This is a genomic window from Jannaschia faecimaris, assembly GCF_900107415.1.
Lineage (GTDB): Bacteria > Pseudomonadota > Alphaproteobacteria > Rhodobacterales > Rhodobacteraceae > Jannaschia > Jannaschia faecimaris.
The window spans coordinates 1-55998 of the sequence record NZ_FNPX01000009.1 but is presented as its reverse complement, the minus strand read 5'-3'; the positions used below and the strand labels follow the sequence as shown (position 1 = coordinate 55998).

Genomic DNA, 55998 nt, shown 5'->3' with positions numbered 1-55998 from the left:
AGGCGGCACTGACTTCCGCCCGGACGGGGTTGGAAAGCGTCTCCGCAGGTATCGAAACCGCCCGCGCGGGAGTTCAGGCTGCGGAGGCCGGGGTCGAACGGGCCATGCTCGAAATCGACTATCTGACCATCGAAGCGCCCTTCTCGGGCCTGCTGGAAACCGACACCGCAGAGTTGGGCGAACTGCTTCAAAGCGGCGGCGGGGGCGGCGGCAGCGGGGCCTGCGCCACTATCGTGCAATTGAACCCCATCAAGCTTGTGGGCTTTCTGCCCGAATCGCAGGTCGACAAGGTAGCATTGGGCAGCCGGGCCGGCGCGCGCTTGGCTTCCGGCCAGGAAGTGACGGGTGAGGTCACCTTCCTCAGTCGGTCCGCAGACGAGACGACGCGCACCTTCCGCGTCGAGGTCGCCGTCGCGAACGAAGACATGTCGATCCGCGACGGCCAATCGGTTGAAATCGCCATCGAGACCGACCCGATCCGCGCGCATCTCTTGCCTGCCTCGGCCCTGACCCTGAACGACGAGGGGCAGCTTGGCCTGCGACTCGTGGTCGACGGCAAGGCCGATTTCTCGCGCGTGGAGCTGATCCGGGATACGCCCGACGGCGTTCTGATCGCGGGTCTGCCCGATCGCGCCGACATCATAACCGTAGGTCAGGAATACGTCACCGATGGCGTGCCCGTTCGGGCGTCCTATTCAGGTGAAGGCCAGAGTGAGGTCAGCCAATGATCGGCATAATTGACTGGGCCGCTGAGCGCGCGCGGATGGTCATGGCCTTCGTGGCCCTGTCCATCATCGCGGGGGCCGTCGCCTATATCTCGCTGCCCAAAGAGGGCGAGCCAGACATCGACATCCCCGGTATATTCGTGTCCGTCCCCTTCCCCGGCATCAGCGCTACCGACTCCGAAAAGCTGCTGGTCAAACCGATGGAGACCAAGCTCAAGGAACTGGACGGCCTGAAATCACTGATTGCGACGGCATCCGAAAACTTTGGCGGCGTGTTTCTCGAATTCGAATTCGGCTGGGACAAGTCCGCGACCATCGCCGACGTTCGCGACAAGATGGGTCAGGCAGAGGCCGAGTTCCCCGACGGGGCAGAGCAGTACATCATTGATGAGATCAACTTCTCGGAATTCCCGATTCTGATCGTCTCGCTGTCGGGGTCGGCACCGGAACGCACGCTGCTGCGGCTGGCGTCGGACCTTCAGGATCGGCTGGAGGGGATGCCCCCGATCCTCGAAGCAGGCCTGGCCGGGCACCGCGACGAAATGCTGGAGGTCATTATCGACCCCCTGGCGCTGGAATCCTACAACGTCACCGCCGGCGAGTTGACGAGCGTGGTGACGCAGAACAACTTGTTGGTCGCCACAGGATCCGTCGAGACGGCGTCGGGCGCGTTTCCGGTCAAGATCCCCGGTTCCTTCGAAGAGCCACAGGACGTCTATGACCTGCCGGTCAAGACGGATGGCGACCGCGTCATCACGTTGGGCGATCTTGCGCAGATCAATCTGACGTTCGAGGATCGGGAGGGCACCGCGCGCTACAACGGCGACACGACGGTGGCGCTGCAAGTCGTAAAGCGCAAAGGCTTCAACATCATCAAAACTGCCCAGCAGGTTCGCGACGAAGTAGACCGCGAGACCGCCTCGTGGCCCGACGAATTGCGCCAGGCAGTCGACGTGACAGTCACACTCGACCAGTCGCGCACCGTACGGTCGATGGTGTCGCAGTTGGAGGGCTCGGTCCTGACGGCGATTGCGCTTGTGATGATCGTGGTCCTCGCCACACTTGGCACCCGCTCGGCTTTGCTGGTGGGCTTCGCAATTCCGACGTCGTTCCTGTTGTCGTTCGCGGTCATGGCCGTCGTTGGCATCACGATCTCCAACATCGTGATGTTCGGCCTGATCCTTGCCGTCGGCATGTTGGTGGATGGCGCAATCGTGGTGGTCGAATACGCGGCCAAGCGCATCTCCGAAGGGTCGGGGCCGATGAAGGCCTATACCGAGGCCGCCAAACGTATGTTCTGGCCCGTTGTATCCTCCACCGCGACCACGTTATGTGCCTTCCTTCCGATGCTCTTCTGGCCGGGCGTGCCGGGCGAATTCATGAGCAACCTGCCCGTCACTCTGATCTTCGTGCTATCAGCATCGCTCGTGGTGGCGCTGGTCTATCTGCCGGTGCTCGGCGGCGTCGCGGGCCGCATCTCGCGCCTGTTCGAAACCGGGTCGAACTTTCTGCGCGGCACATTCCCCTGGGTGGTCCGCGCAGCACTGGCTGCGGCATCGGCGTGGCTGATGATCGTCGCGATCCTGCAAACCCTGAACCCTCTCTACATTCTGCCCGCGGCAACGCCAGGGGCCGGTTTGCTTGGTCCGGTCCTGTTTCTGGTCGCTTCCGGTGCCCTGTCGACCACGCTGGGGTCGGTCACGCTCCACCGGGAGCAGCAACGCGTCCGCTCCGGCTATCGGCGGAGCATTTTCGGCCACGTGATCAACGCCATCGTGGGCAACCCGATCGGTCCGGTCGTGGCGATCGCCTTGGTCGGTTTCAGTGTCGTTTCGGTCTTCACGTACTTTGGATCGAACAATAACGGCGTGGAATTCTTCGTGGAAAGCGAGCTGGAACAGGCCAATGTCTTCGTCCGCGCTCGTGGCAACCTGTCGCTGGAGGAGAAGGACGCCCTGTTGCGGCAGGCGGAGCTTATCGTGCTCGCCACGCCCGGCATCCAGTCTGCCTTCGCCTTCGCCGGTGAAGGAGGGTTGCAGTCGGGCGGCCCCGGTGCCGCCGGCGGCCCGAGCGACACCATCGGACAAATCCAGATCGAGATGGTCCCTTGGGAAGACCGCCCCACCATTCCCGAGCCGTGGTTCGACATCTTTGGGTTCACCGTAAACCGGTCCATCGTGGACCCGGCCTTCGACGGCGACGTGATCGGGGAGCAATTGCTGGTGCGTCTTCGCGAACTGCCCGGTATCAAGGTAGACCTGTCCGCACAGGATCGCGGCCCCGCGCAGGGAAAGCCCGTCCAACTGCGGCTGAGGGGCGAAAACTGGGAGGACCTGCAAGCCGCGGCCTCCGACATGGCCGAGCGGTTTGCGACGATAGACGGCCTTATCGACATCGAAGACACCCTGCCCTTGCCCGGCATCGACTGGGAAATCGAGGTGGACGTCGAAAAGGCGGGCCGCTTCGGCGCAAACGTCGCAGTGGTCGGTGCAATGGTGCAGATGGTCACGCGCGGCATCCTGCTCGACACGATGCGCATCGACAGCTCCGAGGATGAAATCGAAATTCGCATCCGGCTTCCCGAACAAGACCGCGTGCTGTCCACGCTAGACACCTTGAAGGTGCGCACGCAGGAAGGTCTGGTTCCCCTCGCCAACTTCATTACCCGCAAACCCGTGCCACGTCTGGCGCAGATTGATCGGGTCGATGGCGAACGATTCTTCGACGTAAAGGCGGACGTGGCCCCCGGGCTGGTAAAACTGGTCGATGACGGCGGCGAAACTCAGGCCATCGTGCCCGCGGCCCAGGCCGAGGGCAGTGATCTGACCGTCATTCCGGTCAACGCCAACGAACGGATCGAAACGATCACCGCCCTTCTCGACGAAACCGACATCCTTCCCGAAAGCGTACATTGGGAATGGACCGGCGATCAGGAGGAACAGGCCGAGTCGGGTGCATTCCTGATGAAGGCATTTGCGGGGGCGCTCGGCCTCATGTTCATCATCCTGCTGGCGCAGTTCAATTCGATCTACAACTCGGTGCTGGTGCTGTTGGCGGTCGTCCTGTCCACGACGGGCGTGCTGATAGGGATGCTGGTCATGGATCAGGCCTTCTCGATCATCATGACGGGCACGGGTATCGTCGCGCTTGCCGGGATCGTGGTGAACAACAACATTGTCCTAATCGATACCTACCAGGATTACAGCAAGTACATGCCCAAACTGGAGGCGATCACGCGCACTGCGGAAGACCGAATTCGCCCCGTTCTTCTGACGACGCTGACCACGATGGCGGGCCTGGCCCCGATGATGTTCGGCCTGTCGTTCGATTTCATCGGTGGCGGCTATTCGATCGGCTCGCCAACAGCTCTGTGGTGGATTCAGCTGGCGACGGCCGTCGTCTGGGGCCTTGGGATCGCGACTGTCCTGACCCTGATCTTCACGCCCGCGATGCTGGCCGCACGCGTCTGGGTAGCCGCCTATGCCCGCGGATTGGGCCACCTGATGGGCCGCTTGGGCATGGGCCGGGGCAGCCGCGCCGCCGAGGATTGGGCCCTGCGCCGCGAAGCCAAGCGCGTGCGCATGCCCATCCTCCTCTGGTCCGAGGAAAACGAAGCGACGACCGAGCCGGAGTTGCCCATGTCCATGCCCCGCCAGCCGGTCACCGGCGAATCCAGCGCCGAGAAATCGGACGCCGACCTGCCTCACCCGCCCTTGCGCGCGGCAGAGTAGGCCAGAAAAATGCGCGCGCCTCAGGGCGCGCGCGACAGGGCTAAATGAGGTACTGCCGCTTTATTGGGCACACGGTTTGACACGCGTCAAGTTTCGCCTGCAAAGAGTGCACCGCAGAAACCTGGGATAATTCGAAACGATTTCTGCGCCTGCATTGTTGACCACGCCGCAGTGCAGCTTAGATGTGAGTTACCGGGCGGCAGCGGGTCTTCCTCCTCCCTGACCTGTACCGCCGGTTACGGAAAGCGGCCTCGTTCCTCCTCCTCCCTGAGCGAGGCCGCATTTCCGACAAAATCCCGACAAAAGATGATCATTGTCTCCGTGCAGGCTACAATTCTCCCCCTCGCTCTCCCCGGAGAAGTCCAGTGATTCATTCGACCCCCACTCAACCGCCAGTCCCAGGTCAGGGCCCCGTCAAGCGCAAGCCGCGCCCGGCACCAATCCGTTTCACCGACTGGGCCTCCATCTAACTGCAATGCACTGGACGTCTGTCGCGCCACCTGACTAAGTGCGCGCATGGACAACGATGCCCCCCTTTCGACACTACGGAACCTCGGCCCCGCATCAGAGCAGGCCTTCGCCCGCGTCAACATCACCACAGTGGGGCAGTTGCGCGACCTAGGCACGGACGCGGCCTATGCACGTCTGATCCGCGCCGGCACGCGACCGCATTTCATCTCCTACTACGTCCTCGAAATGGCGCTGCAGGGACGGCCGTGGAATGACTGCAAGGGCGATGAGAAGACAGCCCTCCGCACGCGCTTCGACGCGTTGAAATCGGCCCATATGGATCCTGATCGCGATGCATTCGAAGCGATCATGGACTCCCTTGGCGTCATCGAACGCTAGCCATACCCGTCTCAACCCAATGCAAAAGGCCGCCGAGTCGCCCCGACGGCCTGATTTCGATACGCTCTGAGTCTAACGCTCGACGAGGATCACGCCGCGCAACCGGCGCGGGGTCTCATTCGTCCAGACTGCTTGGGACTGGTAATCCCCTTCCAGCGTGCGCGGTCCACGGTTCGGGTTCAGTCTCCCATCGTCAAAAGCAGCACGATATCCGCTGGGCGGCGTCGTTGGGTCGAACGTGGATCGCGCGGCGGGCACGAGCACTGTTTGCCCCGTGTTGCGCGACGCAGCAGTCGTAATCCCCTCCGCCTCAAGCGACGATCGCGGCGCTAATGACCAGTTGCGATCACCGCCGCATTGCGTGGCTGCGCGCAGATATCGGGCCGACAAATCAGAGGCTCCGCGGCAACCAACTGTGGCCGGTCCACTTGCGCGGTTCGGACTGGGCGCTGCCGGATTGACGCGAACGGCATTCGGGTTTGGAACGACCGCAATAACGGTCGGCGCGCGCTGCATGCGCGAAGCCCTGCGCGGCGTAGCCGGAGCGGTGGCCACCTGCGGGGCGATAACCTCGATCGCGGACGGTGCAGATCCGGAACGCGCCTGCAACGCGGCAATACAGGCGGGGGTATTGCGAAGGTAGCGCGCGGACAGGTCTGACGCACCACATCCTGCTGGCAGCGGCAACGCCGTGCGACCGGGGGCGACGGTCACGGCCTGATGCATCGGGCGTGGCGCGGTCGGACGGGACGGACGCGGAGAGCGTGCAACCTGGCGACTTCCCGTTGCAGTCGCCGCGCCTTGCGCAGGCTTTGGTCTCGGGGCCGCCTCCATGATGACGCGCGACGTGGCCGGGGCGGGATCGCGGCGGATGACCGGCTCGGCGGCCTGAACCGTTGTCGTCGACGTGGCGGCAGGTTGCGCTGAAGCAGCTGCGGCATCGGTCGCCCTCGGTCGCGACGCGGGCTGACCACAGACGACAGTCCGGTCGCGATTTACCCGCGGTACCCATCGCGTGACCCCGTCAAAGCCGGCACGCACGAAGACACACCCGCGGCTATCGACATATTGCGCCGCCGTATAGCTGGCCGGTGGTGTCTCCGCCGGACCGGGGGTGTTCCGCACCGTGCGCTGCGCTTCCGCCGTGGACCCGACCGCAAGAAGCGCACAGGTGCCAAGGCCGATCATCAGATTTCGCACAATCATGTTCCGCCCCAAGCCCATTTGGCCCCCCGGTCATCGAAATAATACCAACGACCTTGCCTACGGCCCGTTACCAAGTAAAGCGATTGATCGGCTCGATATACCTTATTTCGTGCCGAACATGCGGTCTCCCGCATCCCCTAGTCCCGGCACGATATATCCCAGATCGTTCAGCTTCTCATCCACTGCGGCCGTGACGATCGGCACATCGGGATGCGCCTCTTTCATCCGGGCGATACCCTCCGGTGCGGCCAGAAGGCACAGAAACCGGATGTCCTTCGCGCCCTTCTCCTTGAGAAGATCAATCGCAGCAACCGACGAATTACCCGTGGCCAGCATTGGATCAACTGCGATCACCAGACGCTCGTCCAATTGATCCGGCACCTTGAAATAGTACTGCACCGGCTTGAGCGTTTCCTCATCGCGATACAAACCGACGAATCCGACGCGAGCCGACGGTACAAGTTCCAGAATTCCGTCCAGCAACCCGTTCCCCGCGCGCAGGATCGACACCAGCGCCAGCTTGCGCCCCGCCAAGACGGGCGCGTCCATCGCTTGCAGCGGCGTCTCGATCCGTCGCGTCGTCATCGGCAATTCGCGCGTCACCTCGTATGCCAGCAGTTGACTGATTTCCCGCAACAATTGCCGAAACACGGCAGTCGAAGTATCGCGGTCGCGCATCAGGCTGAGCTTATGCTGCACCAGTGGGTGTTTAACGTGGGTCAGGTGGTCCATTTCAGGCCTCCAATTGTCTGATGATGTCGGCGCGGGTTGCCGCGTCGCAAAACGCGGCCTCCGCGGCCATTCGATTTATCTTTCGGAACTGCCCGGCGTCCCAGCCGAACGCCCGGTTCAGCGCCGCGTATTCCTGCGGCAGCGTGGTGTGAAAGAACGGCGGATCGTCCGTCGACACGCAGATAGGCACACCTGTTTTCATTATTATATCAATAGGGTGTGCGTCGATATTCGCGTAAACGCCCAGCACGACATTCGACCCTGGGCATACTTCCAGGTGCACGCCTTCATCGGCCAGGCGGCGCATCAAATCCACATCCTCGATTGCCCGCACACCGTGGCCAACGCGGCTCACGTTCAGATGGTCAAGCGTTTCACGAACAGAGGCAGGTCCGCCGAATTCACCCGCGTGCGACGTCAGGCCTAGCCCCGCCTCGCCCGCCATCGCAAAGGCGGGGGCAAAGTCGGCGGCACGATACAGCCCCTCATTTCCGCCCATGCCAAAGCCCGTGATGAAATCGCCGGCCGTTTCCACCGCGCATTTGGCGGTCTCGCGCGCCGCATCAGGGCCGAAATGGCGGATGCAGGTGACGACGCCGCGCATCTCGATCCCGTCGACCGCCGCGGCGGCCTCCTGAATAGCGGCGAGGTAGTCGCGCCAGGCACCAAGATCGCGACCGCCGCAGAAATCGGGGCTGATGAAGACCTCGGTATAGATCACGCCCTGTTCGCGCGATTGCTCCAGCACTGAAGTCGTCAGGCGAGCAAAGTCCTCGGGCGATTGCAGGACCCGCGTCGCCGCCTCGTAGACATCAAGAAAGCCTTTAAAATCACTGTAAGAATAAGCCCCATCTGAATCAAACACACCATCCAGCCGGATGCCCTTCTCGTCGCCCAGTTGGCGTATGAACGCCGGCGGCGCTGCGCCCTCAAGGTGCAGGTGCAGTTCAAGTTTCGGGTCATGAATCATAGAAAGCTAGACCCCGGCCCGACCGCCGGCACGTCCAAGTGGTCGCAAATGGTGGCCGCGACATCGGCGAAGGCAATCAGTCCCGCCTCTCCCGTCTTGCCCGCCACCAGCACCGGAACGCGTTCGCGCGTATGGTCAGTCCCGCGCCATGTCGGGTCGTTGCCGTGATCGGCGGTGAAGATCATGATGTCATCAGGGCGCAGGGCGTCCAGAATCTCCGGCAGGCAAGCGTCGAACCACTCCAGATGCGCGGCATAGCCCTCAGGATCGCGGCGATGGCCATAGACGCTGTCGAATTCGACGAAGTTGGCGAATGTCAGGCTGCCGTCCGGCATGTTGCGCACGGCGTCCGCCAAGTCGACCATCAACTTCGCATCCTTACCCTTCACCTTGGTGTCGATACCACGCATGGAAAAGATATCCCCGATCTTGCCAATGGCGTGAACCCGGCGACCGGCCCGTTGAACCACGTCACAAAGGGTGTCGCTGGGCGGCATGATTGCGAAATCCCGACGGTTCGCCGTCCGCTCCCATGGACCCTCGCCGATGAAGGGGCGCGCGATAACGCGGCCAACCTTTATTTCGTGCAACGTCGGAGCCAGCGCGGCGCAAAGGTCGATCAGGCGGTCCAATCCGAAATGCACTTCATGCGCGGCGATCTGAAAAACGCTGTCCACCGAGGTGTAGCATATGGGCCAGCCTGTTCGGATATGCGCCTCCGCTTCCTGCTCGATGATCAGCGTTCCGCTGGAATGGCGATTGCCCAGAATGCCGTCGGTGCCTGCAAGCCGCTTCACCTCCTCCACCAGGTCCGGCGGGAAACAGGGATCGGTTTGTGGGAAATAATACCAATCGAAGGGCACCGGCAGGCCCGCCAACTCCCAGTGGCCGGACGGCGTGTCTTTACCGTTCGACACTTCCGTTGCCGCCCCCCATAGGCCGTGCGGCTCTGCCGTCAGTCCGGGCGTGGGATCGCCCGATGCCAAGCGGGTTGCAGCGCCAAGGCCCAAATAATCTAGATTAGGCAATTTTATAGCGCCATTCGGGCGAATTTCGGCGCAGTATTGTCCGATATGTGAAAGCGTGTTTGCGCCTGCATCGCCAAAATTCGCAGCATCAGGGGCCCCGCCACAGCCGACAGAGTCCATGACCACCAGGAATGCCCGGCTCATTTGCCTTCCCTCATCTGATTGTCTCCTGCACCAGTTGCGGCGGCGTCACCGCGCCCCCCTCCATCGTAATCGCCAGGGCCACACGTTCGGCAGCCTCGGCCGCGTCATCGCTGTCGGCGGCGTGAACACGAGCGAGCGGCTGCCCCTCGGTCACGACAGCCCCCAGCTGCGCAAGGTGGCTGATGCCGACGGCCACGTCGATGCGATCATCCTCCCGCCGCCGTCCACCGCCCAGATCGACCACGATCTCGCCCAGTTCCCGCGTGTCGATCTGCGCAACGACGCCCGGTTGGTCAGCGCGCAACTCGGCAACGACCGGGGCGGCGGGCAGGCGGTCGCGCCACCGTTCGGGAAAATCGCTGGGTCCGCCCTGCGCATGTACCATACGCCCAAAAACCTCAGCGGCGGCCCCGGACGTCAATGCCTCGCCGATGCGGGCGGCCCCTTCGGCGGCGTCGGCGGCCAGCCCGCCTAACGCCAACGCCTCACCACCCAGCGCCTTGGTCAAGGCAATCAGACGCGTCGACCGTCGCGTTCCCGGCTCGGTCAGGGCCTCCATCGCCGCGATCACCTCCAGCGCATTGCCTGCCGAAGTGGCGGCCGGTTGCGACATGTCGGTCACGATGGCCGATGTCATCACGCCGTTGGCCTGCCCCGTTTCCACCAAAGCCCGCGCCAATGCCCGCGCCGCCGCCGGATCGGCCATCAACGCGCCGGATCCGGTCTTGACGTCCAGCACCAGTGCCTCCAGCCCCTCGGCCAGCTTCTTCGACAGGATGGACGCCACGATCAGATCCAGACTTTCCACCGTCCCGGTCACGTCACGCACCGCATACAGGCGTCGGTCGGCCGGAGCGATGTCGCCGGTGGCCCCCACGATGGCACAGCCGACGCGCCGCACGATGTCCTGCAACTCGTCTGACTGCATTTCCGTCCGGAAGCCGGGAATGGCCGACAATTTGTCGAGCGTTCCCCCCGTGTGTCCCAACCCCCGCCCCGAGATCATCGGTACATAGGCCCCGCAGGCGGCCAACGCGGGTGCCAGGACCAGCGATACGCAGTCGCCGACGCCCCCGGTCGAATGCTTGTCGACCACCGGGCCGGGCAGGTCCCAATGCAGCACGTCACCTCCGTCGCGCATCGCACGGGTCAGTACGGCTCGCCCCTCGGGCGTCAGCGGGCACCGGCAGACGCCCATCGCAAATGCCCCCGCCTGCGCGTCCGACACGTCGCCCGCGGCCAGACCTTCGGCGAAGTCAATGAGGGCATCAGGCGTCAGCACCTCGCCCCGGCGCAACGCGCCCAACGTATCCCGGGGGGTGATCAAGCCATGAACCCCGCGTCAAATGCACCGGGCAGCATCTTTGCAATCGTAGTCGCCTTTTCCGCCCCGCCCACGGTCGCCAACGTCACCGGCACGTCACCCGCGCCGAATTCGGCCAGTTTCTGGCGACAGCCACCGCAACAGGGCACCGGCTCCGGGGAATCCGCTACGACATAAACTTCGGTCAGGCGCGTCTCGCCGGCCGCAACCATGGCCGCGATGGCACCGGCTTCGGCACAGGTCCCTTCGGGGTACGCGACATTCTCCACGTTGCATCCGCCGTAGACTGTCCCCGACGTGGCGCGGATCGCGGCCCCAACCTTGAAGTTGGAATAGGGCGCATGGGCATTTTCACGCACGGAAAGCGCAGCATCGCGCATTTCGGTCGATCGGGACATCAGCGGGGAACCTCCGGGCAGAAGAACGGTTCCCCTGATTGGCCCCCACCCTACCGGGATGCAACCCCGCCGATCAGTGCTGACCGAAAGAGCATGGTCTAAATCCAATGCAAAAGGGGCGACGTATCGCCCCTTCTCTGTCTCAAAAATACTCCTTGGGGTGTGGGGGCAGCGCCCCCACGTATCCGGGTTCAGATCATCAGCTGGTAGCTTTCGGGCACCCAACGAAACCCATCTTCGCGCGTGTCTACGAAGCCCATGGCCGGGAACGGCATGTGATAGCCGAGCATCGGCATCTTTTCAGCGGCCAACATGCCCAAGACACGGCGGCGCGTGGCTGCGGCCGCCTCCTTATCCATGTCGAAACGGACTTCCCAGTCGGGATGGGCCAGCGACCAGATGTAGTGGTTGGTCATGTCTGCCGTGATCAGCATCGACTTATCACCTGACGAAAGCATGTACCCCATCATGCCGGGCGTGTGGCCGAACATCGCCTGCGAGGTAATGCCGGGGGCCACGTCTGCACCGTCGCCAATGATCGAGAATTGCTCGGCCAGCGGTGCTACGTTCGCGTTGAAGCCGTCGTTCGCGTTGGCCGACCAGTAGTCGAACTCGGCCTGCCCGGTGACGTGCTGGGCGTTGGCGAAGGTCGGTGCGCCGTCAGTCACCAAGCCACCGATGTGGTCACCATGCATATGTGTGATGATGACATGGGTGATGTCCGCCGGTGCCTTGCCCGCGGCGGCCAGTGCTTCGGTGATACCCGCGGGGTTCAGTCCGGTATCGAACAGGATCGTCGCGCCGCCGGCTTCGACCAGCGTCGGGGTAAAGAAGAACTGCGAGGCGTCGGTGGGGATCATCGCCTCGGCGCTGGCCGTGGCAAAGGTCTTCGCATCGACGTTCATGCCGAAGGTCCCCTGCTGATCGCCGTCGCGGGACACCGTTCCGGCCAGCAGTGCGGTGACGGTCATGTCGCCAAGCGTGATGCCACGAGCGCGCGGCTGGGTCGGGCCGGAGGCCGCGTGGGCGGCGGCATGGGCAGGGCCGGTGCCAAAGGCGGCGGCGGCCGGAATGGCGGCGGCGGCGGTCAGGGCGGCACGGCGCGTCAGGTTGGTCATGGCGAACTCCTCTGTTGATATTTCAGGCAGATAGCGCACGGCTCTCGCCGGTCGACACATTCCGGCCACCCCAACTCTGCGCCTGCGCGCGGCCCCCCTGCCAAAACGCACAGCCGGCTCGCTACTAGACAGCCCCCCTGCGTCAATGGCAGATGCGCCTCAAAGGAGCCTTCCATGCCCGACACGAATACCGTCACCCGCTTCGCCCCCTCGCCCACCGGCCGGATTCACGTCGGCAACCTGCGCACGGCCGTGCTGAACTGGGCCATTGCGCGCAAGGCAAGCGGCACGTTCATCCTGCGGCTGGACGACACCGACCCCGAGCGTTCGACCGAGGAATACGCCGACGGCATCCGCGAGGATCTGGAATGGCTCGGTCTGACCTGGGACCGGGAGGAGCGTCAGTCGCTGCGCCTGGACCGTTACGCCGCCGCCGCGGACGAATTGCGGGCAAGCGGTCGGCTCTACGAGGCGTTCGAGACCCCGACCGAGCTGGACCTCAAGCGCAAGAAGCAGCTCAACATGGGCAAGCCGCCAGTGTACGACCGCGCCGCGCTCAACCTGTCGGAGGCGGACAAGGACCGCCTGCGTGCGGAACGCGGCGGCCACTGGCGGTTCAAGCTGAACCAGAACCGGATCGAATGGACCGACGGCATCCTCGGCCCGCTTTCCATTGACGCGGCTTCGGTCTCCGATCCGGTACTGATCCGGGGCGACGGCCAGGTGCTTTATACAATCGCCAGCGTCGTCGACGACACCGAGATGGGCGTGACGCATGTTGTACGGGGGTCGGACCACGTGACCAACACCGCCACGCAGATCCAGATCATCGAGGCCTTGGGCGGCACCGCCCCCAGCTTCGCGCACCACTCGCTGCTGACCGGCCCGCATGGCGAGGCACTGTCCAAACGTCTGGGAACGCTGTCGATCCGCGATCTGCGCGCCGCCGGGATCGAGCCGATGGCCCTGGTGTCGATGATGGCGCGGTTGGGGTCTTCGCAGCCGATCGAATTGCGCACCACGCTGGACGAAGTGGTCGCTAACTTTGACTTGGATGCCTTCGGCGTGGCCCCAACGAAATTCAACGTGGACGACCTGAAGCCGCTGACCGCCAACTACCTTTCCACCCTCCCCCTCTCGGCGGTGGATAACGAGGTCGCGGTCCTAGGCGTACCTGCAGACCAGCGCGACGCCTTCTGGACCGTCGTGCGAGAGAACATCGCGACCCGCGCGGAAATGGCCGGCTGGTGGGAGCTGATGCAAAACGGTGCGACGCCCGATATCCCCGAAGATGATCGCGCCTTCGTCGCTGAGGCGCTGACGCTGCTGCCCGCGCAACCTTGGACCGATGCCACCTGGGGCGAGTGGACCGCCGCCGTCAAGGATGCCACGGGGCGCAAGGGGGCGGCATTGTTCAAGCCGCTGCGCCTGGCACTAACAGGGCGCAGCACCGGCCCCGGCATGGGCGACCTCATGCCCTTGTTGCGGCAAAGCCCCCGGGTGTGACCGGTTCGCACCGCGTCCGCGCGGTGCCGGGGCGGTTGTTGCCGACACATTCGCCGTGACGGTTTTCGACCGGGGGTGGCGGTGATCGGATCAGTTGCACCTCGTTTTTGCCGAGGGTCTTTCGGGTTCGAATGAACTGACGCACTCGTACGTATCGCCCCCATGATGATACCCCGTTGTCTTGGCTGTCGAAGTCGCGCCTATTCTCTTGAACGGACGGGCCGCAACCGGCCAAGGCGCGGATAAACAGCCGCTTGTTTTGCAAATTCCTTCAGTTCCATCTGTTGTCTAGACCGCTGCGGAGACGGGGTTACGACATCAGTGGAACAGACATCGGTGTTAGGAATCCTCGCGCGGGGTCACACGACCGTTACAATGGAAGCTCCGGCGTTGCGTTTGTGGGAGGCAGGTGCCCATTGTCGGATGAACCAAAGGACCAAGCCTGATGCGAACCGAACTATTCACCTTCGAAGGCCATGACGGAGTCGAATTGAGCGCACGTCTCGACCTGCCCGACGGCGCGCCCCTGTCGACCGCGCTGATGGCGCATTGCTTTACCTGCGGCAAGGACATCCCCGCCGCCCGCCGGATCGCGACGCGGCTTGCGGACATGGGAATCGCCGTCCTGCGCTTCGATTTCACCGGTCTCGGCCACTCGAAGGGGGAGTTCGAGAACACCTCTTTTTCCACCAATATCTCTGACTTGGTGGCGGCCGCCGCAGCGCTGGATGCGCGCGGAATGGATGTGGACCTGCTGATCGGTCATTCGCTTGGCGGTGCGGCGGTACTGCGCGCGGCCCATGAGATTCCGTCGGTCAAAGCGGTGGCCACCATCGGCGCGCCTTTTGAGCCGGGGAACGTCACGCGACACTTCGCAGGCGCGTTGGACACCATCGCGCGGGACGGCGTGGGGGAAGTCGAACTCGGCGGGCGCAAACTGCGCATCGGCCAGGGCTTCGTCGATGATATCTCGGGCGTGAACCTCGAACAGGCGATCGCCACGCTGAAACCCGCCCTGCTGGTCCTGCACGCGCCGCGCGACGAAACCGTCAGCATCGACAGCGCGGCACGCATCTTCATGGCCGCGAAACACCCCAAGAGCTTTGTGACACTGGACGATGCCGATCACCTGATCACTCGCGCCGCCGACGCCGAATATGCCGCCGATGTCATTGCGGCCTGGGCGACGCGATACCTGGACCTGCGCCGCGCGGCACCTCCCATTGGCGCGCCCGAAGGCGTGACCCGCGTGACCGAAGTTGCCACCGACGGATTTGCGCAGGACATCGTCGCCTCGGGCGGCAAGCACCACATCAAGGCCGATGAACCGGCGGCCTACGGCGGCACTGACCGCGGCATGTCGCCCTATCAATTGATGGCCGCATCTCTGGGTGCCTGCACATCTATGACACTGCGGATGTACGCACAGCGCAAGAGCTGGCCGCTCCAAGGGGTTTCGGTCGACGTGACCCATGGCCGGATGCACGCGCAGGACGCCCCCTCTGCAGGCGGGGAGCGGATCGACAGATTTCGCCGGGAAATCTGGCTGAAGGGGCCGCTCGACGATGCGCAGCGGACGCGCCTTCTGGAAATCGCTGATCGCTGTCCTGTTCACCGAACGCTGGAAATCGGGGCAACGGTCGAGACCGTGTTGCACGAACCTGCCGCCGAAGATGCTGCCGCGGATGCGCCCGCCGCCTGAGCCTCAGCCCGCGATCAGGAGTTCTGACCGCAATTGCGCCAACCGCGTCAGACACTCGTTCCCGGCGGTCACGACCGCTTCCACATTTCCATCGCGGGCCAGACGGTTCAGGCGGCGCGCTGCCTCTTGCGTGGGCAAAGCACCGATCGCGCTGCTCAGCGACAGGAGGACATGCGTTTGCGCGTGGATAGTTCCACTGTCCCTGTCGCGCAGGGCCTGCACCATCTTGGTCTCGACCTCTTGCAGATCTTCCCGCAGACGGTCCAGCAGGTTTGCCTGCTGTTCGGGTCCGGCGGCATCCATCAACTCCGACAGCGTGACCGCAGACAGCGTCGGGGCGAAATCAGGGGCCCAGCAGGAGGCATCCGGCGCGTTCTTGAGGAAGTGCCAGATCGTCTTGCCGAAGGCCGTCACCGACCCGAGAGGTTTGGGCAGGATGCCGTCTGCGCCCGCCTCCAGGATCGCATCTTCATTGTCGCGCACCGTGTAGGCCGTCATCGCGACCAAGGACGTGGGTGGAGCGATGCCTTGCGCCTGACGCAACCGCTCGGATCGCAGAACGTCGAGCCCGCCCAGCACGGACATCTCGATGTCGATCAACGCCAGGTCGAACTGTTCCCGCGCCAACCAGTTAAGCGCTTCAATCCCGTCGCGCGCCAGCTCGCATTCAGCACCCAATCGCGTCAGCATCGACATGACCAGAAGCCGGTTGGTGGCGCTGTCGTCGGCAACCAGCAACCGATAGCCCCGCAGATCCGGCAGATCGTTTTCCTCCGCGGGCTCTTCCCGGCGCGACCAGACGGACTCGGGGACCTGTAGAACGATCCGTGTGCCGCCCGACAACATCCGGCGGAGCCGAAGCCTTGCGCCCATCGCCTGCGCGTGGGCCGATGCGATGTGCAGCCCCATGCCGTGCCTGGCTTCCTTCGGTGGAGTGGGTTGAGCGATCAAGTCGCCCTCCGCATTGATAAGTTCGGCGGGCAGACCGACGCCGTTGTCCTGAACGCTGAGGGTCAACGTCCCCCCCAGTTCCAGTTCGGCCCCAAGGGTCACCTGGTCACCACCAGAGTGACGCAGCGCATTCGACATCAGATTGGCGACTACCCGCCGTAATGGCAGCAGCGGAAGCTGCACGATCTCGGGCAAATTGCCAGATCGACCGGCCTTCAGGGAAATGCCCGTCCCTTCGGCTGCCCCATGCCAGCGCCGCAGTTCATCATCCATGAATCGACGCAGGTTAAGGTTGCCGGCAGGCTCCTCCGTGCCGTTGGGGGCTCCCTCCAGCAACTCCTCGACAAGGCGCGCCAGCAACTCGGCAGCCGCCTGCACCCGGTCCAGTTGCGGCAGGATATCGGGCGCGATGCACGCGCGATCCATCAACCGCACCCCGCCGATCACATCCGACACGGCTGACCGGATATCATGCGCCAGAAGCCGCGCCCTTTCGGGGGCGGCGGATTTATCGCTATCCTTGTCGTGCTCCCCGTTCATCCGACCGGATAACCAAGGCGCTTAAGCGCAACGCCAATCTCGTCCAGGATCGCCGGATCGTCGATTGTCGCCGGCACCTTGTCCAGCGTGCCTTCGGCGACCTTGACCATGCTGGCGCGAAGGATCTTGCCGGATCTCGTCTTGGGCAGCCGGTCCACCACCACGGCCAGCTTGAAGGCGGCAACAGGGCCGATCTTGTCGCGAACCCGCTTGACGCATTCGCTTACAATCTCGGATTCCGCGCGGTTCACGCCATTGGTCAGGCACAGAAAGCCCATGGGGACCTGCCCCTTGAGCGCATCCGCCACGCCGATCACGGCGCATTCCGCGACATCCGCGTGCCCTGCCAGGACTTCCTCCATCGCACCTGTTGACAGGCGGTGCCCGGCAACATTGATCACGTCATCGGTGCGCGCCATGATCCACAGGTATCCGTCTTCGTCGATCATGCCCGCATCCCCGGTCTCGTAGAAGCCGGGGAACGCGTTCAGATACGACGACTTGAACCGCTCCGCCGCGTTCCACAATGTCGGCAGCGTGCCCGGTGGCAAGGGCAGCTTGATCGCGATTGCCCCCAATGTGCCGGGGGCCACGGGATGCCCGCCTTCGTCCAGGACCTGCACGTCATAGCCCGGCATCGGCACCGAAGGTGAACCCGTCTTGACCGGCAGCGCCTCCAGCCCGATGGGATTACCCGCGATGGTCCAGCCGGTTTCCGTCTGCCACCAGTGGTCGATGACCGGCTTGCCGGTGACCCGCGCGATCCATTCCACGGTGTCGGGGTCGGCGCGTTCACCGGCCAGAAAGATCGTGCGCAGCTTCGACAGGTCATGCCCGGCAAGGTACTTCGCCTCCGGGTCTTCGCGCTTCACGGCGCGGAAAGCGGTCGGGGCGGTGAAGAAGACGACGACCTCATGATCCGCCATCACCCGCCAGAAGGTCGAGGGATCAGGCGTGCCCACGGGCTTGCCTTCGAACACGACCGTGGTGCAACCGTGGATCAGGGGCGCGTAGCAGATGTAGCTATGCCCCACGACCCAGCCCACGTCGGACGCGGCCCAGAAAACCTCGCCCGGCTTCACGCCATAGATGTTGGCCATCGACCAATCCATCGCGACCAAATGCCCGCCCGTGGCCCGCACCACACCCTTGGGCGCGCCCGTCGTTCCCGAGGTATACAGGATGTACGCGGGGTGATTGCCTGCAACGGGCACACAGTCCACGGGGTCCGCCTCGGTGAAATCCTCCCAGTCGAAATCACGCGCGGTCATCGTGGCGATGCCCTGTTCGCGCTGGAAGATCACGCAGAACTCGGGCTTGTGGTTGGCGATGTCGATCGCGGCGTCGAGCAGGGGTTTGTATTCCACGATCCGACCCGGTTCGATCCCGCAGGAGCCGGCGATGATGGCCTTGGGATGCGCGTCGTCGATCCGCGTCGCAAGTTCGGCGGCGGCAAAGCCCCCGAAAACCACGGAATGGATGGCCCCGATGCGCGCGCAGGCCAGCATCGCTTCCAAGGCCTGCGGCACCATCGGCATATAGATGATAACCCGATCGCCCGCCGTGATCCCCTGCGCAGCCAGACCGCCCGCCAGGCGCGCGACCCGGTCCTGCAACGCGGCGTAGGAGATATGTTCGACCGTTCCCGTCACCGGGCTGTCGTAGATTATCGCGGTCCGGTCCCCGTGCCCGGCCGCAACATGGCGATCCACGGCGTTATAGCAGGTGTTGACCATTCCGTCCGCGAACCACTCGGGCACCGGCCCGCCCAAATCGTGCAAGGCCCCGGACGGCGCGCGGCCCCAATCAATGGCCTGCGCCTGTTCCATCCAGAAGCCCTCCGGGTCGCTGAGCGACCGCTCCCACTCCGATTTCCAGCCCATGCCGTCCCCCTCCCGATTACGTCTCCTTCTTCTAGGTCCAGCACCCCGGCCCGCGCAATATCTGCCGGGAATTGAAACACATTGGATGACGTTCGATCCGGCCAGTCACTGCCAAGCGCATCACGCTAACCGTCCGCGACGAAACCGGCACGGTGAAGGGCGAAAACAATCTATCCGCCCGCTACGGGTGCCGCGTCTTTACCTTGGCGGAGGCCGCGGGCATGGTCGGGATGTCACATTTGCGAAAGGCATTCCGATGGATCTGCGCCCCCTCGATGACACCACGTTCGTCGCCCCCCAGCTGGAGCCCGCCGACATGGCTGCGCTGGCCGCGGACGGCGTGACCACCGTCATCTGCAACCGCCCCGACGTGGAGGTGCCAGCGACGCATCAAGCCGCCGCGATGCAGGCCGCGGTCGAGGCGGCCGGAATGAATTTCGTCTTTAACCCGGTTTCCATGCCGCAGTTGACCGAACAAGCGGTCGAAGAGCAATCCGAGGCGATCGACAATGCAGACGGTAAGATCGTGGCTTATTGCGCGTCCGGAACGCGATCGGCGATCCTGTGGGCGCTGGCGCAGGCGGGGCAGATGCCCGTCGATGACATCCTCACCGCGACCGCGAACGCCGGTTACCCCCTCGACGGATTGCGCCAGCAGATCATCCACTTGGAGGGCCAGAAATGATCCCGGAGGCGGACGGCAGGCGATGGCACGATATGGGCGGCGAACTGGCCGGCCCCGTACCGGGCGACGAGCATGATTTCGCCCTCTGGGAAAAGCGCGTCGATGCATTGGTCATCCTTGCGGGCCTCAAGGGTGTATTCACCGTTGACGGATTGCGCCGCGTTCTGGAGGACATGGGCGAGGACACCTTCAAGACGATGACCTATTATGAACGCTGGGTCGCCTCGCTGAATCAGAACATGCTGGAGGCGGGCGTCTATTCCGTAGCCGAGCTGGGTGAGCGTATGGCGCAGGTGCAGGCGCGCGGTCAGACCTACGCGGAAGCAACCGATGCAAGTGCTTGAACCCGGTGCGCGTGTGCGCGTCAAACGCCTGATGCCGCCCGGCCACGTGCGCACCCCCGCCTATCTGCGCGGAGCCACGGGCGCGGTCGAGCGTGTCCTCGGCCCCTTCGGCAACCCCGAGCAACTGGCCTATCGCCACACGCCCGACCGCCTTCCCGTTTACCGCGTGCGTTTCCGGCTGGCCGACCTCTGGCCGGATACGGAGAATGCAACCGATACGGTGGACGCCGAAATCTACGCCCATTGGCTGGAGCCGCTCTGATGCCCCACGATCACCACGACCAAGACCACACTGGGATATCGCCCTCCGGCCACCCCTACCGCGAAGATCAGGACAGAGGCCTCAGCTATTGGCAGGCCATGGAAATCGCCGTGCGCGAGTTGATGATCGAAAAGGGCATCGTCACCGAAGCAGAGGTCGCGGCCCAGATCGACGCGATGGACGCGCGCAACCCGGCGCAGGGGGCGGCCGTTGTCGCCCGCGCATGGAGCGACCCGGCCTTCCGCGACCGCCTGCTGACCAACGGATCAGCGGCAAGCGCCGAAATGGGATTCGACGTCGGCCCCATGAAACTCATCGCGGTCGAAAACACCGATGACGTGCACAACGTCGTCGTCTGCACCCTCTGCTCCTGCTACCCGCGCAACCTGCTGGGCCTGCCGCCCGATTGGTACAAGTCCCGCGCCTATCGCAGCCGCACCGTGCGCGAGCCGCGCAAGGTCCTGTCGGAATTCGGCCTGACCCTGCCCGACGATGTGACCGTCCGCGTCCACGACAGCACGGCCGACATGCGCTACATCGTGATCCCCGCCCGGCCCCAAGGCACCGATGGCCTGAACGAGGCAGAATTGGCCGCCCTCGTCACCCGCGATAGCATGATCGGCGTGGGTGTGGCGAAGGCCCCGTAACTTTACGCATCCCGGAAGCCGTCCAATGCCGGGCGCGCGACCCCAGTTCTCTTCTATCTACAAGGTTGGCCGGAGCTATCTGTGAATACTCCCCGCCTCACCGTCCACGAATACGCGGGTCCAGCGCGTCACGTAATCCGTCGCCAACGTAGTTGATCGACAGGACCACCAGCGAAATCGCAAGGCCCGGCCAAAACGCGCGCCCCGGATAAAGTTCCAGGAACGGCACACCGTCGTTGAGCAGGCGGCCCCAGGTCGGGAAGTCGGGCGGGAAGCCAAGGCCCAGGAACGACAGCGCACTTTCGGTGATGATCGCAGTCGCAATCCCCAGCGTGGCCGAAACCATGATCGGCGACAGCACATTGGGCAGCACATGCCGTGTCACGATGCGGCGCGACGGTGTCCCGATGGAGCGTGCGGCCAAAACGAACTCCCGCTCCTTCAGGGCAAGGACATCGCCGCGCACAATGCGCGCTGTCTGCATCCAGGACGTTATGCCGATGGCCGAAACGATTAGAATGAAGATACCCAACTCGACGCCGAAGATCGCTGTCAGCGGTTCGCGGAACAACAAGACCATGACCAACAGCAATGGCAGCAACGGCAAGGCCAGAAACAGGTCCGTGAGCCGCATCAGTGGCCCGTCAAGTCGCTTGAAATACCCCGCCAGCACACCGATCAGCGTACCAAGCAAGAGACTCAGCGCCATCGCCGTCAGGCCAACGGCCAACGACACCCGTCCACCCGCGATCATCCGCGCAAACAAATCGCGGCCCAGACGGTCCGTGCCCAGCGGGTATTGCAGGCTCATCGGTTCGTTGCGGGCGCGCATGTTTGACTTGATGCCCGACTCCATATCGACAAACAGCGGGCCCAGTACCACCAGCGCGATTATGGCCAGGAAAATCGCCGCGCCGACCATCGCGCCCTTGTGGCTGCGGAACTGGTCCCAGACGTCCCACCACTGGCTGCGCGCGCGGGTGACCAGCACCGGTTCAGCGGCGATCATCGCCGCCGCGGCGGCGACCGTTTCCGTCTGAGTGCCGACGTTCGTGTCGGGTTCGCGCGCATCAGTCATAGCGGATCCTCGGGTCCAGAATGCCGTAGAGGACATCTGCAATCAGGTTGAACAGCACGATCAGCACCGCGAAGATGAACGTCAGCGTCTGCACCATCGGCAGGTCGTTCGCCTGGATCGCGGTGATCAGCAACTGTCCGATCCCGTTCACCTTGAACACCTGCTCGGTGATGATCGCACCGCCGAATATTGCAGGCACGCTGAGCGCGATGACAGTCACGACCGGGATCATGGAATTTCGAAGCACGTGCACCAGCACGACCGTCCTTTCGCGCAGTCCCTTGGCCCGCGCCGTGCGCACATAGTCCTGATTGAGATTGTCGAGCATGGAGGCGCGCATGAAGCGGCTGAGCTGCGACGTGATCTGGAGCGCCAGCACCATGACCGGCAGGAACATCTGTCGCACCTGCATCCCAAAACTTTCCCAACTGTCGACGACGAGACGCGTGTCATAGATCGACGGGAACCAGCGCAACTGGACAGCGAAGATGATGATCACCAGCACCCCCGAGAAGAACGGCGGGACCGAGAAACCGATCATCGTCACGAAAGTGCCGGCCTGATCAAAGACCGAATACTGCTTGTAGGCCGAGTAGATGCCCACCGGGATCGCGATCAGGATCGCGACAACATAGGCCGTCCCGACGACCCACAGTGTCTGCGGGATGCGCTCGGCGATGGCCATGAAGACCGGGGCACGGTTCTGCCAGCTGATGATGCGCAGCTTGCCTTCCGCGAATGTCGTGCCGAACAGGGCGTCGAAGACATTCAGCGGTTCGATCCAGAAGAACTGGATGATCCATTTATAGAAACGGATGGGCGCAGGCTCGCCCAGGCCCAGGGCCTGACGCATCTGCTCCTTGACCTCCGCCGGGACGGTCAGCGGCACGTTTGCCATCGGGTCGCCCGGAGCAAGCTCGAGGAGCATGAAGATCACCAATGCGATGAACAGAAGCGTCGGGATCGCGAACAGCAATCGTCGGATGGTGAAGGTCAGCATCTGGCGGCGCCTCGGTTCAGGTCATTGTGAGCAGGTGAGGAGAGGGAGCGGCGCGGACGCCGCCCCCGGTTTTCAGGTGCGGGCGATCACTCGCCGATGCGGTACCAGTCGGCGATGTTCCACAGTTCGCTGTCCCAGGTGTTCAGCACGACGCCACCCAGCGAGTTGGCATGGGCCGAGATCCGACCGCGGTGAACCAGCGGGATCATTCCGCCACGCTGCACCATCATGTCGTTGAGCTGCTTGGCGATAACCGCGCGCGCTTCAACGCCGGCGGTACGGCTCAACTCTTCCCAAAGGGCATCATACTCGGGGTCGCAGAAGCGGGAAACGTTGTCGCCCTGCCACTGGTTTTCCGGGGTCGGTGCCTTGTCGCACAGACCGTTGGCCAGGTAGGCCTGCGGGTCCGCACCGTTGAAGGTGTTCTGATACATCTCAACATCGGCATAGAAGCGCTGGAACGTATCCGGCGAACCGGCGTCCCCTCCGAAGAAGACCGACGCGTTGACGTTGCGCAGTTCGATCGCAAAGCCGATCTCTTCCCACCATTCCTTGATCAGCTGCTGGAAGTCTTGGCGCACAGCGTTGGTCGAGGTCTGGAACAGCATCGACAGTTCAACGCCGTCCTTTTCGCGAACGCCGTTGCCGTCACTGTCGACATAGCCGGCCTCTTCCAGCATCGCCTTGGCCCCTTCGAGGTCCTGCACGTCACAGGTCATCGAAGTGGAGGCATATGCTGCGGGTGCAGCGACCCAATTGCAGGTCGGGCGACCCGCAGCACCATAGCCGATTTCCGACAGCAATGGACGGTCCAGCGCCATCGACAAGGCGTTGTAGACGGCCGGATCGCCCAAGAAGGGGTGCGGACGAATGACCGCACGCTCTTCATCGCTCAGCGCCGGGTCGGGGTTGGTGTTGTTGAGCATGACCCGCTCGACACCGGTGCCGAAGGCGGCGATTGGCGTACCCAAGCCGCCGGTCTCCATCTGCGCGATGACCTCGGGGGCCAGCTGCAGGTTCCAGGCATAATCGAATTCGCCCGTCTGCATCACGGCGCGGCCCGCCGCCTCGGCGTCGCCGCCACCCTTGAAGTTGACGCTGGCGAAGGCCGGCTTGCCCTCGACGCGGTAGTTCGGGTTGGCCGCAAAGCTGATCACGTCGTTGGTGCGGAATTCTTCCACGACGAAGGGACCGGTCCCGACGGGGCCGAAGTTCTCGTCCGTGCAGCTGGCGGCGGCGGCACCGACGCAGTCGGCAAACTGGGCTGCCTGGATGATCGGGCTCTCGGCACCGACGAAGGCGGTATAGGGGTTCGGCTGCGGTGCCTTGAAGGTTACGACGACCGTCAGATCATCGGGCGTCTCAACGCTTTCGACGGGTTCGAAATACGTGCCCTGGGCGCACCCGCCCTCGGGGTTGACGCAATATTCATAGGTGAACTTCACGTCCGCTGAGGTGAAGGGCGTGCCGTCCGACCAGACGATACCCGGCGACAGCTTCCAGGTGATCTGCGTAAGATCCTCGGACACTCCGCCATTCTCGACCGTGGGAATCTCTTCGGCGAGCCAGGGCTGGATGGTGCCGGTTTCGTCAAAACGGGCCAGCGGCTCGACGACCAGACTTGCGGCCTCGATGTCCTTGGTGCCGCCCGACAGATACGGGTTCATGGTGGACGGGGCCTGCCAATAGATGATGCTGACCTCGCCGTCGCGGCCGCGCTCGCCTTCGTGGCCGTCGGCATATGCCATCGGGGCCAGGACGAAGCTCGCCGCCGCGCTCAGCAGTGCTGCTTTCGTTTTCATGTCTTAACTCTCCTTGTTGGTACGTTTGTGGCGCGGGGTTGTCCCCCGCATCCGGGGTTAATCTAGGTCGTGCAGGTGGCAGGCGGCCCAATGGCCGGGCTTCACCTCGTGGAAGTCGGGGTCGATCTTGCGGCAGATGTCCATCACCTTGGGACAGCGCGTGCAGAAATTGCACCCCTGCGGCGGGTTCGCCGGGCTGGGCACGTCGCCTTGCAGCACGATGCGCTGCCGCTTGTTGCCCGCCATCGCGGGGTCTGGTTCGGGCACGGCCGACAGCAACGCTTCGGTATAGGGGTGCAGCGGTTCGCCATACAATGCGTCGCGTGGGGCCAGCTCCACCACCTTGCCAAGGTACATCACCGCCACGCGATCAGCGATGTGGCGGACCATCGACAGGTCATGGCTGATGAAAAGATAGGTCAGGCCCAGACTGTCCTGCAATTCTTCCAGCAGGTTCACCACCTGCGCCTGGATCGACACGTCCAGCGCCGCGATCGGCTCATCGCAGACGATGAACTTCGGGTTCAGCGCAAGCGCGCGCGCGATGCCGATGCGCTGCCGCTGGCCACCGGAAAATTCATGCGGGTAGCGGTTTATGAACGCCCTGTTCAAGCCGACCTGATCCATCAACTCGCGCACACGGTCGGTGCGTTCGGCCCCCGACAGACCCGTATGTTCCATCAGCGGCTCACCGATGATGGCACCGACAGTCATGCGCGGGTTCAGACAGGCCTGCGGGTCTTGGAACACCATCTGCATCGTCGGGCGCATCGCGCGCAAGGAGCGCTGATCCTCCGCCCCGATGGCCCGCCCGTCTATCGTGATCTCCCCGCCGGTGATGTCATACAGACGCAGAACAGCCCGCCCGCAGGTAGACTTGCCGCAGCCCGACTCGCCCACCAGGCCCAGCGTCTCGCCTTCCAGGATGTCGAACGAAACGCCGTCGACCGCCTTCACCGCACCCACTTGTCTGCGCAACAGGCCCGCGTAGATCGGAAAGTGCATCTTCAGGTCGCGGACTTTCACCAGCGGCTTGGTCATGCTGCCCCCTCGGATGTGGCGTCATTCGCCGTGTGCGCCAGCGGGTGGAAACAGGCGACATCATGCCCGTTGCCCACATCCTCGCGTAGCGGGTTCTCAGCGTGGCACCGGTCGAACACCAGCGGGCAGCGGTCGCGGAACGGACAGGCCGTCGGGGCCGCACCCAGCATTGGCGGCTGCCCCTCGATCACCTGAAGTTTCTCGGCCCGCGCGCCCGTCACCTTCGGGATCGTCCTGAGCAGAGCGCGCGTGTAGGGATGGCGTGGGTCGTTGAACAGCGGGAACACCGGCGCGTGCTCGACCACCTGCCCCGCGTACATCACCAGCACCCGGTCGGCGATGCCCGCAATGACGCCCAGGTCATGCGTGATCCAGACGATTGCCATTCCCAGCTTGGCCCGCAGATCCTCCACCAGTTCTAGAATTTGCGCCTGAATGGTCACGTCCAATGCCGTCGTCGGCTCATCCGCGATCAGGACCTTCGGGTCACAGGCCAGCGCGATGGCAATCATCACACGTTGGCGCATGCCGCCGGAAAACTGGTGCGGATAATCCGACAATCGCCCCTCAGCCCCCGGAATGCCCACCAGTTCAAGCAGTTCGATGGCGCGGGCGCGTGCCTGCTTCTTATTCAGCCCCATATGCCGCCGCACCGGCTCCATGATCTGGAAACCGACGGTGAAAACCGGATTGAGGGATGTCATGGGATCCTGAAAGATGAACCCGACCTCGCCGCCGCGCACGTCGCGCAACCGGGCCGGCGTTACCTTGAGCAGGTCCTCTCCATCCAGCAGGACTTCGCCCTCGCGTACCTCGGCCGGGGGGCTGGGCAGAAGGCCGACCAGCGACATCATCGTCACCGATTTGCCGGATCCGCTTTCACCAACGACGCCGAGCAACTCGCCAGGCTTCACTTCGAAGCTTACTGAATTTACGGCGTGCACCTCGCCGCTTCGTGTTCCAAAGACCGTGCAAAGGTTGTTCACCTCAAGCACGTTCCGGGTGTCGCCATCCGGCATCCACCACCCCCGTTGTATAGTCGTGCGGGTCTTACGCGCATCTGTTGCTGATAACGGTAGCAGATGAGTCACCCCCCGCAAGGGAATTGCCCAATCCGCAGGCAATTCACCATTATTGCCCTAAAATAAGGCGCTCACCTTGACCTTTGCGCAACCCGGCAGCACCCATGACCTATCTCCCGACCACGCAAGGTGCCCCATGTCCCAGCCGATGACCCTTTCCGCGTTCCAGATCATGGAGAAGCTGATCGGCTTTCCCTCAGTCAGTCGCGATTCGAATCTCCCGCTGATCGACTGGGTGGAGCAATACCTAGCCTCGCACGGCGTCGCCGCGCGCCGCGTCTACGATGCGACCGGGCAGAAAGCCGCGCTCTACGCCAATGTCGGCCCCGAGGTGGAGGGCGGCATCGTGTTGTCGGGCCATACCGACGTCGTGCCCGTGGATGGCCAGAACTGGACAGTGGACCCCTTCGCGGTGACCGAACGGGACGGGAAATATTACGGGCGCGGCACCTGCGACATGAAGGGGTTTGACGCGCTCGCCCTGTCGATGGTGCCCTATGCCTTGGCGCGCGGGGTCAGCCGGCCACTACAGATCGCGCTTTCCTATGATGAAGAGGTGGGCTGCATCGGTGCCCCGCCCATGATCGACGACATGGTAAAGCACCTCCCAAGGGCCGCGGCCGCCATCATCGGGGAGCCTTCGATGCTGCGCCCCGTCACCGGCCACAACGCATCGACCATCATCGACATCCAGATCCACGGGTTCGAAGTGCATTCGTCGAAACTGCCCCAAGGCATCAGCGCCATCCACGAGGCGGGCCGTGTCCTGCAATGGGTCAATGACTGGAACGCCAAGCTTATGGCCGAAACGCCCGACCCGATCTCCGCCGCGTTCGATCCACCCCACACGACCGCGCATGTCGGCATGATCCAGGGCGGCACCGCCCACAACATCACCGCCAAGGATTGCACCTTCAAACTGGGCTTTCGCTGTCCGGCGGGCGACGATCTGGCCCGACACGAAGCCGCGCTCTTCACGTTTCTGTCGGACCTTGACCGCGACCTGCGCGACCTCAACGCCGAAGCCGGCGTCACATGGCAACAGACCAACATCGTGCCCGCACTCAAGCCCGAGCCCGACGGCACCGCCGAAACATTGATCCGCCAACTCACCGGCGACAATGCGCCTCACGTCGTCACCTACGGCACCGAAGCCGGTCAATTTCAGGACCGCGGCTATTCTGCCGTCGTCTGCGGACCCGGCGATATCGCCCAGGCGCACCAGCCCGACGAATGGATCGACAAAAAGCAGTTCCACGCGGGCGAAGACCTGTTGAAACGCGTGGTCGACACGCTGGTCTAGGATTTTGGCCAGCGCAGGCGGCGGCAGGCCGGTCAGGGGTGGATCGCGCGGGGCATCACGCCCCGCTTTCACCGCGTCATCCGGACCCATGCCCGCGCCGGCCGGATTCCGGGATGATCACCGGCCTTGCTGATGACCGGCCTAGCTGATGACCGGCAGCGTCGCGGTCGTGTATTCAAGCGCGATTTCCCGACTCAGGACCGGGTCGGTCAGAGTCGCCCGGAAACGGGTCGCCGGACGCACGCCGCCGATCGCCCCAAGCGTTCCGCACAGCATGGCCGCACCGTCGGACAGCCCCCCCGCCGTCCGCAGTGCACCAAGGGGCCGAATCGCAGCCAACGCCCCCTCCTGGTAAAGGGTCCAGTCCCCCTGCCCCGATGCAATCCACGACCGCAGCTCTAAGGCGTCGAGATGTCCCTCGACCTCAGCGAAATCCCACAGTTCGTCGGCACAAGGCTTGGCACAGACCTGTTTCGAGGCGGCGACCGACTGCGCTTCCAACGCGCGGTCGGTGTGGTCGGACGCAAGGCCAAGCCAACACCGCTCGTCACGCTGCACCAGCAAAGGCTCCGCTTCGCCCGACGTGTGATCACCCAGAACCTCGATGCACGGCTCTTGCGTCAACAGCGATGCCGCGACCCGGTAGAACAGCGGCACCTGCGACGGCGGGGCCACGCCCAGGGCGGCCAACTCCTCGATGTGATGCTCCACCGTGGCCGCGTCGCGCCCCGTCCAGCCTGCGACGATCAGCCTGTCAATGGCCATCTCCGCCTGCGTCGCCCCGATCATGAACCGCATATCCTGTCCTTTCCCGCACCACGACAGACGGCCCTTGCAGCCACCCGTGACACGGCTACTTTCCCCCAAACTTCAAGGAGTGCCAACATGCCCGTCAAGAATCGTTTCGCCGAATTGCTGCCCGAAATCACGGAATGGCGCCGCGACCTGCACGAACACCCTGAAATCCTGTTCGAAACGCACCGCACCTCGGCGCTGGTGGCCGAGAAGTTGCGCGCCTTCGGCTGCGACGAGGTGGTAGAGGGCATCGGCCGCACCGGCGTCGTCGGGGTCATTCGTGGCAAGACCAACGGCTCGGGCAAGGTCATCGGTCTGCGCGCCGACATGGATGCCCTGCCGATCCACGAACAGACCGGAGCCCCCCACGCCAGCAAGACCGACGGTGCGATGCACGCCTGCGGCCATGACGGGCACACCTCGATGCTGCTGGGCGCGGCGAAATATCTCTCCGAGACGCGTAATTTCGACGGCACCGTCGTGGTGATCTTCCAGCCCGCCGAAGAAGGCGGCGGCGGCGGCAAGGAGATGTGCGACGACGGCATGATGGACCGCTGGAACATTCAGGAGGTCTACGGGATGCATAACTGGCCCGGCCGCGCCGTGGGCAGCTTCGCCATCCGCCCCGGTGCCTTCTTCGCCGCGACCGACCAGTTCGACATCACCCTGACGGGCAAGGGGGGCCACGCCGCCAAGCCGCATGAAACCGTCGACACCGGCGTGATGGCGGCCCATGTGATCACTGCACTACAAACCATCGTGTCGCGAAATGCCGATCCGGTGGACCAGATCGTTGTCTCGGTCACCTCGCTGGAGTCTTCGTCCAAGGCGTTCAACGTCATCCCGCAGCGGGTTCATCTCAAGGGCACGGTCCGCACCATGTCCGACGACATGCGCGCGTTAGCCGAACGCAGGATCAAGGAAATCACCGAGGGCGTCTGCACCACCTTCGGCGGCAGCGCGGACGTGACCTACCACCGTGGATATCCCGTCATGGTCAATCACGAAGAGCAGACCGAATTCGCCGCCGACGTCGCCCGCGCGGTCTCGGGCGATTGCACGGAAGCGCCGCTGGTCATGGGCGGCGAGGACTTCGCCTTTATGCTGGAGGAGCGTCCGGGGGCCTATATCCTGGTCGGCAACGGCGACACCGCGCCCGTCCACCACCCCGAATACGACTTCACGGACGAGGCGATTCCGGCCGGATGCTCCTGGTGGGCCGAAATCGTGGAGCGCCGGATGCCCGCCGCCTGAGACAACGGGCGAGGGGCCAGCCCCTCGCACTCCCCGGGATATTTCCGGCAAGAGGAAGCGACGGTCGGGCACCCCGCCCCCGTCATTCGCCTGGCGGACCGGGGATCGGGGTACCTTGCTCTTGCACGGTCATCGGCGTCCCCGCCTGTACCGCAGCGCGATAAAGCATCACGCGGGTTGAATATTCGTTAACGGCTTCCTCTTGCCGGAAATATCCCGGGGGAGTCGGCGCAGCCGACGGGGGCTGCCCCCCTATCCGCCCCGCAGATCGCGCCGTTGGATCTTTCCCGTCGCCGTCATCGGCAAGGCGTCCACGAAGCGGACCGCGCGCGGGGCCATGTGGGGCGAAAGGCGCGCCTTTACCCAGCCGATCAGCTCGCGCTCCAGCCCATCACCCCGCTCGGGGGCGACGACGAAAGCCGTCACCGCCTCCCCGCGCAAATCGTCGGGCAGGCCAACGACCGCGCACATAACGACGGCAGGGTGCGCAGTCAGACAGGTTTCGATCTCTGTCGGGCCGATGCGGTATCCGGCGGATGTAATCACATCGTCGTCGCGCGAAACATAGGTGATGACGCCGTCCCCTTCGACCCGGCCGAGATCGCCCGTGCGCAGCCAGTCGTCCCGCCACTTGGCGTCCGTCTCCTCGGGCTTGTTCCAGTACCTGAGGAAAGTCGCGGGCGATCCGCGGCTGCAGATTTCGCCGACCTCGCCCATCGCGACGGGCGCGCCATCCATGTCCAAAACTTCGACCTCCACCCCTGGAACCGCGCGACCCAGCGTCCCGGGCGTCACATCTTGCGTGCCCGCGCAGGACGCCATCACAAGGTTGCACTCGGTCTGGCCGTAGATCTCGTTGATGGGGACACCCAGCGCCTCCCGCCCCCAGGCCAGCAATCCGGCCCCCAGCGCCTCACCACCCGACAGGACAGCGCGCAAACGCAGGCCCTCAGGTGCCTCGGTCCGGCGCAGCATCTTGAGTGCGGTCGGTGGCAAAAAGGCCGCCGTTATCCCCTCCTCGACCATCAGACCCCAGGCATCATCCGGATCGAACTTGCCGAAACGCTTGGCCACAAGCGGCACACCGAACCACAGGCAAGGCATCGCCAGGTCCATCAGCCCGCCGATCCAGGCCCAGTCGGCAGGCGTCCAGCCCACGTCCCCGGCGGCGGGGAAGCCCTCCAGCGCCGTTTCGACACAAGGTAGATGGCCCAGCAGAAAGCGATGGGCGTGCAGCACTCCCTTGGGCGTCCCCGTGGTGCCGGAGGTGTAGATCATCATGGCCGGATCCTCGGCCCCGGTGTCGACCGGTACGGCGGGCGCACCCGACAAATCCCACGAATCCGCGTCGATCCGCAGGGCAAGATCCGGCAGATCCAGCGCCGCGATCCGGTCCAACCCGGCGGCATCGCCAACGACTGCCCGTGCGCCAGAATCCCGCAGCCGATAGTCCAGCGCCTCGGGCCCGAACAGCGTGAAGAGCGGCAGCGACACTGCCCCAAGTTTCATCGCCGCGAAATGTGCGATCATGACCTCGGCCCGTTGCGGCAGCAGGATGGCCACACGGTCGCCCCGCCCAACGCCCTCCCGCGCCAGCACCCCGGCCAGCCGGTCGGAGGCGTCCTTCAACGCACCATACGTCCAGACCCGCCGCCCCTCGGACAGGTCGATGATGGCCACCCGATCTGGATCTTCCGCGGCCCAACTGTCGCAGCAGCCGTATGCGATATTAAACCGGTCGGGAATATTCCAGCGAAAGGCCGCGCGCATCTCGGCCCAAGGGGCCAGGTGTGGAATTGTGCGCCGCGTCACGGGGGCCATCATCCGGCCCGCGCCAGCGTCACCGGGAACAAGCCCGCGAGCGGCAGCCCGAGCGCCTGCAACGCCGACAGCGAAATCTGGGCCCCGCCCGCCCCGCCGAGCGGACGCAAGGTCACCGCGATCGCGTCGCCATCGCCGGTGCGCACCGTGCCCGGCGTATCCTCGGTGACCAAAGCGGATTTGACCCAAAGGCCCGGCTCCGACGGGCTGCCTAGCGAAACGGTAACCATGCCAAGTTCTCCACCAGCAGGGGCAACAGCGGCCGCCTGTCGCGCCGCTTCCTTCTCGGCCTCCGATACGGTATCGAGCGACGCGACCGTCGTGGCCGGGCCCGCCAGCGGGCTGATGACAGTCGTCGCCTGCGGCGGGGGCGCAGCGACCGCGTCCACCGGGGCACCGGCACCGCGCCCCGGCAGGCGGTCCAGCAGCGGCAGGTTGGCGCAGCCCATCAGGGCCACCGGAAGAATGAAAAAGACACCGCGCATGATACGCTCCCAAATGGCTCTTATCCGTCCTACCCTACCGAACGACGGGGCGCTGTCACCTGTGCATACCCTTGTGGCCGGGCATCGTGGGGCGTAGCGTTATCACATGACTGTTCCACTGATCGATCCCTTCGCCCGCACCATCGACTACCTGCGCGTTTCCGTGACGGATCGCTGCGATTTTCGCTGCACCTATTGCATGTCGGAGCACATGACGTTCCTGCCGAAGAAGGAGCTTCTGACGCTGGAGGAACTGGACCGCATGTGTTCGACCTTCGTGCGCATGGGCGTTCGGAAGCTGCGCATTACCGGCGGGGAGCCGTTGGTACGCAAAGGCATCATGACTTTCTTCGAAGGCATGTCGCGCCACCTGGGCGATGGCCTGGACGAACTGACACTCACCACCAACGGCAGTCAGCTCGAACGCTTTGCCCAGCCGCTCTGGGATGCGGGCGTTCGGCGCGTGAATGTCTCGCTTGATACGCTTGACCCGACCAAGTTCAAAGAGATCACCCGCTGGGGCTCTCTCGACAAGGTGCTGCGCGGCATCAAGGCCGCTCAGGCAGCAGGGATGCGCGTCAAGGTCAACGTCGTGGCGCTCAAGAACTTCAACGATGTCGAACTCTTCGACCTGCTGGCCTGGGCCGCGGCCGAGGATCTGGACCTGACCTTCATCGAGGTCATGCCCATGGGCGACATGGGCGAGGTGCAGCGTCTTGATCAATACTGGCCGCTAAAGGACTTGCGCGCCCAATTGGCCCAGCGCTTCACCCTGACCGAACTGACCTACAAGACCGGCGGCCCCGCCCGCTATTTCGAAGTCGGCGAAACCGGCCAGCGCCTTGGCTTTATAACGCCGCTGACCCACAATTTCTGCGAGTCGTGTAACCGGGTTCGGGTCACTTGCACCGGGGAACTCTATATGTGCCTCGGGCAGGAGGACATGGCCGACCTGCGCGAGCCGTTGCGCGCCTCCGAGGCGGACGCCGGACTGGAGGACGCCATCCGCGCCGCCATCGCCCGAAAGCCCAAGGGCCACGATTTCGACTATTCCCGCCAGGAAGTCGCCGGTCAAATGACCCGGCACATGTCCCACACCGGCGGATAAGGGAGCGACGATGAAACTGATCCTGCTGCGTCACACGAAATCCGACTGGACCGATCCCGAGCAGGAGGATCACGACCGCCCCCTCAATAACCGTGGGCGCGCCGCCGCCGCCACGATGGGCCAATGGCTGATTTCCCGAAAATATCTGCCCGACCTCGTGCTTTGCTCCGATTCCGCCCGAACGCGCGAAACGTATCAGGCCCTTGCCCTGCCGGACACGGCGGTCGAATACCGCCCCGATCTCTACCTGGCCGAGGCCGAGGCCATTCTCGCCCTCGCCCGCGCGCAAACGGCTGAATGCGTCCTGATCGTGGCCCATAATCCCGGCATCGCGGCGGCGGCGAGGCAGGCAGTTGCAACATTGCCCATCCACCCCGAGTTCAGCCATTTCCCGACCGGGGCCTGCCTTGTCGCCGACATCATCGACGATCGGCCCGGCCGCCTGCTGGACTTCACGGTGCCGCGCGATTTGCAGTAATCGTGGTTTGGGCCGAAGAGGCCGCCAACCCGCTTCAGACGGAAAGAAACTCCGGCTCGTAGCTGATCGGAAAATTCACTGACCTTGCGACAAAGCAGACCTCGTGGATTCGTTGGTGAATCGCCGTAGCCACTTCGATATCCGCGCCGGCCTGAACGGTGATACGTGGGCGCAAGATGGCGGCGGTGAAGCGCCCTGCCCCGCCTTGTGAAACCTCGCCGATCCCAACGGGTGAATCCTCATAGGCCCCCACGACGATGCCAGCGTCGGATGCAAGGTGCAGATACCAAAGCATATGGCAGGCGGACAAAGCCGAGATCAGTAGATCCTCGGGGTTCATCTTGCCCGGATCACCTCCCAATAAGGGATCATTCGAACATTGAACGATCTCTTTCCCCGGAATCGCGATGTTCCAGGTACGATCAAAGGCACGGTAACCCGCCGTGCCCTTGCCCCGATTCCCGGTCCAGACGATGTGTGAAGAATACTTGTGTTCCATGGGTTGCCTCTGTCTTCGGAAGATTCATATACGTGTATACAGGAGTACGGAGGTCATGGAATGGGTCTTGTCGAACAAATTCGCGCTGCGATCCTGAACGGCGAACATGCGCCCGGAGCGGTTCTTTCCCAGACGGATCTTGCCGCCACCTATGGCGTCAGCCGAATTCCGGTCCGAGATGCGCTACAAAGCCTCGCCGCCGAAAAACTTGTCGAAGTCTTGCCCGGCAAGGGCGCGCGCGTCGTCAGGCTGACGTCCAAGGACCTTGACGAAATCTTCGACCTTCGCATCATGCTCGAATGCGATCTTTTGGAACGCGCAACGGCCCGTGCGGATACATCCGCTCATTCAGAGGCTGATTACGCGTTACGAAAGTCATCCTTGGAGGCTGGCCGTCAAGGATGGCACAATGGCGACTGGATGTTCCACCAGACGCTTTACCTTCCGGCAGAACGACCACGCCAGCTTGCCTTGGTCGAGGAACTGCGAACCAGTTGCACCCTCTATGCGAGCGGTTATGCCGCGCTCGCGTCCGGAACCGAACGCTGGCTGTCCGATCATGGGGCGATCGTGCAGGCATATGCAGATGGACGAGCCGAGGAGGCCTGCGGGGTTCTCCGCCAACACCTAATGGCCGCGCATCGGCAATTGGTCGCCTTGAGCGAAGAAAGACAGGATCAGACGAAAGGCATCTAATTGCCTGGACTGCGTAAAGCACCGATCTTGCGTGCTTCCGATACGGAAGCGTACATCAACCGTGCCCGCGGGGGGGACCTCACCTGGCCCGCGACCATCACAACGGCAGGGCAGTGCTCGATTTGATCTCCTCCATCGACAAAAGCGCGGTGACGTTGAACACCCGCACCTCAGATATCAGGGCCTGGTAAAAGACGTCATAGGCCCGTGCGTTCGCCACGCGGACCTTCAGGATGTAGTCGATTTCGCCCGCCAAACGGTGGGCCTCCTGCACCTCCGGGCGGGCGCGCAGCGCCGCAAGGAAGAGTTGCTGCCACTCCGCCTCGTGCTCGGACGTGCGGATCAGAACGAAGAAACAGGCGTCAAGACCAATGGTCTCCGGATCAACCACGACGGTGGACGGCCCCATCACGCCCGCGTCGCGCATCTTGCGGATACGATTCCACACCGGCGTCTTGGATGACCCCACTTGGCGGGCGATTTCGTCCAACGATTGCCCCGCATCCGCCTGCAAAGCCCGGAGGATGTTCCGGTCTAGATCATCCAATTGGACGGCCCTCCCCAATTTCACAGTCATTCGGAACACCTTTCTGCCTGCATCGCAATATATGCATCAACGTTCCTGTTATCGCGCCTCCCCTGTCCAATATCCAGAACATTGTTCTATATCTTCGGGAAGAAGCTGGAGCGCCCCGATGAATCATTTTCCCATCTTCCTCGCCCTCGAAGGCCGCCGTGTCCTCGTTGCCGGTGGCGGGGATGCGGCGATTGCCAAGTTGCGCCTCCTGCTCAAGACGACCGCACGCATCACCGTCGTGGCCGAGAACGCCAGCCCCGAAATTCGCCAATGGGCCGAAGCAGGCAAGCTGACACTCATCGACCGCGCGCAGGAGCCCGGCGATGCGCTCTGCTGCGTCGTGGCCTATGGCGCACACGAGGATGTTGCGCTGGATGCCCGAACGCTGCGCTTGGCGGCGGCGGACGGCGCGCTCGTGAACCTAGTCGATAATCTGGAAAAGTCGCAGTTCATCACCCCCGCCATCGTCGATCGCGACCCGGTCGTCGTCGCCATCGGGACCGAGGGTGCGGCCCCCGTTCTGGCCCGCAAGATCAAGGCCGATCTGGAAGCAAAATTGTCGGCACAGCTTGGCGTGCTGGCACGCATCGGGAAGACGTTCCGCAAAGCGGCAGATGTCCTGCCGATGGGGGCCGTGCGCCGCCGCTTCTGGGGCGAATATTACGACATGGTCGGCCCCCGCGCCGCGCAGGACGGTGAAGCGGCGATCCGCGATGCGCTCGACACCTTGCTCGACAAGCACGTAAGGGCGGAGGCACGCGAAGGCCATGTCGATCTGGTGGGGGCAGGTCCGGGTGATCCGGAGCTTCTGACGCTCAAGGCACGCAAGGCGCTCGACAAGGCGGATGTCGTGATCCACGACCGGCTCGTCACGCCCGAGATATTGGAACTGGCCCGGCGCGAGGCGCTGATCCTTGACGTCGGCAAGGAAGGCTTCGGCCCCTCGACCGCGCAATCGGACATCGACGCGCTGATCGTCGAGCACGCCCGCAAAGGGGCGCATGTGGTGCGGCTCAAGGCCGGCGATCCAACCGTATTTGGGCGTCTGGACGAGGAAATCGAGGCGCTGGATGCCGCTGGGGTCAGCTGGTCCATCGTGCCCGGCATCACCGCCGCCAGCGCCGCCGTCGCGACCATAGGGCAAAGCCTGACCAAACGCAGCCGCAACGCATCGGTCCGGTTCCTGACCGGTCACGACATGAAGGGGTTTGCCGATCAGGATTGGGCCGCGCTGGCCCAGCCGGGCGAAGTTGCCGCGATCTACATGGGCAAGCGCGCCGCGCGCTGGATGCAGGGGCGGCTGATGATGCACGGGGCCGCCGCCGCGACCGACATCACCATCGTGGAGAACGCCAGCCGGGCCGATCAGCGCATTCATGCCGCCACGCTCGCCACCCTGCCCGACCGTATGACGCAGGTGGACGGCCCCGCGGTCATCCTGTTCGGCCTTGCCCCGCGCGCTGCAAGCATCGCCCTGTCCGAACGGGAGATCGCGCTGTGAGCCATCATCTGCCCATCGCGGTCGACAACATCGACGCGTCCGCCCAAGAGGCGTATCCTAATGGCACCGCGCCGACCATGTTCTGCGCCGGAGACACCGTCCGTCATGACGTTCAGATGACGACGATCCAGGCCTTCGGCGGTGATTTGGCGATGACGCAGCCGTTCGTTCGGTCCCTATCCAACCGCGCACCGCGCGAAGGCTTTTTCGGGACCACGACCTTCAAAGCGATCCGCGCACTGCATTTTTCGAATGCGTTGAACGCGGTCGACACAACTGCCGCCCATACCCCGGAGGATATCTGATGCCCCGCCCCTTCACGCCCAAGATCGTCACCGCCAACCTACTTCGCGACGGTGATGTCGTCTACCTGACCGAAGATGACCGCTGGTCGACCGACCTCACCGAGGCCGAAGTCATGACAAATGAGGCCCATGCCCAGATGCGGCTGGTCGAGTCCGACAAGCCCGCGGTCGTCGTCGGCACCTACCTTGCCGATGTAACGGTCTCCGACGCGGGCCCTGTCCCGACGCACTTCCGCGAGGAATTCCGCGCGACCGGCCCCACCAATTACACCCACGGCAAGGCCCACGGCCAACGCCCCGGCCCTGACGCAAAGGTCTGACAGATGTATCAATACAACGATTTTGACCGCGATTTTCTGGGCGAACGGAACGCCCAGTTCCGCGCGCAGGTAGAGCGCAGGCTCGATGGTTCCCTGACCGAGGACGAGTTCAAGCCCCTGCGCCTGATGAACGGCGTCTACCTGCAACTGCACGCCTACATGCTGCGCGTGGCGATTCCCTATGGCACGCTGTCGTCGGGCCAGATGGACGTGCTGGCTGACTTGGCCGAGCAGTGGGACAAGGGCTATGGCCATTTCACGACGCGTCAGAATATCCAGTACAACTGGCCCCGCCTGACCGACATTCCCGACATGCTGGATCGTCTGGCAGAAGTCGGACTGCATGCCATCCAGACATCCGGCAACACGATCCGCAACGTGACCGCGGACCATTTCGCCGGGGCCGCCGCCGACGAGGTTGCCGACCCGCGCCCGGTCGCCGAGCTTCTGCGTCAATGGTCCACCGACCACCCGGAGTTCCAGTTCCTGCCACGCAAGTTCAAGATCGCCGTCACCGGATCGCCCAATGATCGCGCCGTCACACGGGCCCACGATATCGGGTTGGTAATGAAGGAACAGGACGGCCAACAAGGGTTCGAGGTCATAATCGGCGGCGGTCTGGGCCGTACTCCGATGATCGGCAAGACCGTGCGGGAGTTCCTGCCGGTGGAGGACCTGCTGCCCTACTGCGAGGCGATCGTCAGCGTCTACAACCGTCTTGGCCGCCGCGACAACAAGTACAAGGCGCGCATCAAGATCACCGTGCACGAGAACGGGCTGGAGGAGATGCAATCCCGGATCGAAGCGCGCTTCGCCGAGCTGAAGCCGCTGTTTTCAGGCGTGGATCAGGAGATGCTGGCCGCGATCACGGCGCAATTCGCCCTGCCGGATTTCGTCGCCAACACACCTGCACCGATCCTCGACCCGGTGCTGCAAAGCTTCGTCGACACCAACGTCACGGCGCATAAACGCGACGACCATGCGATCGTGACGATCTCGATCAAGAAGCATGGCGACACGCCGGGCGACGCCACCGCCGACCAGATGCGCCTTATGGCCGATCTGGCGCGAACGCATGCATATGGTGAGTTGCGCATCTCGCATGAACAGAACGTCATCCTGCCTCACGCCCGCCGCGACCGCCTGCCCGAGCTGTTTACCGCGCTGAAGGCGGCTGGTTTGGGCACGGCGAATGTCGGACTGGCCTCGGACATCATCGCCTGCCCCGGCATGGATTACTGCGCGCTGGCCACCGCCCGCAGCATTCCCGTCGCGCAGCAGATCGCGACCCGCATCGACGCGTTGAAGATCGAGCACGAAGTCGGTCACCTGAAGATCAAGATTTCGGGCTGTATCAACGCCTGCGGTCATCACCACGTCGGTCACATCGGCATCCTGGGCCTGGATCGCGCGGGCGTCGAAAACTATCAGATCACGCTGGGCGGAGATCACACGCAAACGACCACCATCGGAGAGCGCGCCGGACCCGGCTTTGCCTACGATCAGGTCGTGCCCGCCATCGAGCGCCTGATCCTTGCCTACCTCGATATCCGCCAATCGGCGGACGAGACCTTCATCGAAGCCTTCCGCCGCCTGGGGCCCGCGCCGTTCAAGGCCGCCCTTTACCCCGAGGAGAAAAGAAATGCCGCTTGATCTTACTGCCCTGCTGACGGCGCGCGCCGCGAAGCTGAATGCCGATCTGGCCGACGCCGACGCGTTGAGCTTGCTGGACACCGCACTGCGCAACGCCAATGTCGGTGACCTGGCAATGGTCTCGTCCTTCGGGGCGGAGTCGGTGGTGCTTTTGCATCTGCTGTCGCGGGTGGGACCCGACACGCCGATCCTGTTCCTGGAGACAGGCATGCTGTTCCCCGAGACGCTGGCCTACCAGCAAGAGGTCGCCGGGCAACTGGGCCTTACCGACGTGCGTGTGATCCGGCCCGATACGGCCGACCTGTTTCTGCATGACCCCGAGGGCGATCTGCACCAGCGCGACGCCGATACCTGCTGCGCGCTACGCAAGTCCAAGCCGCTGGAATTGGCTTTGCAGGAGTTCGACGGGTCGATCACCGGACGCAAGCGCCATCAGACGGGCGATCGTGCAACGATGGAGCTGTTCGAGGTGGACGCCGGCAGGCTGCGCATCAACCCGCTGGCCGGTTGGACAGCGCAGGACATCGCCGCCTACATGGACGCGCACGACTTGCCGCGGCACCCGCTGGTGGCGCAGGGCTTTGCCTCGGTTGGCTGCGCGCCCTGCACCACCAAAGTGGCCCCCGGCGAGGATCCGCGCGCCGGACGCTGGCGTGGCCGGGTCAAGACCGAGTGCGGCATCCATTTCTCCGGCGGGCGCATCTGGCCCGGACAAGGCAAAGGGGTCTGAAATGCCCATCGTGACCGACCGGGGCTTTGCCCCTGACGACCTGAACGCGGCCTTCGTCCCCTCGGACGATCTGGCCGCGAACGGCCCGCTGGCGATCGACCTGCCCCCCGATGCGGATCTCGCTCCGGTGCTGGCCCGGCTGGATCAGGTGACGACCATTCGCGTTGCCTTCCCCAGCTTTGCCGACGGGCGCGGGTTCACCATTGCCCGTGCCCTGCGCCGGGCAGGCTTTGCCGGGCGTCTGCGCGCCGAAGGCCACCTCATTGCCGATCAATACGCGATGGCCCGCAGGGCCGGGTTCGACGAGGTGGAGATCTCGGACAACCTTGCTGCCCGTCAGCCCGAGGAACAGTGGCTGGCGCGTGCCAATTGGCAGGCCCACGACTATCAGAACCGACTGGGCCGGGCCCGCGACGGCGCGACCGCCTAGAACTTCCCCCCATGATTTCCTAAAGGTGCGGACAGACTCCGCAATCGAAGACATGAATCAGATGAACGCTCCCGCCACTGCGACCCCGGTTTTACCCGATGCCCAGACCGTGACATCGGTGACGCATTGGACCGACCGGCTGTTTTCCTTCCGTGTGACGCGTCCCGCGTCGCTGCGGTTCCGGTCGGGCGAATTCGTGATGATCGGGCTGATGGGCGACCCGGATCCGAAGACTGGCAGGGTCAAGCCGCTGCTGCGCGCCTATTCGATCGCCTCACCCAGCTGGGACGAGGAATTAGAGTTTTATTCCATCAAGGTGCAGGACGGCCCGCTGACCTCTCGGTTGCAGCACATCCAGCCCGGCGATCAGATCATTCTGCGGCCCAAGCCGGTAGGCACACTGGTCCACGATGCGCTGCTGCCGGGCAATCGCCTGTGGTTCTTTGCCACGGGCACCGGCTTTGCGCCTTTCGCCTCGCTCCTGCGCGATCCGCAGACGTTCGAGGATTACGACGAGATCATCATGACTCACACCTGCCGCGACGTGGCCGAGCTGGAGTACGGCCGCCAGTTGATCGAGAGCATTCGCACCGACGAAATGCTGGGAGAGCTTCTGGGCGAGGAGAATCTGGCCAAGTTGAAGTACTACCCCACCACCACGCGCGAGACTTCGCCCAAGATGGGCCGGATCACGGACCTGCTGAAATCGGGGGAAGCGCAGCGCGATCTGGGCGTCGACCGCATCAGCCCCGAGACCGACCGCGCGATGGTCTGTGGCTCCATGGGCCTGAATACGGACCTGAAGGAAATCCTTGAAGGGTTCGGGCTGGAGGAAGGCGCGAACAGCGACCCCAAGCACTACGTTGTCGAAAAAGCCTTCGTCGGCTGATCTGTCTTCTTTGCTTCAGAAATACTCCAGGGGCCCGGGGGCGGTGCCCCCGGCGCAGTCAGAGCAGGCTGTCACACCCAGTCGATGCCCTCTCCACTGTCGAGCATCTCAGCGATGAGGCCCACCGACTTCAGCCCGTCCGCGACTTCGGCGTCCAGCGCATGCTCGGCCTCTGCCACCTTGGCGACGGCTGCGATGACCGCGTCCAGGATCGCGAAGGGCACGACGACGACACCGTCCGCATCGGCGACGATCATGTCACCATTCTCGACCCGCTGACCGCCAACATAAGCAGGCAGGCCAAGGGTGCCCGGCCCCCGCGCGACTGGCGATCCTGGGGTCAGGCCCGTGCACCACGCGGGCAATCCGACGGCCTGCAATCCGGCAAGATCGCGCAACGGCCCGTCGGTGACGAACCCCGCAGCTCCCGCGTTCTTCAGCATCCCCATCACCCGGTCGCCCGCCGCAGCGCAGCCCTGGTGCCCTTCGGCTGCGGCAACCACGATATCGCCGGCTTGCGCGAAATGGATGGACGCCAGCGTGGCCAACAGGTCACCGGGACGGTTGCCCGCGACCAGCGCCGGACCGCAGGCCTGCGCGGACAATCCGGGACAGGGCGTTATCGCCGCGCTCATTGCACCGGCCCCCATCATCGCATCCAGAACGAAGCCCGTCGGCTGGCCCTGAAAAGCGGCGATCTGGGCATCGGTCGGGCGGCGCAGGTCGCGGGCGATGCGCAGGGTCTTCGGTTCTTCGATCATGTGGTGGTCCTCCCGCCGGACACGATGCGCGGGGTCGGCAGTGCTGTGCAATAAGAAAGGGCCGCGCGATCCCTCGCACGGCCCAACATTTCCGTCTCGGTCAGGCGGGATGGGTTACTCCGCGCCCATCCGTGCCTTGACCTGCGCGATGACGCCTTCGACCAGCGCGGGTTCATTCTGCGCAGCCTCGATGCTTGCCTTCAGCGAGGTCTTGGCAAGCGCGTTCATGTCCGACTGCTCGACGTAGGCGATCAGCGCATCCGCGTCGAACCCTTCGGGCGTCAGAAGCGTGTCCAGGCTGGCCTCGGTGCCCTCCACGGAAACCTCGGCGGTGCCTTCTTCGGCAGCGGGCGCTTCAGTGGCGACTTCTTCTGTCACGCCTTCTACGGCGTCTGCAGTCCCTTCCACGACACTTTCGACGGCCCCTTCCACCGCATCGCCAACTGCGGTGGCACCTTCGGTCAGCGCGGTCGCAGCTCCGTCGACCGCCTCGGAGGCAGTCTCCGCGGCGTCATCGACGGCACTTTCGGCTTCGGTCGCCAGACGGGCGGCCTCTTCCTCAGCGGCGGCAGCAGCGGCTTCGGCCTCCTCCGCCAACCGAGCAGCCTCGGCTTCGGCGGCCAAGCGGGCGGCTTCCTCCTCAGCGGCAGCGGCCTCCGCCTCCTCCGCCAGACGCGCGGCTTCGGCTTCTGCCTCAGCAGCCAGGCGGGCAGCTTCCTCCTCGGCGGCAGCGGCGGCCGCAGCGGTTTCTGCCTCGATACGGGCCGCTTCTTCGCGCGCGTCGCCCATGCGATCGATTGCGATCCATCCCAAAGCGGCGACGACGACAACGGCCATAGCGACGATAATATTGCGTGACATGCTAAGCTCCTCAACATGATTCCATTGCCAGTTGAGTGCCGCAAACGCGCCTAAAGGACAATGCCGAGGCGGAATCCATGCCCAAAACCGCTTCTGCCCGCCGTTACAGCCTTGAAGACAGTGCGTTTGGGCGCTAAATTGCTTTCCGACATTAACGTCCCTGAAAGGACCACCACCATCGCCCGCAGACCTCATAACGCGCCCCCGCAGCGCGACACTGGCCCCCGCGTTAACGACCGTATCCGCGCCGTCGAAATCCGTCTGATTGGGGCGGAAGGCGAGAATGTCGGCGTCGTCAGCCCCGCCCGAGCCCGTCAGATGGCGGAAGACGCCGGTCTCGACCTTGTCGAAATCAGCCCGAACGCCGTGCCGCCGGTCTGCAAGATCATGGATTTCGGCAAGTTCAAGTACGAGACCCAGAAGAAAGAGGCCGAGGCCCGCAAGCGCCAGAAGACGATCGAGATCAAAGAGGTCAAGTTTCGCCCGAACACTGACACCAACGATTACGACGTCAAGATGCGCAACGTGTTCCGTTTTCTGGAAGATGGCGACAAGGTGAAGATCACCCTGCGCTTCCGTGGCCGCGAGATGGCCCACCAGAACCTGGGCCGCGAACTTCTGGAACGTGTGTCCGAGGATACCAAGGAAGTCGGCAAGGTGGAGAACTTCCCCAAGATGGAAGGTCGCCAGATGGTCATGATGATCGGTCCGATCCAGCGTTAGCCGTTGTCGAACACCGCGAACCATCAAGGGCGCCTTCGGGTGCCCTTTTTCGTAGCGATTTGACACAGATCATCATTTTTTCCTGCACCGCGGCGTAGGGTATCTGTGCCAACAGACGGAGGGCCACAGATGTTCAAGACGATTCTTCTTGCCTACGACGGCTCCGAGCACGCGGATCACGCGCTTGCGGCTGCCGCAGCCCTCACCAAGGCATTCGATTCCGACCTGCATATCATCAGCATTCCGGAACCTAATATGCCGCCTGTCGTTCTGGCCCCCTACGGCGCGATCATCGATGTGCCGCCCAGCGACGAACAGGTCGCCGCAGCCGGTGCAAAAGTGACCGAACAGGCGCGCGAAAAACTTGCGGCCGCCGGAGTCACCCTGTCCGACAGCCATGTTCGCCGGGGCGACCCCGTGTCCAATATCCTGCAAGTTGTCGATGCGACCGACGCGGACCTGATCGTTATGGGCCGGCGGGGCCTGGGCGCGCTCAAATCCCTGGCTCTCGGCTCGGTCAGCCAATCAGTCACTCAACAGGTCAAGATCCCCTGCATGACCATCATCTGAGACCACCCGGATCGACCAAGTTTGCCATACGGGGCTGACCTTGGCGCATCAACGTAAAAGGCCGCCCGAGGGCGGCCCTTTCAGGATCGGCGCGGCATCAGGCCGCGTTCTTGACCGCCCGTGCCGTCATGACCTTGACCAGATGCGCGCGGTAGGCCCCGTCGCCGTGCAGATCGGAAATCATGCCCGCCGCATCCGGAGCGGACAGGCCCGCTATGGCATCGGCGGAAAAGTTGTCCGACAGCGCGGCCTCGGCTTCCGACCATCGGAACACACCGTCCGAGGAGGCCCCCGTCACCGCGACACGCACCCCGTCCGAAAACTTGGCCACGAACACCGCCACCAGCGGGAAGCGCGATGCGGGTTGCAGGAACTTCTCGTAGGCGGCCTTCTCGGGGACGGGGAACTTCACCTCGGTGATGATCTCGCCATCCTCCAAGGCTGTCTCGAACATGCCCTGGAAGTAATCGTCCGCGTCGATTTCACGGCTGGGAGTCACGATCGTCGCATTCGACGCCAATGCCGCGGCCGGGTAGCAGGCCGACGGGTCGTTGTTGGCAAGACTGCCACCAATGGTACCTCGGTTACGGACCGCCGGATCACCAATCCGTCCGGCCAGCGAGGCGAGCGCGGGATACCCCGCAACCCCCTTGGCGACAGCGGCATGAGTGGTGCCCCCGCCGATGCAGACGCGCCCATCGTCGTCGGTGCAGATACCCTTAATCTCATCCACGCCGGACAGCGCCACGAATTTCTCGGACATCGCCAGCCGCGCCTTCATGGTGGGCAGCAGCGTCTGCCCCCCGCCAATGGCCTGCGCGTCGTCGTCCTTCAGGGCGGCTACTGCATCCTGCAGCGTCGTCGGTTTGACCAATTCAAAATTATACATCGGTTTTCCTTATCCCTGCATCGCGGCCCACACCTTGGACGGTGTAAGCGGCATGTTGATATGACCCACGTCGTGCCCTGCGCTGGCCAGCGCGTCCAGTACGCCGTTGACGATCGCGGGCGGCGAGCCGATGGCCCCCGCCTCGCCGCAGCCCTTCACGCCCAGTGGGTTGTGGGTGCAGGGCGTCTGGCACGAATGATCGACCTGGAACATCGGTAAATCAGCGGCGCGCGGCATGGAATAGTCCATGTAGCTGGCCGACAGAAGCTGCCCGTCCGCGTCATAGACGCAGTTCTCGAACAGGGCCTGGCCAATACCCTGCGCCAGACCGCCGTGAACCTGACCTTCGACGATCATCGGGTTGACCACGTTGCCGAAGTCATCGGCCGCAGCGAAGGACAAGACCTCCACCCGGCCCGTTTCGGGGTCGACCTCCACCTCGCAGGCATAAGCACCTGCGGGGTAGGTGAAGTTGTTCGGGTCGTAGAAGGCCGTCTCCTCCAAGCCCGGCTCGATATCTTCGAGCGGGTAGTTGTGGGGCACGTAGGCCGCCAGGGTCACATCCCCCCAGGCCAGCGACTTGTCGGTGCCGGCGACGGTGAACTTGCCGTCCTTCAACTCGACATCCTCGTCCGAGGCTTCCATGATATGGGCCGCGATCTTCTTCGCCTTGGCGATGATCTTTTCGGTCGCACGAACCATGGCCGACCCACCCACGGCGAGCGAGCGGGAACCATACGTGCCCATGCCCATCGGTGAATTGGCGGTGTCGCCGTGCACGATCTCGATCTGGTCCTCATTGATGCCGATCATGTCCGCGATGACCTGCGGGAAGGCCGTCTCATGGCCCTGCCCGTGGGAATGGCTGCCAGTCATCACAACCAGACCACCCGTTGCGTTGACCCGAACGGTGGCGGATTCGTACAGCCCCGCGCGCGCGCCAAGCTGGCCGACCAGGTTCGACGGCGCGATGCCACAGGCCTCGATATAGCAGTTGATGCCAAGACCGCGCAGCTTGCCGCGCGCCTCGCTTTCCTTGCGCCGCGCAGCGAACCCGTCGCGGTCGATAATCTCCATCAGCTTGTCCATCGTGGCATCATAGTCGCCGGTGTCATATTCCACGGCAACGGGTGTCTGATACGGGAAGTCGCGGATGAAGTTCTGACGACGCAGCTCCACCGGGTCGACGCCAAGTTCGCGCGCGGCCTTGTCCACAACCCGCTCCAACTGGAATGTTGCTTCGGGGCGTCCGGCCCCGCGATAGGCATCAACCGGTACGGTGTTCGTGAACACCGCCTTCACATTCACATAGACCAGCGGCGTGCGGTAATTGCCCGCCATCAGCGTGCCGTGCAGCCAAGTCGGCACCGAAGGCGCGAAGGTGGACAGATAGGCCCCCATGTTCGCGTAGGTTTCCGTCCGGATGGCAGTGAAATTATTGTCCGCGTCCAGCGCCAGTTCGATCTTGGTCACGTGGTCGCGCCCATGGGCGTCGGACATGAAGGCCTCCGACCGGGTAGAGGTCCATTTGACCGGGCGTTCCAGTTCCTTGGCGGCAAAAGTGCAGAAGGCTTCCTCGGCGTAGTGGAAGATCTTGGTCCCGAATCCGCCGCCCACGTCGGGGGCCACGACGCGCAGCTTATGCTCGGGGATGCCCAACACGAAGGCTCCCATCAGCAGGCGGATGACGTGCGGGTTCTGCGACGTGGTATACAACGTCGAATGGCCATCGTGCGCGGTATAGTCGCCCACGGCCACGCGCGGCTCCATCGGGTTGGCGATCAGCCGGTTGTTGACCAACTCCAGCGTGGTCACGTGGGCGGCGGACTTGATCGCCTCGTCCACGGCCTGCTTGTTCTCCTCCACGAAGCCCCAGTCATAGCAAAGGTTCGAGGTCAGATCGTCGTGCACCTTGGGCGCATCGGCCTTCAGCGCATCCTTCATGTCGATGACGGCGGGCAGCGATGTGATGTCCACCTCAATCGCCTCGCAGGCGTCGCGCGCGATGCTGGCGCTTTCGGCGACGACGGCGGCGATCGGGTCGCCCACGTGGCGCACCTTGCCGTCCGCCAGGATGGGGTGCTTGGGCTCCTGCATCACGGACCCGTCGATTGACGTGATCTGCCATCCGCAGGGAATACCGCCAACGGCCTCGAAATCCTTAGCGGTGAAAACGCGCAGAACGCCCTCCATCGCCTCGGCAGCAGAGGTATCTATTCCGTTGATCGTCCCGTGTGCCACGTCCGATCGCAGAAAGACGACATGCGCCTGATCAGCCACGTTGATGTCGTCGGTATACCGGCCCTTGCCGGTCAGAAAGCGTACGTCCTCGCGCCGTTTGGGGCTTGCCCCTATTCCGGTATCCTTCGGCATCTGTATTTCCTCCCTTTGCGCGGGGGGCCATGGCCTCGCCCCGCTGATTTAAGGTGAGGGCGCGGCTCCTCCCTCCGCGCCCTCGAGGGGTCATGGGTCGTCCACCCCGCCCCTGTCTCGTATTGCGCGGGCCTACTCCGCGGCGACCGGCGCAACCTCCTGCCCCGAGGCGGCCATCACCGCCTTGACGATATTGTGATAGCCTGTGCAGCGGCAAATATTGCCTTCCAGGTAGTGGCGCACCTCGGCCTCGGTCGGCTTGGGATTGTCTTTCAGAAGCGCCGCAGTCGACATAACCATGCCCGGCGTACAGAATCCGCATTGCAAACCGTGGTAGTCCTGAAACGCCTGCTGGATCTTGCCCAGGCTGCCGTCGGCGTTGGCCATGCCCTCGACCGTGGTCACCTCGGCTCCGTCGATTTCCTGCGCCAGAACGGAACAGGCCTTCACCGCCTCGCCGTTTACGTGCACCACGCAGGCCCCGCATTGCGACGTGTCGCAACCGACGTGCGTCCCCGTCAGGCGCAGCCCTTCGCGCAGCCATTCCACCAGCAATGTCCGGCCCTCGGCCTCGGCTGTCCGCGGCTTGCCGTTCACCGTCATCGTGACCTTTGTCATTGGTCGCCCTCCATAATTCGGACTCCACTCAAGCACAGCAAGCCGCGTCTGGAAACAACCGATTTATGCCGCGTTGCAGCGAAACGGTCCCTGCAGCGGCCTAGCGCCGTTCGCGGGGTTGGGGACGGGTCGGAATCTCCTTGAGCAGGCCACCCACGCCCATCGCCGCGATGTCGGCCTCCGATACGGGCACGCCGCAAACGATCCTCTCCAACACCCAATCCGCGCCGTTCAACGCCGGAGACCGCGCACACCCCGGCAGGCCGATCACCGTCGCCCCGGCCATTTCACCCAGGAACAACAGGTTACCCGGGTCGACCGGCATCCCGAACCGCGTCAGCGTTCCGCCCGCACCGGCCAGCGCCGACGGCCCCACGTCCGCCACGTCCGAGGTCGCCGACGCCGTCAGGATCAACCGGAGCGGCGCGGTCGCGCGCGTCAGCGCTTCGGACAGGGCATCGACGTCATGCGCGACATTCGACACCTTCGTCTCGACACCCAGCCGGGCCAAACGGTCAATCACCGGGCCAACCTTGACCGGTCCTCCAGATCCAAGATGCGTCACGATCAGATCGGCATCGCGCAGCGCCGGCGGATGCAGCCGCATTGCCCCCCGGCCCGCGGCGCAGGCCCGGTCCAGCGCAGCACTGTCCACAGCATAGGCGATGATCTTGACCGTCGCCGCCATGGTGCCCCCGGCGACCCGCTGCCACTGCGGCAGGGTGGCCACCGTGATCATCGGATCGACTGCGTTTACCGCATCGATTGCCGCCACGTTCAGCCCCACCACGCCCGGTCCCGCGGCGTGCAGGTTCGCGCGACCGGTAAACGCCTCCCGAACATCCAGCCCGTCCCCGGCCAACGCCGCGGCGAGTCGCGCGGCGGCTATGTTCTCCGGCACATCAGCGGGGTCCAGACGGGCGACGATGACCTCTGTCACACCTTGCGCCCGCATCGCGGCGACGGCATCGCCGGTTACGACGCTGCCCTTTCGAAACGTCGCCGCCCCAAGTGTCAGCGTATGGGCAAGCACCGCCCCCTGGGCGATCTCGACAGGAACGGATCCGAACTTCATGACCGGCGCAGTGCCTGTGTCATCGCCGCCAGAACCGACACCGCGATTTCGCCTGGCGTCTTCGATCCGATATCCAACCCGATCGGCGCGTCGATGCGGGCGATTGTTGCCTGGGAAAGACCCGCCTCGGCCATCCGTGCGACCCGCTTGGCATGCGTACGCGAGGAACCGAGCGCTCCGACATAGAACGCCGCACTATTCAGCGCGACCGTCAGCGCAGGGTCGTCCAGTTTTGGATCATGCGTCAAAAGAACGACCGCCGTCCGCGCATCGGGCCGGAAGGCCGCCATCGCCGCGTCCGGCCAGTCATGCACGAGCTTGGTATCAGGGAAACGGTCAGGCGCGGCAAAGGCTTCGCGCGGGTCGATCACCGTCACGTCATAGCCGGCGATCCGGGCCATCGGGACCAACGCCTGCGCAATATGCACGCCGCCGACCACCGCAAGGCGCAGCGGCGGCGCGTGAAGCGTCACGAATGTCTCACCGTCAGGCTCGAACCCGCTGCGATCCTCGCGCAGCCGGTCGGTCAGCGCCGCTTCGTCCAAGAGGTGCACAGCCCCTGATCGAACATTCACCGCCTGCCCCACTGCTTCTGACCGCGCGCGCCGCGCGACGAGGTCATCCAATAAATCGATACCCAGACCGCCACCAACCGGTTGCAGCAACACCTTGATCCTTCCACCGCAAGCCAGCCCGACGGCAAAAGCCTCGTCATCGGACACGCCATATTCCAAGACACGGTGCGTCAGGTCACCCATCGCGTCCAGCGCCTCGGCCACGACTGCCCCCTCGACGCACCCGCCCGAAACCGAGCCGACCAATTCCGCATCCTCAGAAATTGCCAGCTGCGATCCGCGCGGACGCGGGGCCGATCCCCACGTCTCGATCACGGTGGCAAGGGCCGCGCCCTTGCCAGCCTTGGCCCAAGCAAGCGCAGCCGCCGGTGCATCGTCGATCCGGTCCATTGTCTTCCTCTTGCCTGAAATATCCCGGGGGTCTGGGGGCTGGCCCCCAGCCTGACCACCATACGCAGAAAGGCCCGCCCCGGAAAGGGACGGGCCAGCCTCCTCGACATGACTGCGGATCAGTTGGCCGCAGCCGTTTGAAGCAGGTCGGTGATCTGACGGACCGTCGCGCGACGGTTTGCCTGTTCATCGCCCTGTGTCTGAACCTTCAGGAAGGACTCGCCATAGCCCTGCACGACCATGTTTTCGACCGGGACGCCGAAATACTCGTTCAGCGCCAGCGCAAGGCTTTCCGCCCGGCGGTCCGACAAGGCCAGGTTATAGGCCGCATCGCCGACTGCGTCGGTATGGCCCTCGACCAGAAAGATCTCCCGCGGGTTGGCCCTGATCGCTGCAAGCACCTCGTTGGCCAGACCGCGCAGATTGCCCGCCTGTTCGGGCACAATCGCGGCCGAACCCGACGCGAAAGTCACCGTGCTCACCTCGAACGCCGGGGCCAACGCCCGCACTTCGGCGATGTTGCGCACTTGCGCCAGACTGAACCGACGGTCCAGTTGCTCCTGCTGGCGCAAGGCGGCGGCCAGCGGATCGTCCGTTGCCGTCGCGCGCGAGGAGACAACCGGCTCGGGCAATGTCGACACGTCCACAGGTTCCACGACCACGGTGTCATCGATCAGGGTGTAGCGTTCGCCGCCTTCGGTGATCAACTCACGGCGCAGCACGCGCAACGAAGCGTCGCGAATGGTCACGACACGGCTGCCGTCTTCTCGCAGGACGGTCGTACGGGTGGAGCCGTCGTCGAACCGCTCGGTCCGCACGTTCGACCCGGCTTGGCGCAGCAGGACGTCATCGTCCTTAAGCACGCGCAGGCTGCCGTCGTCCTGTTGCACCACGACCCGGTCACCCGAGTTGGAGACGACGCGTGCACGATTGTTCTGGTTCACCAGAATCGCGCCCACAGCCAATGCACCCAAGGCACCCAGCAGGATCTTATCGTTGCGGTCAAAGCGATCTTCCTGCTCGGTCACGACGGCGCGGGTCGCGAAATCCTGGTCCGAAGTCCGTATGTCTCCCTGTTCGACAACCTCTTCCTCGACCACGGTATCGGCAGAGGTTTCGTCCCCATCCACGACTGCGGCGGAGGCGGCCGCCGTGGCGCTATCGCCACCTAACAATGCACCTAACGCAGTCTGCGCCTGATTGACGGCGGTCTGCTGGTCCTCTGTCAGTTCGGGTTCGGGGCGGGCGGCCACTTCGGCTGCGATCGCGCTTTCCGTGGGCGTCTCGACCAGCGGCGTCTCTTCGGTCGTCGGTGCGACAGCATCCGCTTCCGCCTGAGCGGCAGCATCCGCAGCGGCCTGGGCCTCCGCCTGACGGGCAGCCTCCTCTTCAGCGGCGGCCTCCGCCTCAGCCTGGGCAGCAGCCTCCGCTTCCGCCTGAGCGGCAGCGTCCGCAGCGGCCTGGGCCTCCGCCTGACGGGCAGCCTCCTCTTCAGCGGCAGCCTCCGCCTCAGCCTGGGCAACAGCATCCGCTTCCGCCTGAGCGGCAGCGTCCGCAGCGGCCTGGGCCTCCGCCTGACGGGCAGCCTCCTCTTCAGCGGCAGCCTCCGCCTCAGCCTGGGCAGCAGCATCCGCCTCCGCCTGAGCGGCAGCGTCCGCAGCGGCCTGGGCCTCCGCCTGACGGGCAGCCTCCTCTTCAGCGGCAGCCTCCGCCTCAGCCTGGGCAGCAGCATCCGCCTCCGCCTGAGCAACAGCATCCGCTTCCGCCTGAGCGGCAGCGTCCGCAGCGGCCTGGGCCTCCGCTTGGCGGGCAGCCTCCTCTTCAGCGGCGGCATCCGCTTCAGCTTGGACAGCAGCATCCGATTCCGCCTGGGCCGCAGCATCCGCAGCGGCCTGAGCCTCCGCCTCAACGGCGGCCTCCGCTTCAGCAGCAGCATCCGATGTGCGTTCGTCGATACAATTTTTAGTCGCGTCCGCGTCGGTGCCGAATTCGGCGGTGCAGGCTGCCACGATGTCATCGGCGGTCTGGGCCGCTGCGGGCACGGCAAATCCGGGGACGAGCATCGAGACGCTGGCGGCGAGCGCGGCGGCGCGATTGAGCGCAGTGGAACGGATACGGGGCATGAAAGCCTCCTTGAGTGTAGATTCGTCTTAAAGACAAAACACCCTTAACCTGTTGCAGTTCCAAAGCACCGGAGCGTTATCGGATATCAGGCGGCTTATCGCCGAGCCTCACCACGCGTGACTGGAAGCAATTGTTCCGCGCGGACCGCACATCGACGTAGGCCAGCAAGGGATCAGACAGGCGGATCTGCACTTCCCGTGCCAGATCACCGGCTTTCACGACCTGCCCCGTGCCGTACCGGATTCGATGGTCAGCGGTGTAGCCCTTGATGAGATAATCGGGCGAAGTCGTCATGATCGGCGGCACGCCATCATCCTGCCAGGGGACGCACTCTGCCTTGCACAGGAAGATCGGCCCGGTCTCGGCATAAGGCTGAAGCGTCGGGAAGGGACGCGCCGCGCAGATCAGGAATTCCTCTCCTTCGGGCACGTCGTGCAGGCAGGATCGGCATGGAGTGCCCCCACCGGTGCTTACGGCAGTTTCGGCGGGCAGGCCGTTGGCATCAGGGCCACCGGCCCGAATCCGGGCCACGAAGGCGGCATCGAGCGGGGTAAATTTCATGGTAGAGTCCTTTCGCTTGGCCCCCGTCATGACCTGCCGTCACGCGACCCCGCGACCCGTATCCTGCGCTATCGGCGCAGGCGCGCCAGTTCGCCCGCATCATCGGGGCGCGACAGGCTCTCGGCCAGGCCTTCCAGCGCGGCAATGGAATGACCGGCGCGCAGGCTGTCCACATGGCCGATCAGCGCGCGAATGCCCGCTGCCTTGGGCGCGAACCCGTCGAATCGCAGCAGTGGATTCAGCCAGATCACCTTTCGGGCCGTGAGGTGCAGCCGCCGCGCTTCGAATTCCAATCGCGCGGCATCGCCACGGTCCAGCCCGTCGGTCACTAGAAGCACCACCGCACCCTGCCCCAGAACGCGGCGCGACCAGTCCCGGTTGAAAGCGTGCAGGGCATCGCCGATGCGCGTGCCCCCCTCCCAATCCTGCGCCTCGGCCCCGGCGGCGGCCAGGGCGGCGTCCACGTCCTTGGTACGTAAATGCCGGGTGATGTTGGTCAGGCGCGTGCCAAAGGTAAACGCATGCACCTCCGCCCAGCCCTGTCCCTGCCGGTTCGCGACTGCGTGCAGAAAATGCAGCAGCGCGCGGGAATAGGACGACATCGACCCCGAAATATCACACAGCGCCACCAGGTTTGGCCAGCGCGTCCGGGGCTTTGCGTATTTAAGAGCCGCGATATCTCCTCGTCGCAGGGCCGCCCGCAAGGTCGCGCGCCGATCGATCCGGCCCATGTGAGCGGATCCGGTCCTACGACTGGCCAGTGGCTTCACCGGAAGCACCAGCCGCGCCAGCATCCGCTTGGCCTCCGCCATCTCGGCGGTCGACATCTGTTCGAAATCGAGGCTGCGCAGTTTTTCGCGGGCGCTGGCCGTGGCTGCGGCATCGAGGGTCAGCTCCTCCGCCGCCTCGTTCTCCTCCGTCGCGACCTCCGGCTGATCCAGCAGCGCCTCCGCCGCACGTTTCTCCGCAGGCTTCGGTCCCCGATCCTCCTGCACGCCGCGAACGGTGGGCGTCAGCAACGCCATCATGTGCTCCAGATACCGCGGATCGCGCCAATAGAGGCGGAAAAGCTGCGCAAAGGTCGCGCGCTGCTCGGGGCGCTGTACGAAGACGGCCTGCAACGTGTGGAAAAAATCGGCCTTGTCGGTGAATCCCGCGGCGGCCACCGCGCGTGTCGCCAGCAACAGTCGGTCGGGACCGGCAGGCACACCAGCGCGGCGCAAGGCCTGTGCGAAATGGGCGATGTTCGCGGCGAGCTGCGGGTTGTCGGGAAGGTCGAGGGCGGGGAGTTCAGGCATTTCGCGCTACACAAACCGCTATTGCGAGGCCGACAGGAACCGCAAAATGCCAGATATAGAAGTAAACGAAAGCGAACTTCGAAAACCTGTCTATCTTTGAGTTGATTGAACCGATCTCAGAAACGAGACGATCAATTTGATCGGGATCGGTCTTCTCATTTTTGGTTAGCCATTCATTCAAGCGATCAAGATCAAATGCAGCCCCATCCAAGCGCTTAGTTGGTCTCGAATCCAACCTGCCGACGCCAATTTCATTTCCGTTCACGTTCCATCCATCAAAGGAGAGCTTGTCACCGTACCACTGGATCGAATGACCAATAGCTGCACCGATGATCAAAACGGTGAGCAGGGTCTCAAGTTTCCCCGAAACGACCCGGACTCCAAATACAGACGCCTCCGTGACCTCAATCCAACCGACCTTGTGAATTGCAAGCGTGAAGGAAAGCAGCAGCAAAGTGCGCCCGGTCGCTCTGGTCGCTCGGGAGACCGCCTCATCACCCTTGAATTTCACGCCACTTCCGCCCGCACCTCGTCCAGGATGCGCTTAGCCTCCGACCCCTGCAACTTCTGGATGTCGTCCTGGTACTTGAGCAACGCGCCCAGCGTGTCTGAAATGACCTCAGGCGACAGCTCCATCATATCCAGTGCCAGCAGGCACTTGGCCCAATCGATGGTCTCGGCGACGCCGGGTTTCTTGAACAAGTCTTCGGTACGCAATTTCTGGACGAAGGCGACGACCTCCCGGCTCAGCGCCTCGGCCGCTTCCGGCGCACGGGCGGCAAGGATCTCCATCTCGCGCTCGTGCGTGGGGTAATCGACCCAGTGATAAAGGCATCGCCTTTTCAGCGCGTCATGCACTTCCCGCGTACGGTTCGACGTCAGGATGACGATGGGTGGCTCCGGCGCGGTAACGGTTCCGGTTTCGGGGATGGTCACCTGATAATCCGACAATGCTTCCAGCAGGAACGCCTCGAACGGGGCGTCGGTGCGGTCGATCTCATCGATCAACAACACTGGTGCACCGCCGGGTTGCGGTCGCATCGCCTCCAGCAAGGGGCGCGCGATCAGGAAGTCGTCAGAGAACAGGTCCGGCGGGGCCTCCCCCGTGGCCTCCGCGCGGCGGATAGCGACCATCTGTGCTGCGAAATTCCACTCGTATACGGCGCTGGCCGCATCCAGACCTTCGTAGCATTGCAGACGGATGAGACGCCGGCCCATCGCGGCGGCAATGGCCTTGGCGATCTCGGTCTTGCCAGTACCCGCCTCTCCTTCAAGAAAAAGGGGCCGCTTCAAGGTCAGCGCCAGATAGGTCACCGTCGCCAGCGCCCGGCCGCAGACGTAATTCTGTTCGGCCAACGCGGCCTGGACGTCATCTATTGAATTCATGTCGGTAAAGGGCACGGCCCACACCGCGCGGTCAAGTCGCGTTGCGATGGAAGGGTCAGCGGCATAGGACAGGATCAACGTTTTGGAGGTTCTCATGAAAGACACTGACGCCACGGGCCACGGGCCTGACCTTGCGCGATTTGACTGGGCGGATGCGTTCCGTCTGGAGGATCAGCTTTCGGAGGAGGAGCGGATGCTGCGG

Annotated in this window: 54 protein-coding genes (1 of these 54 only partly in view); 23 read left to right on the top strand and 31 right to left on the bottom strand. The window is 64.1% G+C overall.

Annotation, left to right across the window (positions count from 1 at the left end; genetic code table 11):
* The 3 genes from BLV27_RS11120 to BLV27_RS11110 all read left to right on the top strand — a co-directional run.
* Positions 1–728 carry the 3' portion of an efflux RND transporter periplasmic adaptor subunit gene (locus tag BLV27_RS11120; protein ID WP_092645925.1) on the top strand. Its footprint begins 613 nt before the window's first position, so 728 of the gene's 1341 nt are visible here — the last part of the coding sequence; its start codon lies beyond the left edge, outside the window; it ends in the stop codon at positions 726–728.
* Positions 725–4456, top strand: a complete 3732-nt coding sequence (locus BLV27_RS11115) for an efflux RND transporter permease subunit (protein ID WP_092645923.1) — start codon at positions 725–727, stop codon at positions 4454–4456. Before BLV27_RS11120 ends, BLV27_RS11115 begins: the two co-directional genes overlap by 4 nt.
* A 516-nt stretch (positions 4457–4972) precedes the next feature.
* Complete coding sequence (locus BLV27_RS11110; RefSeq protein WP_092645921.1) at positions 4973–5305, top strand: TfoX/Sxy family protein; 333 nt, start codon at positions 4973–4975, stop codon at positions 5303–5305.
* Between the two features lie 72 nt (positions 5306–5377).
* On the opposite strand, the gene BLV27_RS11105 is transcribed toward BLV27_RS11110, so the two are convergent.
* The 7 genes from BLV27_RS11105 to BLV27_RS11075 form a co-directional block, all read right to left on the bottom strand.
* The gene (locus BLV27_RS11105) at positions 5378–6511 is read right to left on the bottom strand and encodes a hypothetical protein (protein ID WP_139176604.1); all 1134 of its coding nucleotides are present in this window, start codon (positions 6509–6511) and stop codon (positions 5378–5380) included.
* A 102-nt stretch (positions 6512–6613) separates the two neighbouring features.
* The gene (upp, locus tag BLV27_RS11100; protein ID WP_092645917.1) at positions 6614–7243 is read right to left on the bottom strand and encodes a uracil phosphoribosyltransferase; all 630 of its coding nucleotides are present in this window, start codon (positions 7241–7243) and stop codon (positions 6614–6616) included.
* A gap of 1 nt (position 7244) precedes the next feature.
* Positions 7245–8213, bottom strand: a complete 969-nt coding sequence (locus BLV27_RS11095; RefSeq protein WP_092645915.1) for an adenosine deaminase — start codon at positions 8211–8213, stop codon at positions 7245–7247.
* Positions 8210–9385, bottom strand: coding sequence for a phosphopentomutase (locus BLV27_RS11090; RefSeq protein WP_092645913.1), 1176 nt, complete (start codon positions 9383–9385; stop codon positions 8210–8212). Before BLV27_RS11090 ends, BLV27_RS11095 begins: the two co-directional genes overlap by 4 nt.
* Positions 9386–9395: 10 nt before the next feature.
* Complete coding sequence (locus BLV27_RS11085; protein ID WP_092646061.1) at positions 9396–10709, bottom strand: thymidine phosphorylase; 1314 nt, start codon at positions 10707–10709, stop codon at positions 9396–9398.
* A complete protein-coding gene (locus BLV27_RS11080; RefSeq protein WP_244504626.1) occupies positions 10709–11107 on the bottom strand; it encodes a cytidine deaminase in 399 nt (132 codons plus the stop codon). Before BLV27_RS11080 ends, BLV27_RS11085 begins: the two co-directional genes overlap by 1 nt.
* A 191-nt stretch (positions 11108–11298) precedes the next feature.
* On the bottom strand, positions 11299–12225 hold the full coding sequence (locus tag BLV27_RS11075) for an MBL fold metallo-hydrolase (protein WP_092645911.1): 927 nt from the start codon (positions 12223–12225) through the stop codon (positions 11299–11301).
* A 174-nt stretch (positions 12226–12399) separates the two neighbouring features.
* Here BLV27_RS11075 and gltX point away from each other — a divergent pair, with 174 nt between their 5' ends.
* On the top strand, positions 12400–13731 hold the full coding sequence (gltX, locus tag BLV27_RS11070) for a glutamate--tRNA ligase (protein WP_092645909.1): 1332 nt from the start codon (positions 12400–12402) through the stop codon (positions 13729–13731).
* Positions 13732–14176: 445 nt separating this feature from the next.
* A complete protein-coding gene (locus BLV27_RS11065; protein WP_092645907.1) occupies positions 14177–15433 on the top strand; it encodes a bifunctional alpha/beta hydrolase/OsmC family protein in 1257 nt (418 codons plus the stop codon).
* A 3-nt stretch (positions 15434–15436) separates the two neighbouring features.
* Here BLV27_RS11065 and BLV27_RS11060 read toward each other — a convergent pair whose 3' ends face one another.
* Complete coding sequence (locus BLV27_RS11060; RefSeq protein WP_092645905.1) at positions 15437–16924, bottom strand: ATP-binding protein; 1488 nt, start codon at positions 16922–16924, stop codon at positions 15437–15439.
* On the bottom strand, positions 16921–18807 hold the full coding sequence (locus BLV27_RS11055; RefSeq protein WP_092645903.1) for an AMP-binding protein: 1887 nt from the start codon (positions 18805–18807) through the stop codon (positions 16921–16923). The genes BLV27_RS11060 and BLV27_RS11055 overlap by 4 nt, the downstream gene beginning before the upstream one ends.
* A gap of 256 nt (positions 18808–19063) precedes the next feature.
* Between BLV27_RS11055 and BLV27_RS11050 the strand changes: the two genes are divergently transcribed.
* The 4 genes from BLV27_RS11050 to nthA are packed head-to-tail and all read left to right on the top strand — an operon-like array spanning position 19064 to position 20745.
* A complete protein-coding gene (locus BLV27_RS11050; protein ID WP_092645901.1) occupies positions 19064–19492 on the top strand; it encodes a protein tyrosine phosphatase family protein in 429 nt (142 codons plus the stop codon).
* Positions 19489–19836, top strand: coding sequence for a ScnB-like protein (locus tag BLV27_RS20125; protein WP_342024661.1), 348 nt, complete (start codon positions 19489–19491; stop codon positions 19834–19836). The genes BLV27_RS11050 and BLV27_RS20125 overlap by 4 nt, the downstream gene beginning before the upstream one ends.
* Positions 19823–20098 carry an SH3-like domain-containing protein gene (locus BLV27_RS20120; RefSeq protein ID WP_092645899.1) on the top strand — a complete coding sequence of 92 codons (276 nt, stop codon included), beginning with the start codon at positions 19823–19825 and terminating at the stop codon, positions 20096–20098. The genes BLV27_RS20125 and BLV27_RS20120 overlap by 14 nt, the downstream gene beginning before the upstream one ends.
* The gene (gene nthA / locus BLV27_RS11035; protein ID WP_092645896.1) at positions 20098–20745 is read left to right on the top strand and encodes a nitrile hydratase subunit alpha; all 648 of its coding nucleotides are present in this window, start codon (positions 20098–20100) and stop codon (positions 20743–20745) included. Before BLV27_RS20120 ends, nthA begins: the two co-directional genes overlap by 1 nt.
* A gap of 97 nt (positions 20746–20842) precedes the next feature.
* On the opposite strand, the gene BLV27_RS11030 is transcribed toward nthA, so the two are convergent.
* The 5 genes from BLV27_RS11030 to BLV27_RS11010 all read right to left on the bottom strand — a co-directional run bounded on the left by BLV27_RS11030 (position 20843) and on the right by BLV27_RS11010 (position 26685).
* Complete coding sequence (locus tag BLV27_RS11030; protein WP_244504632.1) at positions 20843–21754, bottom strand: ABC transporter permease; 912 nt, start codon at positions 21752–21754, stop codon at positions 20843–20845.
* Between the two features lie 61 nt (positions 21755–21815).
* A complete protein-coding gene (locus BLV27_RS11025) occupies positions 21816–22823 on the bottom strand; it encodes an ABC transporter permease (protein WP_092645892.1) in 1008 nt (335 codons plus the stop codon).
* 86 nt (positions 22824–22909) lie between these two features.
* Positions 22910–24625 (bottom strand): peptide ABC transporter substrate-binding protein, encoded by a 1716-nt coding sequence (locus BLV27_RS11020; RefSeq protein WP_092645890.1) that lies wholly within the window; start codon positions 24623–24625, stop codon positions 22910–22912.
* Between the two features lie 57 nt (positions 24626–24682).
* Entirely contained in the window at positions 24683–25666 is a 984-nt protein-coding gene (locus tag BLV27_RS11015) for an ABC transporter ATP-binding protein (RefSeq protein ID WP_092645888.1), read from the bottom strand.
* Positions 25663–26685 (bottom strand): ABC transporter ATP-binding protein, encoded by a 1023-nt coding sequence (locus BLV27_RS11010; RefSeq protein ID WP_092645886.1) that lies wholly within the window; start codon positions 26683–26685, stop codon positions 25663–25665. The genes BLV27_RS11015 and BLV27_RS11010 overlap by 4 nt, the downstream gene beginning before the upstream one ends.
* 199 nt (positions 26686–26884) lie before the next feature.
* Between BLV27_RS11010 and argE the strand changes: the two genes are divergently transcribed.
* Positions 26885–28051, top strand: a complete 1167-nt coding sequence (argE, locus tag BLV27_RS11005) for an acetylornithine deacetylase (protein ID WP_244504625.1) — start codon at positions 26885–26887, stop codon at positions 28049–28051.
* Between the two features lie 141 nt (positions 28052–28192).
* On the opposite strand, the gene BLV27_RS11000 is transcribed toward argE, so the two are convergent.
* The gene (locus BLV27_RS11000; protein ID WP_092645884.1) at positions 28193–28849 is read right to left on the bottom strand and encodes a DUF2848 domain-containing protein; all 657 of its coding nucleotides are present in this window, start codon (positions 28847–28849) and stop codon (positions 28193–28195) included.
* An 87-nt stretch (positions 28850–28936) separates the two neighbouring features.
* Here BLV27_RS11000 and BLV27_RS10995 point away from each other — a divergent pair, with 87 nt between their 5' ends.
* A complete protein-coding gene (locus tag BLV27_RS10995; protein ID WP_092645882.1) occupies positions 28937–30100 on the top strand; it encodes a M20 aminoacylase family protein in 1164 nt (387 codons plus the stop codon).
* A gap of 252 nt (positions 30101–30352) precedes the next feature.
* Here BLV27_RS10995 and BLV27_RS10990 read toward each other — a convergent pair whose 3' ends face one another.
* Together BLV27_RS10990 and BLV27_RS10985 are read right to left on the bottom strand one after the other, a co-directional pair.
* Positions 30353–31921, bottom strand: coding sequence for an AMP-binding protein (locus BLV27_RS10990; protein WP_244504624.1), 1569 nt, complete (start codon positions 31919–31921; stop codon positions 30353–30355).
* A complete protein-coding gene (locus tag BLV27_RS10985) occupies positions 31921–32406 on the bottom strand; it encodes a hypothetical protein (protein WP_092645879.1) in 486 nt (161 codons plus the stop codon). The genes BLV27_RS10990 and BLV27_RS10985 overlap by 1 nt, the downstream gene beginning before the upstream one ends.
* Positions 32407–32512: 106 nt before the next feature.
* On the opposite strand from BLV27_RS10985, the gene moaA reads away from it, so the two are divergent.
* Positions 32513–33514 (top strand): GTP 3',8-cyclase MoaA, encoded by a 1002-nt coding sequence (gene moaA / locus BLV27_RS10980; protein ID WP_092645878.1) that lies wholly within the window; start codon positions 32513–32515, stop codon positions 33512–33514.
* Between the two features lie 10 nt (positions 33515–33524).
* A complete protein-coding gene (locus BLV27_RS10975) occupies positions 33525–33992 on the top strand; it encodes a SixA phosphatase family protein (RefSeq protein WP_092645876.1) in 468 nt (155 codons plus the stop codon).
* Between the two features lie 34 nt (positions 33993–34026).
* Here the strand turns inward: BLV27_RS10975 and BLV27_RS10970 are convergent, their stop codons facing one another.
* Positions 34027–34491, bottom strand: coding sequence for an OsmC family protein (locus BLV27_RS10970; protein ID WP_092645874.1), 465 nt, complete (start codon positions 34489–34491; stop codon positions 34027–34029).
* 60 nt (positions 34492–34551) lie between these two features.
* Here BLV27_RS10970 and BLV27_RS10965 point away from each other — a divergent pair, with 60 nt between their 5' ends.
* Positions 34552–35187 carry a GntR family transcriptional regulator gene (locus BLV27_RS10965; protein WP_092645872.1) on the top strand — a complete coding sequence of 212 codons (636 nt, stop codon included), beginning with the start codon at positions 34552–34554 and terminating at the stop codon, positions 35185–35187.
* A 97-nt stretch (positions 35188–35284) separates the two neighbouring features.
* Here BLV27_RS10965 and BLV27_RS10960 read toward each other — a convergent pair whose 3' ends face one another.
* Entirely contained in the window at positions 35285–35764 is a 480-nt protein-coding gene (locus tag BLV27_RS10960) for an Lrp/AsnC family transcriptional regulator (protein ID WP_092645870.1), read from the bottom strand.
* A gap of 118 nt (positions 35765–35882) precedes the next feature.
* On the opposite strand from BLV27_RS10960, the gene cysG reads away from it, so the two are divergent.
* Genes cysG through BLV27_RS10925 form a run of 7 tightly spaced genes read left to right on the top strand, consistent with a single transcriptional unit; the run spans position 35883 to position 41592 of the window.
* Positions 35883–37265 carry a siroheme synthase CysG gene (gene cysG / locus BLV27_RS10955; protein ID WP_092645868.1) on the top strand — a complete coding sequence of 461 codons (1383 nt, stop codon included), beginning with the start codon at positions 35883–35885 and terminating at the stop codon, positions 37263–37265.
* Positions 37262–37570, top strand: coding sequence for a hypothetical protein (locus tag BLV27_RS10950; protein WP_092645866.1), 309 nt, complete (start codon positions 37262–37264; stop codon positions 37568–37570). The genes cysG and BLV27_RS10950 overlap by 4 nt, the downstream gene beginning before the upstream one ends.
* Positions 37570–37890: a DUF2849 domain-containing protein gene (locus tag BLV27_RS10945; protein WP_092645864.1), complete on the top strand. Its 321-nt coding sequence runs from the start codon at positions 37570–37572 to the stop codon at positions 37888–37890. The genes BLV27_RS10950 and BLV27_RS10945 overlap by 1 nt, the downstream gene beginning before the upstream one ends.
* Before the next feature lie 3 nt (positions 37891–37893).
* The gene (locus BLV27_RS10940) at positions 37894–39543 is read left to right on the top strand and encodes a nitrite/sulfite reductase (RefSeq protein WP_092645862.1); all 1650 of its coding nucleotides are present in this window, start codon (positions 37894–37896) and stop codon (positions 39541–39543) included.
* Positions 39533–40273 (top strand): phosphoadenylyl-sulfate reductase, encoded by a 741-nt coding sequence (locus tag BLV27_RS10935; protein WP_092645860.1) that lies wholly within the window; start codon positions 39533–39535, stop codon positions 40271–40273. Before BLV27_RS10940 ends, BLV27_RS10935 begins: the two co-directional genes overlap by 11 nt.
* Before the next feature lies 1 nt (position 40274).
* Positions 40275–40703, top strand: coding sequence for a DUF934 domain-containing protein (locus BLV27_RS10930; RefSeq protein WP_092645858.1), 429 nt, complete (start codon positions 40275–40277; stop codon positions 40701–40703).
* A gap of 52 nt (positions 40704–40755) precedes the next feature.
* Complete coding sequence (locus BLV27_RS10925) at positions 40756–41592, top strand: ferredoxin--NADP reductase (protein WP_092646051.1); 837 nt, start codon at positions 40756–40758, stop codon at positions 41590–41592.
* A 71-nt stretch (positions 41593–41663) separates the two neighbouring features.
* Here BLV27_RS10925 and BLV27_RS10920 read toward each other — a convergent pair whose 3' ends face one another.
* Both BLV27_RS10920 and BLV27_RS10915 read right to left on the bottom strand, forming a co-directional pair.
* A complete protein-coding gene (locus tag BLV27_RS10920; RefSeq protein WP_092645856.1) occupies positions 41664–42353 on the bottom strand; it encodes an RraA family protein in 690 nt (229 codons plus the stop codon).
* Positions 42354–42467: 114 nt separating this feature from the next.
* Entirely contained in the window at positions 42468–43214 is a 747-nt protein-coding gene (locus BLV27_RS10915) for a hypothetical protein (RefSeq protein ID WP_092645854.1), read from the bottom strand.
* Positions 43215–43352: 138 nt separating this feature from the next.
* Between BLV27_RS10915 and infC the strand changes: the two genes are divergently transcribed.
* On the top strand, positions 43353–43937 hold the full coding sequence (gene infC, locus BLV27_RS10910; protein ID WP_342024645.1) for a translation initiation factor IF-3: 585 nt from the start codon (positions 43353–43355) through the stop codon (positions 43935–43937).
* Between the two features lie 129 nt (positions 43938–44066).
* A complete protein-coding gene (locus BLV27_RS10905; protein WP_092645850.1) occupies positions 44067–44507 on the top strand; it encodes a universal stress protein in 441 nt (146 codons plus the stop codon).
* Positions 44508–44604: 97 nt separating this feature from the next.
* On the opposite strand, the gene BLV27_RS10900 is transcribed toward BLV27_RS10905, so the two are convergent.
* The 10 genes from BLV27_RS10900 to BLV27_RS10855 all read right to left on the bottom strand — a co-directional run bounded on the left by BLV27_RS10900 (position 44605) and on the right by BLV27_RS10855 (position 55796).
* On the bottom strand, positions 44605–45396 hold the full coding sequence (locus tag BLV27_RS10900; RefSeq protein ID WP_092645848.1) for an FAD binding domain-containing protein: 792 nt from the start codon (positions 45394–45396) through the stop codon (positions 44605–44607).
* A gap of 9 nt (positions 45397–45405) precedes the next feature.
* Positions 45406–47769: a xanthine dehydrogenase family protein molybdopterin-binding subunit gene (locus tag BLV27_RS10895; RefSeq protein ID WP_092645846.1), complete on the bottom strand. Its 2364-nt coding sequence runs from the start codon at positions 47767–47769 to the stop codon at positions 45406–45408.
* Positions 47770–47901: 132 nt separating this feature from the next.
* On the bottom strand, positions 47902–48387 hold the full coding sequence (locus BLV27_RS10890) for a (2Fe-2S)-binding protein (RefSeq protein ID WP_092645844.1): 486 nt from the start codon (positions 48385–48387) through the stop codon (positions 47902–47904).
* A 100-nt stretch (positions 48388–48487) separates the two neighbouring features.
* Complete coding sequence (locus BLV27_RS10885) at positions 48488–49462, bottom strand: molybdopterin-binding protein (RefSeq protein ID WP_092645842.1); 975 nt, start codon at positions 49460–49462, stop codon at positions 48488–48490.
* The gene (locus tag BLV27_RS10880; protein ID WP_092645841.1) at positions 49459–50427 is read right to left on the bottom strand and encodes an XdhC family protein; all 969 of its coding nucleotides are present in this window, start codon (positions 50425–50427) and stop codon (positions 49459–49461) included. The genes BLV27_RS10885 and BLV27_RS10880 overlap by 4 nt, the downstream gene beginning before the upstream one ends.
* A 119-nt stretch (positions 50428–50546) precedes the next feature.
* Positions 50547–52550 (bottom strand): OmpA family protein, encoded by a 2004-nt coding sequence (locus tag BLV27_RS10875; RefSeq protein ID WP_092645839.1) that lies wholly within the window; start codon positions 52548–52550, stop codon positions 50547–50549.
* 76 nt (positions 52551–52626) lie between these two features.
* The gene (locus tag BLV27_RS10870; protein WP_092645837.1) at positions 52627–53112 is read right to left on the bottom strand and encodes a DUF1203 domain-containing protein; all 486 of its coding nucleotides are present in this window, start codon (positions 53110–53112) and stop codon (positions 52627–52629) included.
* A 68-nt stretch (positions 53113–53180) separates the two neighbouring features.
* On the bottom strand, positions 53181–54410 hold the full coding sequence (locus tag BLV27_RS10865; protein ID WP_092645835.1) for a vWA domain-containing protein: 1230 nt from the start codon (positions 54408–54410) through the stop codon (positions 53181–53183).
* Positions 54403–54921, bottom strand: a complete 519-nt coding sequence (locus BLV27_RS10860; RefSeq protein ID WP_092645833.1) for a hypothetical protein — start codon at positions 54919–54921, stop codon at positions 54403–54405. The genes BLV27_RS10865 and BLV27_RS10860 overlap by 8 nt, the downstream gene beginning before the upstream one ends.
* Complete coding sequence (locus BLV27_RS10855) at positions 54918–55796, bottom strand: AAA family ATPase (protein WP_092646049.1); 879 nt, start codon at positions 55794–55796, stop codon at positions 54918–54920. Before BLV27_RS10855 ends, BLV27_RS10860 begins: the two co-directional genes overlap by 4 nt.
* Positions 55797–55998 lie beyond the last annotated feature (202 nt).

Excerpts from the sequence above, each read along its gene's own strand:
- BLV27_RS11115 (WP_092645923.1), top strand. The coding sequence starts at position 725 with ATGATCGGCATAATTGACTGGGCCGCTGAGCGCGCGCGGATGGTCATG.
- BLV27_RS11110 (WP_092645921.1), top strand. The coding sequence starts at position 4,973 with ATGGACAACGATGCCCCCCTTTCGACACTACGGAACCTCGGCCCCGCA.
- BLV27_RS11105 (WP_139176604.1), bottom strand. The coding sequence starts at position 6,511 with ATGATTGTGCGAAATCTGATGATCGGCCTTGGCACCTGTGCGCTTCTT.
- upp (WP_092645917.1), bottom strand. The coding sequence starts at position 7,243 with ATGGACCACCTGACCCACGTTAAACACCCACTGGTGCAGCATAAGCTC.
- BLV27_RS11095 (WP_092645915.1), bottom strand. The coding sequence starts at position 8,213 with ATGATTCATGACCCGAAACTTGAACTGCACCTGCACCTTGAGGGCGCA.
- BLV27_RS11090 (WP_092645913.1), bottom strand. The coding sequence starts at position 9,385 with ATGAGCCGGGCATTCCTGGTGGTCATGGACTCTGTCGGCTGTGGCGGG.
- BLV27_RS11080 (WP_244504626.1), bottom strand. The coding sequence starts at position 11,107 with ATGTCCCGATCGACCGAAATGCGCGATGCTGCGCTTTCCGTGCGTGAA.
- BLV27_RS11075 (WP_092645911.1), bottom strand. The coding sequence starts at position 12,225 with ATGACCAACCTGACGCGCCGTGCCGCCCTGACCGCCGCCGCCGCCATT.
- gltX (WP_092645909.1), top strand. The coding sequence starts at position 12,400 with ATGCCCGACACGAATACCGTCACCCGCTTCGCCCCCTCGCCCACCGGC.
- BLV27_RS11065 (WP_092645907.1), top strand. The coding sequence starts at position 14,177 with ATGCGAACCGAACTATTCACCTTCGAAGGCCATGACGGAGTCGAATTG.
- BLV27_RS11060 (WP_092645905.1), bottom strand. The coding sequence starts at position 16,924 with ATGAACGGGGAGCACGACAAGGATAGCGATAAATCCGCCGCCCCCGAA.
- BLV27_RS11055 (WP_092645903.1), bottom strand. The coding sequence starts at position 18,807 with ATGGGCTGGAAATCGGAGTGGGAGCGGTCGCTCAGCGACCCGGAGGGC.
- BLV27_RS11050 (WP_092645901.1), top strand. The coding sequence starts at position 19,064 with ATGGATCTGCGCCCCCTCGATGACACCACGTTCGTCGCCCCCCAGCTG.
- BLV27_RS20125 (WP_342024661.1), top strand. The coding sequence starts at position 19,489 with ATGATCCCGGAGGCGGACGGCAGGCGATGGCACGATATGGGCGGCGAA.
- BLV27_RS20120 (WP_092645899.1), top strand. The coding sequence starts at position 19,823 with ATGCAAGTGCTTGAACCCGGTGCGCGTGTGCGCGTCAAACGCCTGATG.
- nthA (WP_092645896.1), top strand. The coding sequence starts at position 20,098 with ATGCCCCACGATCACCACGACCAAGACCACACTGGGATATCGCCCTCC.
- BLV27_RS11030 (WP_244504632.1), bottom strand. The coding sequence starts at position 21,754 with ATGATCGCCGCTGAACCGGTGCTGGTCACCCGCGCGCGCAGCCAGTGG.
- BLV27_RS11025 (WP_092645892.1), bottom strand. The coding sequence starts at position 22,823 with ATGCTGACCTTCACCATCCGACGATTGCTGTTCGCGATCCCGACGCTT.
- BLV27_RS11020 (WP_092645890.1), bottom strand. The coding sequence starts at position 24,625 with ATGAAAACGAAAGCAGCACTGCTGAGCGCGGCGGCGAGCTTCGTCCTG.
- BLV27_RS11015 (WP_092645888.1), bottom strand. The coding sequence starts at position 25,666 with ATGACCAAGCCGCTGGTGAAAGTCCGCGACCTGAAGATGCACTTTCCG.
- BLV27_RS11010 (WP_092645886.1), bottom strand. The coding sequence starts at position 26,685 with ATGCCGGATGGCGACACCCGGAACGTGCTTGAGGTGAACAACCTTTGC.
- argE (WP_244504625.1), top strand. The coding sequence starts at position 26,885 with ATGTCCCAGCCGATGACCCTTTCCGCGTTCCAGATCATGGAGAAGCTG.
- BLV27_RS11000 (WP_092645884.1), bottom strand. The coding sequence starts at position 28,849 with ATGCGGTTCATGATCGGGGCGACGCAGGCGGAGATGGCCATTGACAGG.
- BLV27_RS10995 (WP_092645882.1), top strand. The coding sequence starts at position 28,937 with ATGCCCGTCAAGAATCGTTTCGCCGAATTGCTGCCCGAAATCACGGAA.
- BLV27_RS10990 (WP_244504624.1), bottom strand. The coding sequence starts at position 31,921 with ATGGCCCCCGTGACGCGGCGCACAATTCCACACCTGGCCCCTTGGGCC.
- BLV27_RS10985 (WP_092645879.1), bottom strand. The coding sequence starts at position 32,406 with ATGCGCGGTGTCTTTTTCATTCTTCCGGTGGCCCTGATGGGCTGCGCC.
- moaA (WP_092645878.1), top strand. The coding sequence starts at position 32,513 with ATGACTGTTCCACTGATCGATCCCTTCGCCCGCACCATCGACTACCTG.
- BLV27_RS10975 (WP_092645876.1), top strand. The coding sequence starts at position 33,525 with ATGAAACTGATCCTGCTGCGTCACACGAAATCCGACTGGACCGATCCC.
- BLV27_RS10970 (WP_092645874.1), bottom strand. The coding sequence starts at position 34,491 with ATGGAACACAAGTATTCTTCACACATCGTCTGGACCGGGAATCGGGGC.
- BLV27_RS10965 (WP_092645872.1), top strand. The coding sequence starts at position 34,552 with ATGGGTCTTGTCGAACAAATTCGCGCTGCGATCCTGAACGGCGAACAT.
- BLV27_RS10960 (WP_092645870.1), bottom strand. The coding sequence starts at position 35,764 with ATGACTGTGAAATTGGGGAGGGCCGTCCAATTGGATGATCTAGACCGG.
- cysG (WP_092645868.1), top strand. The coding sequence starts at position 35,883 with ATGAATCATTTTCCCATCTTCCTCGCCCTCGAAGGCCGCCGTGTCCTC.
- BLV27_RS10945 (WP_092645864.1), top strand. The coding sequence starts at position 37,570 with ATGCCCCGCCCCTTCACGCCCAAGATCGTCACCGCCAACCTACTTCGC.
- BLV27_RS10940 (WP_092645862.1), top strand. The coding sequence starts at position 37,894 with ATGTATCAATACAACGATTTTGACCGCGATTTTCTGGGCGAACGGAAC.
- BLV27_RS10935 (WP_092645860.1), top strand. The coding sequence starts at position 39,533 with ATGCCGCTTGATCTTACTGCCCTGCTGACGGCGCGCGCCGCGAAGCTG.
- BLV27_RS10930 (WP_092645858.1), top strand. The coding sequence starts at position 40,275 with ATGCCCATCGTGACCGACCGGGGCTTTGCCCCTGACGACCTGAACGCG.
- BLV27_RS10925 (WP_092646051.1), top strand. The coding sequence starts at position 40,756 with ATGAATCAGATGAACGCTCCCGCCACTGCGACCCCGGTTTTACCCGAT.
- BLV27_RS10920 (WP_092645856.1), bottom strand. The coding sequence starts at position 42,353 with ATGATCGAAGAACCGAAGACCCTGCGCATCGCCCGCGACCTGCGCCGC.
- BLV27_RS10915 (WP_092645854.1), bottom strand. The coding sequence starts at position 43,214 with ATGTCACGCAATATTATCGTCGCTATGGCCGTTGTCGTCGTCGCCGCT.
- BLV27_RS10905 (WP_092645850.1), top strand. The coding sequence starts at position 44,067 with ATGTTCAAGACGATTCTTCTTGCCTACGACGGCTCCGAGCACGCGGAT.
- BLV27_RS10900 (WP_092645848.1), bottom strand. The coding sequence starts at position 45,396 with ATGTATAATTTTGAATTGGTCAAACCGACGACGCTGCAGGATGCAGTA.
- BLV27_RS10895 (WP_092645846.1), bottom strand. The coding sequence starts at position 47,769 with ATGCCGAAGGATACCGGAATAGGGGCAAGCCCCAAACGGCGCGAGGAC.
- BLV27_RS10890 (WP_092645844.1), bottom strand. The coding sequence starts at position 48,387 with ATGACAAAGGTCACGATGACGGTGAACGGCAAGCCGCGGACAGCCGAG.
- BLV27_RS10885 (WP_092645842.1), bottom strand. The coding sequence starts at position 49,462 with ATGAAGTTCGGATCCGTTCCTGTCGAGATCGCCCAGGGGGCGGTGCTT.
- BLV27_RS10880 (WP_092645841.1), bottom strand. The coding sequence starts at position 50,427 with ATGGACCGGATCGACGATGCACCGGCGGCTGCGCTTGCTTGGGCCAAG.
- BLV27_RS10875 (WP_092645839.1), bottom strand. The coding sequence starts at position 52,550 with ATGCCCCGTATCCGTTCCACTGCGCTCAATCGCGCCGCCGCGCTCGCC.
- BLV27_RS10870 (WP_092645837.1), bottom strand. The coding sequence starts at position 53,112 with ATGAAATTTACCCCGCTCGATGCCGCCTTCGTGGCCCGGATTCGGGCC.
- BLV27_RS10865 (WP_092645835.1), bottom strand. The coding sequence starts at position 54,410 with ATGCCTGAACTCCCCGCCCTCGACCTTCCCGACAACCCGCAGCTCGCC.
- BLV27_RS10855 (WP_092646049.1), bottom strand. The coding sequence starts at position 55,796 with ATGAATTCAATAGATGACGTCCAGGCCGCGTTGGCCGAACAGAATTAC.